Source organism: Streptomyces sp. NPDC127177 (assembly GCF_042672475.1).
GTDB lineage: Bacteria > Actinomycetota > Actinomycetes > Streptomycetales > Streptomycetaceae > Streptomyces.
The window spans coordinates 56,450-114,120 of record NZ_JBHXUW010000018.1 but is presented as its reverse complement, the minus strand read 5'-3'; the positions used below and the strand labels follow the sequence as shown (position 1 = coordinate 114,120).

Sequence of the window (57,671 nt, the reverse complement as noted above, 5' to 3'; positions counted from 1 at the left end):
GGGGACGCGCCCGAGAGCGGACCCGACGGCGAGCGGCTGACGATGGACCTGGGGATCACCACCGCCCCGTCCCCGTACGTCGAGGGCCCGGTCCCGCCACCCGCCGAACCGTTCCGGTTCCGCGCCTCGGTCGCCCGGCCGGGCGACACTCTGCTGCTGTGCAGCAGCGGTCTGGCCGATCCGCTGCGCGGCGAGCCCGCGCTGGCCGACGAACTCGCCGAACGCTGGGCACCGGGCCCCGCGCCGGGCCTCGCGGCGTTCCTCGCCGACACCCAGCTCAGGGTGAAGGGGTACGCCGACGACCGGACGGCGGTCGGCGTCTGGGAGGCGTAACCGCGCGGGCCGTGGGTTGATGGACTCCGGAGAACCCGTCCGGCCGAGGTTTCGCGCCCCGGGGTCCGGACAGCCGAACGTGCACGGAGCACAGGCAGAGGGAGTAGGCACCCATGGCCAAGCAGAACGTGTCGGAGCAGTTCGTCGACATCCTCGCCCGGGCGGGCGTCAAACGTCTCTACGGGGTCGTCGGCGACAGCCTCAACCCGGTCGTCGACGCCATCAGGCGTCACTCGGACATGGACTGGATCCAGGTCAGACACGAGGAGACGGCCGCGTTCGCCGCCGGGGCCGAGGCACAGATCACCGGCACGCTCGCGGCCTGCGCCGGATCGTGCGGTCCGGGCAACCTGCACCTCATCAACGGGCTCTACGACGCCCACCGCTCCATGGCCCCCGTGCTCGCGCTCGCCTCGCACATCCCGTCGAGCGAGATCGGCCTCGGCTACTTCCAGGAGACCCATCCGGAGCTGCTCTTCCAGGAGTGCAGCCACTACAACGAGATGATCTCCAACCCGCAGCAGATGCCGCGGCTGCTCCAGACGGCCATCCAGCACGCGATCGGCCGGGGCGGCGTCAGCGTCGTCTCGATGCCGGGCGACATCGCCTCCCAGGCCGCGCCGGAGAAGACCATCGAGCATGCCCTGGTCACCTCCCGGCCCACCGTGCGGCCGGGTGACGACGAGATCGAGAAGCTCTGCCGGATGGTCGACGAGGCCAAACGGGTGACGCTGTTCTGCGGCAGCGGAACGGCGGGCGCGCACGCCGAGGTCATGGAGTTCGCCGAGCGGGTGAAGTCCCCGGTCGGGCACGCGCTGCGCGGCAAGGAGTGGATCCAGTACGACAACCCGTACGACGTCGGCATGAGCGGTCTGCTCGGTTACGGCGCCGCCTACGAGGCCACCAACGAGTGCGATCTGCTGATCCTGCTCGGCACGGACTTCCCGTACAACGCCTTCCTGCCCACCGATGTGAAGATCGTCCAGGTCGATGTGCGGCCCGAGCACCTGGGACGCCGCTCCAAGCTCGATCTGGCGGTCTGGGGCGATGTCCGGGAGACGCTTCGCTGTCTGACCCCGAGGGTGAAGGCGAAGACCGACCGCAAGTTCCTCGACCGGATGCTGAAGAAGCACGCCGACGCGCTGGAGGGCGTGGTCAAGGCGTACACCCGCAAGGTCGAGAAACACGTCCCGATCCACCCCGAGTACGTGGCCTCGGTGCTGGACGAGATCGCCGACGAGGACGCCGTGTTCACGGTGGACACCGGTATGTGCAACGTCTGGGCGGCCCGCTATCTGACCCCCAACGGCAAACGCCGGGTGATTGGTTCGTTCAGCCACGGGTCGATGGCGAACGCGCTGCCGCAGGCCATCGGGGCGCAGTTCACCGACCGTAACCGGCAGGTCGTCTCGATGTCCGGGGACGGCGGCTTCACCATGCTGATGGGCGACTTCCTCACCCTCGTGCAGTACGACCTGCCGGTGAAGGTGGTGCTGTTCAACAACTCCTCGCTCGGCATGGTCGAACTGGAGATGCTGGTCGGGGGGCTGCCGTCGTTCGGCACGACCAACAAGAACCCGGACTTCGCGGCCGTCGCGCGCGCCTGCGGGGCGTACGGCGTACGGGTCGAGAAGCCCAAGCAGCTCGAGAGCGCCCTCAAGGACGCCTTCAAGCACAAGGGCCCCGCGCTCGTCGATGTCGTCACCGACCCCAACGCGCTGTCCATCCCACCGAAGATCAGCGCGGACATGGTGACGGGATTCGCGCTCTCCGCCAGCAAGGTCGTGCTGGACGGGGGAGTGGGCCGGATGCTCCAGATGGCCCGCTCCAACCTCCGCAACGTGCCCCGGCCCTGAGCCCTTCGGTGCGGACCGGGCCGGGGCGGCCGCTCACGCCGGGGTCAGCCGCACCGTCAGGATCTGGAACGGCCGCAGCGCCACGACGAGACCGTGCTCATCGGTCGTCGCCGTGTGCAGCGGCCGTTCCAGCAGGTCGGTGATCCGGGCCGCGACGACGGGGAAGGAGACCCGGAGCGTCGCATCGGCCCGGCCGCCCGCCGACTCGTAGAGCCGGACGATCACATCGCCGCTGCGGTCCTCGGCGAGCTTCACCGACTCCACGGTCACCGCCGGACTGCCCGTCGACACGAGGGACGGCACCGCCGGGGCGACCGCGGCGCGCAGCGGCAGATTGAGCGCCAGCCCCTCCCGTACCGCATCGGTGATCCCCACGCCCGGCGCCAGCGCGTAACGGAACCGGTGCGTACCGAGGTCGGTCTCCGGGTCGGGGCTGTGCGGGGCGCGCAGCAGCGTCAGCCGGACGGTCGTGCCGAGGCCCCCCGGGTGCGGGGTCCGGGTCACCTCGTGTCCGTACGTCGAGTCGTTGAGCAGGGCGATGCCGTACCCGGGCTCGGCGACCCGCAGCCAGCGATGGGCGCAGATCTCGAAACGGGCCGCGTCCCAGCCGGTGTTGTCGTGCGTCGCCCGGTGGACGTGACCGAACTGGATCTCGGACGTGGACCGTTCGGCATGCACATCGAGCGGGAAAGCCGCCTTGAGGACCTTCTCCGACTCCTGCCAGTCCACCTCGGTCTCGACGTCGACCTGCCGGGCCCCCGCGGCCAGCCGGATCTCCTGCACGATCCGGGACGCGCCGAAGGCCCGCTCCACGCGCACGGCCGCCCGCAGCGGCCCCTCCTCCACCACCTCCACCCGTTCGGCGTCGGTCAGATCGGTGCGCGAGCGGCGGTAGTGGGCGTCGATGTCCCAGGCGTCCCAGTTGTTCGGGTGATCCGGGTGCAGCTGGAGGAGGTTGGCACGTCGGCCGGGGACGAGGACCTCGCGGCCCGCCGCCAGATCGCGGACGGAGGTGATCAGTCCGTCCCGGTCGACGGTCACGCGCAGCAGTCCGTTGTCGAGCACGGTCTCCTCGCCCGGGGAGACGGCCGCCGAGACCGGGTGCTCCGGGACCGCCGCACCGTCCAGCGGCCCCGCCCCGAGCCCCGGCGCCTCGGCGAGAACGGCCGTGCGGCCGTCTCCCAGCGGCTGCACCCGGGCCCCGGACGGCAGCACCGAACTCGCCTCGGCGTCCAGTTCGACGACGTGACCACGTCCGTACGGGGAGGAGTTGAGCGCCACCAGTCCCTCGGCCGTGCCCAGCGCGGCCACCGCGTCCGCCACCAGGTCGGCCAGCTCCTCACGTACCCGCTCATAGATGTCACGGGCCTCGCGGTGCACCCAGGCGATCGACGAGCCGGGCAGGATGTCGTGGAACTGGTGCAGCAGGACCGTCTTCCAGATCCGGTCCAGCGCCTCGTACGGGTAGCGGTACGACGGCGACCGAAGGGCTGCCGCCGTCGCCCACAACTCGGCCTCCCGCAGGAGGTGTTCGCTGCGGCGGTTGCCCTGTTTCGTCTTGGCCTGAGTGGTGTACGTCGCCCGGTGCAGCTCCAGGTACAGCTCACCGGACCAGACCGGTGCCTGCGCCCCGTACTCCTCCTCGGCCGCGGCGAAGAACGCCGACGGCTTCTCGATCTCGACCCTCGGGGAGCCCTCCAGATCGGAGAGGCGGCGGGCCTTCTCCATCATCTCCCGGGTCGGACCGCCGCCGCCGTCGCCCCAGCCGAACGGCAGCAGGGAGCGGGTGGCCCGCCCCTTGTCCCTGAAGTTCTTCTCGGCATGGGCGAGTTCGAGTCCGTGGAAGTGGCCGTTGTAGGTGTCGGCGGGCGGGAAGTGGGTGAAGATCCTGGTGCCGTCGATGCCCTCCCACCAGAAGGTGTGGTGCGGCATGGGGTTGGTCTGGTTCCACGACAGCTTCTGTGTCAGGAACCACCGGATGCCTGCGAGCGCGGCGAGCTGCGGGAACGCCGCGGTGCAGCCGAAGGAGTCCGGCAGCCAGATCTCCTCGGTCTCCACGCCCAGCTCCTGCTCGAAGAACCGCTTCCCGTGCACGATCTGCCGGGCCAGCGCCTCACCGCCCGGCATGTTGGCGTCGGACTCCACCCACATCGAACCGACCGGTTCCCACTGCCCGTCCGCCACCGCCCGCACGATCCGTTCCCAGATGTGCGGCTGGTGTTCCTTGACCCAGGCGTACTGCTGGGCCTGTGAGCAGGCGAACACCAGCTCCGGGTAGTCCTGGGCGAGCGCGGTGACGTTGGCGAAGGTGCGGGAGGCCTTGCGTACGGTCTCGCGCAGCGGCCACAGCCACGCCGAGTCGATGTGCGCGTGTCCGGTGGCCGAGATCCGGTGCGCGCTCGCCGAAGCCGGCCTGGAGAGGACATCCACCAGCTCGGCCCGTCCGGCCGCCGCGGTGCCGGACACATCGTGCAGGTCGAGGGCGTCGAGCATCCGCTCCAGCGCCCGCAGGATCTCGTGCCGCCGCGACCGTTCGCCGGACAGCTCCCGCATCAGTTCGGACAGCACCTCGATGTCCAGGACGAGATGCCAGACCTCCTCGTCCAGCACGGCGAGGTCGGCGGAGGCGAACCGGTAGAGCGGATCGTCCCCAGCCGTGAGGACGTCCCCGAGCGGCGTCGGCTCGAAGCCGTGCTCCAGCACCGCCGGGTTGGCCGCCGCCTCCAGGAGCAGCGAGACCTGCTCACCACCGGTGGCGGGCGCGCCGACGGTCAGATGCCGGTTGCGGGGATGGACGCCCTTGAGCGGGACGCCCCCGGCGTCGTACAGCATCCCCTCGGCCTGGAAGCCGGGAGCCTGACCGGAGAACCCCGGATCCACCACCACCTCGACCCTGAGCCCGGCCCATTCCTGCGGTACCGCACCATCGAGCCGGAACCAGCTGGTGGTCCATGGGCTGCCCCAGGCGGTACCGGCCGTGAACGGTTCGTACCGCGCGCCGAGCGCCTCCGCCACCGGAACCGGCTCACCCGGCGCATGCCACACCGCCAGCGTGAGCGGGGTCCGCGCCGCGTACTCGGCGGGGCGGATGAACTGGCGCAGGGCGCGCTCCAGGCGGCCCTCCACCAGCGAGCTGTCGTCGTGCATGCTGCTCCTCTTCATCGACGCCTGCGCACGGTCGAGGGCTTGCATTCCCCGGTGGTGGGCATCCACCCGTCGCCGTCCGACGACGTCGCACTGCCGGCCCGCGACGACTCGCGCGCCCGAGGCTGACGTTACGTCAGGTCAGCGTGTGCGACGACCTCTTGGCACCCCTAAAGCAATGTGACATATTACTGACGTGTTCACGAGACAGCCTTTGGATGTTGTCGTTGTCGGGGCCGGAGTGGTCGGCGCCGCCTGTGCCTACTACGCGGCCCGGTCGGGACTCTCGGTCGCGGTGGTGGACCGCGGACCGGTCGCCGGTGGCACCACCGGGGCGGGGGAGGGGAATCTCCTGGTCTCCGACAAGCCGCCGGGACCGGAGCTTGCCCTCGCGCTCCTCTCGGTCTCCCTCTGGCGCGAACTTGCTCAAGTGCTGCCCGAGGAGATCGAGTTCGAGGAGAAGGGCGGTCTGGTGGTTGCCGCTGACGAGTCGTCCCTGGCCACTCTGACCGCCACCGCTGCCGGGCAGTCCGAAGCGGGGGTGCGGACCACCTCGATAGCCCCGCACGAGCTGTCCGGGGTCGAACCGCACCTCGCGCCCGGCCTCGCGGGCGGAGTCCTCTATCCGCAGGACTCACAGGTACAACCCGCCCTGTCGGCCGCCCATTTGATCCGGGCCGCGCGCGAGGCCGGTGCGCGGGTCCAGTTGGGGGAGGCGGTCACCGAGGTGCTGACCGGACCGACGGGCGCGGTGCGCGGTGTGCGGACCGGTGGCGGTGATCTGCTCGCTCCCGCGGTGGTCAACGCCACGGGCGTCCGGGGCGGCGAGCTCGCCGCACTCGCGGGTGTGGAACTGCCCGTGCTGCCCAGGCGCGGGTTCGTCCTGGTGACCGAGCCACTGCCTCCGCTGGTCAGGCACAAGGTGTACGCGGCGGAGTATGTGGCCGACGTGTCCAGCGGTTCGGCCGCTCTGCAGACCTCGCCCGTCGTGGAAGGCACCCGGGCCGGACCCGTACTGATCGGTGCCAGTCGTGAACGGGTCGGCTTCGACCGGACGTTGTCCGTGCCGGTGATCAGCAGGCTGGCCGCGGCGGCTGCCGCCCTCTTCCCCGTCCTGGCCGAATCCCGCGTGATACGGGCCTACCACGGCTTCCGCCCCTATCTGCCGGACCACCTGCCGGCCATCGGACCCGACCGGCGGGTACCCGGCCTCTTCCACGCCTGCGGCCACGAGGGCGCGGGTGTCGGGCTTGCGCCCGCTACGGCGGTACTGGTCCTCGCGGCGATCCGCGGGGAGGGATGCGCCGTGGACCCCGACCCGTTCCGCCCCGACCGGTTCGACGCGGCGCCCGGATCCGGGGAGTGAACCGTGGGCCGGTGGTGGCCCCGCCCCGTCGGCCGCCGGCGAGTCCGCCCGCCTGAACCGCCGCCTGCCTGAACCGCAGCCTGCCTGAACCGCAGCCTGCCTGTCCGTCCCGCTGCCTGTTCGCCCGCCTGTCCGCCCTGCTGTCCGTTCGCCCGCCTGCCCGTCCGTCCGCCGAGTCAGGAGCCCTGGTGAAACCCATCCGCAGACGCACCACCGGTCGCACACCGGCCCGCCCGGCCGGAGCCGATCCCGGCCCGGGGTTCGAGATCACCTTCGACGGACGGCCGGTCCCCGTCCTGCCCGGCCAGAGCATCGCCGCGGCCCTCTGGGCGGCCTCCATCCTCAGCTGGCGCACCACGAGGGTGAACGGACGGCCGCGGGGTGCCTTCTGCGGCATCGGTTCCTGCTTCGACTGCCTGGCCACCGTGAACGGACAACCCGGCCGGCGGGCCTGCCTGCTGCCCGCCCACCCCGGCGACGCGGTCACCACCCAGGAGGGAGACGGGCATGCCGAGCTCCTCCGCTGAGCCCCCCTTCGCCGAACTCGCCGTGGTGGGCGCGGGACCGGCCGGACTGGCGGCGGCGGTCACCGCTGCCGACGGCGGACTCGATGTGGCCCTGCTCGACGCCTCGCTCGCACCGGGCGGCCAGTACTACCGAGCCCCGGCCCCCGGCCTCGGCGCCACCGGACCCGCCCGACTGCACCACGGCTGGGCGCACTTCACCGCGCTCACCGCCCGCCTCGACCGGCACCGCGAAACGGGGCGGGTCCGCCACCTCGCCGAACACCAGGTGTGGGCCGTGGAACGGACCGGAACGGACTGGACCCTGCACGCCGTCACCGGCCCCGACGGCAGGCGCCCGGCCACCCTCCGCGCCCGCCGCCTGCTGATCGCCACCGGTTCCCACGAACGCCAGCTCCCCTTCCCCGGCTGGACCCTGCCGGGTGTCGTGGGTGCGGCGGGTGCGCAGGCCATGCTCAAGTCGGGGCTCGTACTGCCCGGACGGCGCATCGTCGTCGCGGGCAGCGGTCCGCTGCTGCAGGCCGTCGCGGTGTCCCTGGCACGAGCGGGTGCACGGGTGCCCGCGCTGGTGGAGGCCGCCGGATACGCGGCGTACGGACGAGCGCCCCTGGCGCCGGCCGCCGACCCCGGCCGGCTCCGCGAAGGGCTACGGCTCGGCGCGGCACTGGCGCGCCACCGGGTACGGATGCTGACCCACCGCGCGGTCACCGCGGTGCACGGCACCGACCGGGTGGAGGGTGTCACCGTCAGCCGTCTGGACCGCGCATGGCGTCCACTGCCCGGGACCGGACGCCGTATCGACTGCGACACCCTGGCCGTCGGCCACGGCCTGGTACCCCAGCTGGATCTCGCCGTCGGCCTCGGCTGCGCGACCCGGTGGGGCACGGACGGGTCGGCCGCCCTGGTGCTCGACGAAGAGCTGCGCACCACCGTGCCCGGCGTCTGGGCCGCGGGCGAGACCGGGGGCATCGGCGGTGTGCACCTCGCGCTCACGGAGGGGGAGCTGGCCGGGCTCTCGGTGACCGGCGAGGCGCGGGGCGGGAGACGGGAACGGGACGCGCGCCGGGCGACCGCGTTGCGCCGGGCCCGCCGCCGGATGCGTGCGTTCGCCGACCTGATGGGCACCGTGCACCGGCCCGGGCCCGGCTGGACCGAGTGGCTCGCCGCGGACACGGAGGTCTGCCGTTGCGAGGAGGTCACCACCGGAGCGATCCGGACAGCCGTCGATGAGCTGGGCGCCGGGGACAGCCGAACGGTCAAACTCCTCACCCGGGCCGGAATGGGCTGGTGCCAGGGCCGGACATGCGGATTCGCGGTACGGGGGCTGGCCGGCTGCGCCGCCGGGGCCGGATCCCCCGACCGCCGTCCGCTCGCCTGCCCGGTCCCGCTGGCCGCGCTCGCCCGCGCCGCCCGTCCCGAGGACGGGTGAGGTCCCGCAACGCCCGCGCGCCCCGGCCCAGTTCCGTCCTTCTACGCCCCTGCAACGCCCTCTCACATCCATCAAGGAGAGCAGATGCCGATGAACACCCCCGTACGGAACCGCCCCTGGCGGGGCGTCATGGTCGCCACCCCGCTCACCCTGCGCGAGGACCTGTCCATCGACTACGACGCGTACGCCGCCCATGTCCGCGACCTCGTCGGAGCCGGCTGCGACGGGGTGGTGCCCAACGGCTCGCTGGGGGAGTACCAGACCCTCACGGACCAGGAGCGCGAGCGGGTGGTGCGCGTCGCCGTCGAGGCCGCCGGGGACGGGGCCGGGGTCATGCCCGGGGTCTCCGCCTACGACAGCGTCCGGTCCAGGCGCCGTGCCGACCTGGCCGCCGAAGCGGGGGCCGGTTCCGTCCTGCTGCTGCCGCCCAACGGCTACTCGTGCGAGGACGACGCGGTCCGGGCGCACTACGCCGAAGTCGCCAAGGCGGGCCTGCCGGTCGTCGCGTACAACAATCCCTACGACACCAAGGTCGATCTCACCCCTCGGCTGCTCGCCCAGCTCCACGCGGACGGATCCATCGTGGCCGTGAAGGAGTTCAGCGGCGATGTCCGCAGGGCCTACGAGATCGCGGAGGAGGCGCCCGGGCTCGATCTGCTGGTCGGCGCCGACGACGTCCTGCTGGAACTCGCCCTGGCCGGTGCCGTCGGCTGGATCGCGGGCTGTCCCAACATGCTGCCCGCCGGCTGCGTCGACCTGTACCGTGCCGCCGTCTCCGGAGACCTGGAGACCGCCCTGCCGCTCTACCGGAAGCTGCACCCGCTCCTGCGATGGGACTCCAAGCCGGAGTTCGTCCAGGCGATCAAGGCGTCGATGGACATCGTCGGGCGGCACGGCGGCCCCACCCGGCCGCCCCGGCTGCCGCTGGGCGCCGAGGCCGTGGCTGCCGTGCGCGCCGCCACCGAGAAGGCGCTCGCGGAGGGACTGGACCGAACCGGCCGCGGCATCCGCACAGCGCCCCGCGGTTCCGCAGCCGGCACCGCGGCCCCGTAGAGCCGCAGACCCGTAGACCCGTAGACCCGAAGAAAGGGGGAGGCGTGCGCACACGCCACGTATTCCACGCCGTCGACTCGCACACCGAGGGCATGCCCACCCGTGTCATCACGGGCGGGGTCGGTACCCTGCCCGGCGCCACCATGGCCGAACGGCGCACTCACTTCATGGCGCACCGCGACGCGGTGCGCACGCTGCTCATGTACGAGCCGCGCGGCCACGCAGCCATGAGCGGCGCCGTCCTCCAGCCGCCGACCCGCCCCGACGCCGACTTCGGGGTCCTGTTCATGGAGGTCTCGGGCTGTCTGCCGATGTGCGGACACGGCACCATCGGCGTGGCCACCGTGCTGGTGGAGACCGGGATGGTCGAGGTCACCGAACCGGTCACCACCGTCCGGCTGGACACCCCGGCCGGACTCGTCACCGTGGACGTCCGGGTCAAGGACGGAGCCGCCACCTCCGTCACCCTCACCAACGTCCCCGCCTTCAGCGCCGGACTCGGGCTCACCGCGGAGGTGCCCGGCCTCGGCACGGTCCCCTACGACCTCGCCTACGGCGGCAACTTCTACGCCATGGTGCGGCTGGCCGACCTCGGCCTCCCCTTCGACCGGTCACGCGGGAACGAACTCCTGGCGGCGGGGCTGGCCCTGATGGACGCGGTCAACGCACGCGACCGTCCGGTCCACCCGCTCGACCCCGGCATCCACGGCCTCAAACACGTCCAGCTGATCGCACCCGGATCCGACGCCGTCCGCTCCCGGCACGCCATGGCCATCCACCCCGGGTGGTTCGACCGGTCGCCGTGCGGCACCGGCACCTCCGCACGCATGGCCCAACTGCACGCGCGGGGCGAACTCCCCCTGGAAGCCGACTTCGTGAACGAGTCGTTCATCGGTACGTCCTTCACGGGCCGGCTCGTCGCCGAGACCACCGTGGGGACGCTGCCCGCCGTCGTCCCCACCGTCACGGGACGCGCCTGGATCACCGGAACCGCCCAGTACTTCCTCGACCCCGCCGACCCGTTCCCCGAAGGGTTCCTGCTCTGAACACCTGACCGGACGAACGGTCTCCGGACCGGCCCGGCCCCGGACCTCTCCACCGGCCCGGCCCGGACTTCTGCCACCGCGGGGCCGGGCTGTAAGGCAACGTGACATTGTATTCTGGTCCTCCGCACGGTGCTGGAGGAACAGACATGGCCCGCCTGACGTCGCTCAACGTGATCTCGGCGCAGGAGCATCTGCGCGACCAGGTGGCGCACGCGCTTCGGGCGGCGTTGATCTCCGGCGAGTTGAGGCCGGGCACCGTCTACTCCGCGCCCGCGCTCGCCTCGGAGTTCGGTGTCTCCGCGACGCCCGTCCGCGAGGCGATGCTCGATCTGGCCCGGGAAGGACTCGTCGAGGCCGTCCGCAACAAGGGCTTCCGGATCACCGAGCTGACCGACCAGGACCTCGACGACTTCACCGAACTCCGCGCCATGATCGAGGTTCCCACCGTCGGCCGGATCGCACGGATGGGCCTGACGACCGAGCTGGAGGCGCTGCGGCCCGTCGCGCTGGAGATCGTCGCGGCCGCACGCAGGCACGACATCCTGGGCTACCTGGAGGCGGACCGCCGCTTCCACCTCGCCCTGCTCGGGCTCGCCGGGAACCGTCGACTGGTCGAGGAGGTCGGCGAACTGCGCAAGCGTTCCCGGCTGTTCGGGCTGAACAGGCTGGCCGAGTCCGGACAGCTGACGGTCTCGGCCGAGGAGCACGTGGAACTGCTGGATCTGGTGGTGGCCGGTGACGCGCCGGGAGCCGAGGCCTGCATGCTCGCCCATATGTCCCACGTCCGGTCCCTGTGGGCCGGCGGCAGGCGGGCCGACGCCGAGCCCGAAGGCGTACCGGCCGCCAAGGCCTGAGAGTCGGCGGTCCGGGACGGCGGCCTCCTCAGCTCTCCACCGGCTCCGCCCACCCCTGGCCTCCATGTCGTCGGGCTGGAGGCACGGACCGGCTCCACGGTGAGCCCCTGTCCCGGCTCCGGTACGCCGTCCGCGTAGGCCCCGGCACGTGCCTGCGTGCAGTCGTGCCGATCCATCTCCGGCATGGGGCCGCTGCCGCAGAGGCGCCGGCGGCGGTGGAACCCGTTGCCGGGGACGATCGCCTCCTCGGGCGGCATCGGCAGCACACCCCAGTCGTGCGGGCCCTCGGCGATGACCCGCGTGGCGGCCCGGTGGAAGTCACCTGAGCCGCACGCCCGGACGCAGCGCCTCGATGCCTCCGGTGCGGCGGGCACTCCTCGGGATGTCCCGGAATCGGCCGCAAGCAGGCTGCTGCGAGCGCGAGTTGGCGCGTAGATGAATCTGCGCGCAGCACCTTCCGAAGAACATGTGACATGTGCCATTGTACAGACGGTTCGCGATCGAAGTCGTGTCCATGCCAGGCGTCTCGAGTGGTACATCCCCGGCCCCCGGCATCACCCGCGACCATCCCCCACGGCCGCGCACCGTCGCGCGGCCACCATTCCGCTGGGAGGCGGCACGTGAAGAACCGAACGGTTCGTCAGAGATTCACCGGCCTGTCCACCGTGGTGCTGGCAGCCTGTCTGGGTGTCGGCATGCTCGCCGCACCGAGCCGGGCCGCCGGCGCCCACCCCGCCGCAACGGCCGCCGTCAGCACAACGGCCGCCCTATCCAGGGGTGTTCACCCGAAGGCCCCGAACGCGGGTGTCCCGAGCTCGAGCACCCCCGATCCGGGCGGCCCCGCCGCGCAGGCACTCACCGCCCCCGTCCAGGACGCCGCCCACCTGGCCGGCACGGCACTGAAGCCCGCCGACCGGGCTCCGCAGACCGCCTCCAAGGACGCGCTACGGCGCGACTACGACGACCCGGGTACATCGGCGCCGAGCCACCCGGCCCCCTCGATGAGGGCGAAGGCCCGCTCCGCGGCGAAGTCGGCCGGAACGGGCGCGGCCGCCGCGTGTTCCGTCGCCGACTTCACCAGCCGCACCGGAAGCGCCCTGGTGCAGCAGGTCAAGTCGTCGACGACCGACTGCGTCAACACCCTGTTCGGCGTGAAGGGCGATGACGGATACCTCGCCTTCCGCGAGGCCCAGATGGTCAGCATCGCCAACGCCCTGCGCGACGGATCGGCCGCCTACCCGGGTGACAGCAGCACCGGCATGCCGCAGCTGGTGCTCTTCCTCCGGGCCGGCTACTACGTGCAGTACTACGACCCCGGCACGGTCGGCGGCTACGGTGCCGCGCTCCGGACCGCCATCCAGGGCGGGCTCGACGCCTTCTTCGCCTCCGCGCACTCCCGCGATGTCACGGACGCCAACGGCGAGACCCTGGCCGAGGCCGTCACCCTCATCGACAGTGCCGAACAGAACGCCCGCTACCTGTACGTCGTCAAGCGGCTGCTCACCGGCTACGACTCCTCGTACGACAGCTCCTGGTACATGCTCAACGCCGTCAACAACGTGTACACCGTGACCTTTCGCGGTCACCAGGTGCCCGAGTTCGTCAGTGCGGTCCAGGCCGACCCCGGCCTGCTCGACTCGCTCGCCGGCTTCGCCCGTGACCACCTGGACCTGCTGGGCACCGACCGGTCCTACCTGACCTCCAACGCGGGACGTGAGCTGGCGCGCTTCCTCCAGGAGGAGCCGCTGCGGCCCAAGGCGCGCCCGCTCGTCACCGATCTGCTCGGCCGGAGCTCGTTGACCGGACCCACCGCGCCACTCTGGGTCGGGCTCGCGGAAATGACCGACTACTACGACCGGGGCAACTGCTCCGCCTACGGCACCTGCGATCTGGCGGCACGCCTCAAGAGCGCCGTGCTCCCGGTCAACCACACGTGCAGCGACAGCATCCGCATCCTGGCCCAGCAGATGTCCTCGTCCGACCTCGAGGCGGCCTGCACCAGTCTGCGCAACCAGGACGCCTACTTCCACGACGTCGTCCGGGACGACGGACCCGTCGCCGACGACCACAACAGCACCATCGAAGTGGTGGTCTTCGATTCGAGCACCGACTACCAGACGTACGCCGGGGCCATCTACGGGATCGACACCGACAACGGCGGCATGTACCTGGAGGGCGACCCGGCCGCGGCGGGCAACCAGCCGCGTTTCATCGCCTACGAGGCCGAGTGGGTCAGGCCCGAGTTCCAGATCTGGAACCTCAACCACGAGTACACGCACTACCTCGACGGCAGGTTCGACATGGCGGGCGACTTCGACGCCGGCATCACGACGCCGACCATCTGGTGGGTCGAGGGCTTCGCGGAGTACGTCTCCTACAGCTACCGCGGCGTCAACTACGACGACGCCGTCACCCAGGCCGCCGCGCACACCTACACCCTGCGCACCCTGTTCGACACCACCTACGAGAACGCGGACCAGACCCGCATCTACAACTGGGGCTACCTGGCCGTCCGTTACATGCTCCAGTCGCACCGGGCCGATGTGGACAAGCTGCTGGGCCTGTACCGCGGCGGCGACTGGAACGGCGCCCGCACCCTGCTCACCTCCACCATCGGCAGCCGCTACGACGCCGACTGGAACTCCTGGCTGACCTCCTGCGCGGCAGGCAGTTGCGGCACCACCACCAACCCGCCCACCGAGCCGAGCGCCGAGTGCACCACCGCCGACAGCCGTGAACTGGGCCAGGACTGCGCCCGGAGCGGGCAGCGGGCCACCGAGGGCGACTACTCCTACCTCTACGTCCACGTGCCCGCCGGCACCGCCCGGCTGAAGATCACCACGAGTGGCGGCACGGGTGATGCCGACCTCTACTACAACGCCGGCAGCTGGGCCACCACGGGCGCCTACACCTCCCGGGCGACCGGCAGTGGAAACGCCCACACGCTGACCGTCGACCACCCGGCCGAAGGCACCCACTACATCAGCCTCCACGCCGTGCGGGACTTCGGCGGTGTGAAGGTCTCCGTGCAGTACTGACCCGGCCCGGGGCCTCGGGGCCGGCCGGCCCCGAGGCCCTCAGAGCAGCCGCAGGGTGCCGGGGCCCGTCTCCTCCCGGATGATCCCGACGAGCCGGTCGAAGAGCGTCGGCCCCAGGCCGGCCTCCGCCTGCGCCAGCTCCTGGCGCAGGCGCGGCAGGTTGTCCGGATGGGCGCGGCCGAACAGGCCGCGGATGTGGCGGGCGGTCTCCTCGTGGCCCAGGGCGACAGCCGAGCGGCCGTGGTCCCGCCACTCGATGACGAAGTCGTTGTCGTCCGGCGTGCCCATCCCGCCTCGCAGGCAGTCCGCGAAGGCGTCGAGACCGCTGCCGAAATAGCCGCCGGGCCCGTTCACCGCCTCGCCGACCACGTTCCAGAATCGCTCCAGGCCGGTGACCTCGGAGCCGTTGATCACATAGGTCACGGTCATGGGGGGAGCGTACAAGCCCGTCTCTTCGGTGGTCCGCGCCGCAGGTGGGGGACTGCGGCGCGGACCCGTCCGGGGAAGGTTCAGCAGGTGTGGTCGACGAGGTCGAACGTCACGTAGTGGTCGGCGGTGTAGTAGTCCTCCTGGTTCTCCTCGCCGGTGACGATGCGGCGTGCGCCGCGGGTGGAGGAGCCGGGGGTGATCACGGTGTACTCGTGGTAGTAGCCGGTGCTCTGGTCGGGCAGGACGCCTTCGCGGTTCTGGAAGACGACACCGTCCTGGTCGTACGGGAAGGGGCCGCCCTCGTCGATGAGGTCCAGCGTGTCGTGCGCCTGGGAGGGGAGGGCGGAGTAGCAGATGCTGCCGACCGAGGTGGTGGTGGCGGCTGTCGCGGACGTCGCGACGGGGCCGCCGACGAAGAGGACGGACAGGAGGGCGGCTGCGCCGCCGAGCGTGGTGATCCGTGGGGGGATTCGCATACCCACCATGATGACGCGCGTAGATGTGCTCCCGTCAACGCCAACTCAGGTGAATTTTTCTGAAGTTAACCTGAACGGCCGTAACTCCCCGTCCGTGCGCCCGGGTCGTCCGGCTCGCCCGATCCGTACCGGATGGAGTGGTTCCGCACGCGATGACACCTCGGAAAGCGTGACGGCCCGTGAGCGGGGCATGCATTGCGTGAAGCACGTTCGATGAGAAGGGGGCGATTCACTGTGCGGGCGGGGGAGACGATGGAACGTCAGGAACTGGGCCGGCTGCATCGCAGACTGGGCCGCGCCGATCTGGCGGCGATCTCGGAAGTGCGCGGAGCGGTACGCGAGTTACTGCGCTACCGGTGGGAGGACGAACCGGCTCAGGTGGCCGAGTTACTGCTCAGCGAGCTGGTGACCAACGCGCTGGTCCACACGGACGACGGCGCGGTCGTCGCCGTCAGCGTGGCCCCGCGGAAACTGCGGGTGGAGGTGAGGGACTTCGTGCCGGGGATGCCCGCGTCGCACGTACCGGACGCCGACGACGGTACGCACGGCAGGGGGCTGGTCCTGGTGCAGAGCCTCGCGGACTCCTGGGGGGTCAGCCCGCAGGCGCTCGGCAAGGTGGTCTGGTTCGAGCTGGACGGCGAACGGCCCTGACCACCCGGAGGTTCGTCAGGGCCGTTCGGTGCCTTCCGTGTCGGGCCGCGCGCCAACCCGTGGGGGTCAGCCGAACTGCTGCTCCAAGTCCTTCAGCTTCTGCTCCAGCGAGTCGAGCCGGGGCAGGGCCTGGGTGTCGTCCTCCTCGGCAGTGAGGTCGACCGCTCTCGGATCAGCCGTGTTCGGGTCCGGGGCGTTCGTGGAGCTCGGGCCGGCGGCTTGCAGGGATGGCCGGGGTCGCAGGGGCAGCTGACCCGGCTCGGATATGGCGGGCTCCGCGACGGACTGCGCGGAGCCCGTCGCGGGGGTGAGTGCCTGGACATCCATCCGGTCGCCCCGGCCGACCCGGCCCCAGGCCCTGTTCTGCCGGTTCAGGGCCTTGATCTGCGCTCGGTCCAGTTTCTCCTGGTCCTTCCTGCGGAGACGGTTCTGTTCCTTCTCCCTGCGGTCCTCGCGCACCTCGTCGACGGCCTCGTCGAGCGTGCGCACGCCCTCGAGCAGCATCAACGACCAGGCACCGAAGGTCTCCCGGGGCGCACGCAGCCACCGCACGATCCGGATCTGCGGCAACGGGCGGGGCACGAGGCCCTGCTCCCGCAGCGCGGCCACCCGGGTCTGCTTCAGCGCCCGGTCGAAGAGCACGGCCGCCGAGAGTGACATCCCCGCGAAGAAGTGCGGGGCGCCCGCGTGGTCCAGGCCGCGCGGCGCGTGCACCCAGTTGAACCAGGCCGCGGCACCCGCGAAGGTCCACACCAGCAGCCGGGAGCCGAGCGCCGCGTCGCCGTGGCTGGCCTCGCGAACGGCGAGCACGGAGCAGAACATCGCCGCCCCGTCCAGGCCGAACGGCACCAGGTACTCCCAGCCCCCGGCGAGACCGAGGTTCTGCCGGCCGAAGCCGACGAGCCCGTGGAAGGAGAGCGCGGCGGCGACCGCCGCGCAGCAGAACAGCAGAACGTACGAAGCGGTGGCGTAGAGCGCTTCCTTGCGCCTGCGCCGTTCCTCGCTGCGTTCCCAGGAGTCCTCGGCCGCGGCTGCGTCAGAGGCGCGCTTGCCGCGCGCGACCACCGCCACCGCGACCGCCGTCAGGATCCCCGCGAGCAGCACGGCGCCCGGAAGCAGCCAGTCAAGCGATATGTCGGTCAGTCTCATGCGCGGTCCCTTGCGTCGCGTAGGGCGTGTTCGGGCGCCATCGTGGCGGAGATTCCCTCACGTCCTGGCGTTTTCGGGGCAAGTGAACGCCAATGGGGTGGCCGAGCCGGTGAATTGCCGTGATCTGGTCGAACGCCCAGCAGGGTCAAGGCAGTTGTGTTCGAATCACGCAACCCTTGCGGGCGGTGTGGACCGAGCGGCCACGGATCAGGTGGTGGGCGTGAGTTTCCGGAGCCGGTCGGCGTCACAGGTGCGCGGGCAGGTGACGCAGGTGTCCTCGGGCCGCAGCGTGTAGAACAGGCAGCAGCTCGCCCGGTCGCGGGTGGGCAGCGATTCGCCGTTCGGTCCGGTCAGTTCACGGAAGCCCGCCGTGCCGACGTACGGCTTCGTGGTGCCCGGCAGGAGCGCCTCCAGCTCGGCCATCGCGCGCCGTTCCTCGCCCAGGAGGTGGGCGATGTACCAGAGGCCCTCGACGATCTCGTCCGTCGCCATGCCCCACAGGGCGCGCTTGCCGCGCCGCATCCGCGGTCCGAAGCCGTCTAGCACCGGGCCGAGGTGTTCTGCCACGGAGTCGAGGACCTCGGCGCGCAGCGCGGCCTCGTCGGCCACCACCCGGGCGCCCGGCAGAGCCGCCGCCGGGTCGTCGGGCAGGCAGGCGAACTCCCTTACGCGGACGGTCAGATGGCCCAGTGCCCGCTGGAAGGAGACGTCCTCGACCGGAATCCGCGGCACCCGTCGGTGCAGGAACCACGGCACCGTCACCAGCAGACAGGCCGGCCAGGCGTACCGGTGCAGGCCGAAGCTGGCGACCACGTCGGGCCTGGCCTGCACGCCGTAATCCCGCAGCACCTGCGCGTTGTCCCAGGCGAGGAAGACGTCCAGGGCCCCGCCGCCGGCCGCGAGCTCGTGCGCGCCCACCCAGCCGACTCCTCCGGGCGCGGACTCGCCGTCCGCCAGCACCTCGGCGCGCAGCCCGGGAAAGACCTCGGCCAGACGCGCGTAAGCGTCGGCCACGGCCGACGTCGTCGCTGCGGGAAGCAGAGCGGGGAGGGTCATGCGGGGACCACCGAATCGCGATCGTTAGAGGTAAGCCTTACCTTACCCGACCTGATCGATGTTTGAACTGCGGCCACCTCCGCCTATCGTGCACACGGGGAACGGTGCGCGCGAGCCGTGACCCGCCGGTCGAGGAGGTACCCGTGGAGCAGGGCAGAGCGCGTGAGCAGGTCCGGCCGCCGTACCGGGCCGTGACCGCCCACCCGGCCGTCCGGGTCCCCGAACAGGCCCGCGGCGAACACACCCACAGCGAGCCGCCCGCGCCCCGCGCCGCGGTCCGGCGGCACTCCGTGCGCGGCCAGATCCTGGACGCCCTGCGCGCCGCCCTCGTCGACGGCGAGCTGGTCCCCGGGCAGGTCTACTCCGCCCCGGCCCTCGGCACCCGCTTCGGGGTCTCCGCCACCCCCGTGCGCGAGGCCATGCAGCAGCTGGCCGTCGAGGGTGCCGTCGAGGTCGTCCCGAACCGCGGCTTCCGGGTCGCCGAACGGGGCCCCGGCGAGCTGGCCGAGCTGGCCGAGGTGCGGGCCCTGATCGAGGTCCCCGTCATGCTGCGACTCGCCCGCACCGTCCCCCCGGCCGGCTGGTGCGCCCTGCGCCCGCTGGCCGACGCCACCGTGGCCGCGGCTGCCGTCGGCGACCGGGCGAGCTATGCGGAGGCCGACCGGGCCTTCCACGGAGCGGTGCTCGCCCTCTCCGGCAACGCCCAGCTGGTGGCCGTGGCCGACGATCTGCACCGCCGCTCCCAGTGGCCCCTGGTGAGCAACCCCGTCACCCGCCGCGCCGACCTGCTGGCGGACGCCGCCGAGCACACCGCCCTCCTGGACGCGCTGATCGCCCAGGACGTGGTGGTCGTGCAGTCACTCGTACGGGAACACTTCGCGGGCGCCGGCGGCTGACTCCGGCCCGCGCCGCCCGCCCCGGGTGACGCGGACCTTCGCCCAGGACTCAGTTCGCCTCGGCCGTCTCCGGCCCCGGCGGGTCGATGTGCGGGGCCAGCCAGGTCGGCACGCCGCCGAGCAGCCGGAAGAGCCGGCCCGCCTCGGCGCGCAGCCGGGTCGCCGCCTCGGGCTCCGGCTCGGTGTCCGCCATGGCGATGAGCGCCGGGGCGGTGCCGACCAGATAGCCCAGCTCCTCCCTTATCCGCAGGGACTCCGCGAATCCGTGCCTGGCCTCCGCCAGCTCCCCCTCGCGCAGGGCGATCAGCGCGAGGTGGCGCCAGGTGGAGGAGAGGAGCAGCGAGTCGCCCTGGGCGGTGGCACCGGCATGGGCCCTGCGGTACGCGGCGCGTGCGGCCTGCGGCGAATCCGCGATGTTCTGGGCGATCAGGCCCCGCCGGAAGTCGAGCAGCGGACGGCCCGCGGCGGCGGGAGCGAGAAGGGCAGCGGCCCGGCTCAGGGCCACCCGGGCCTCGTCGGCCCGGTCCCGCACGTTCAGCAGTGTCGAGGCGTAGGCGAGGTACCCGCGTTCACAGGCGGCGGCCCCGCGCTCGGCGTCGTCGTGGGCCAGCGCCTCGGCGGTGCGCAGCGCGTCCTCGGCGTCGGTCCAGCCCTGTCCGGTGTACAGACACCGTTCGGTCAGCAGCGCGGTCCGCTGGAGCGCGGCGGCCGGATCGGTGGCGGCGTCGTGTTCCAGCAGTGCCGCGGCGTCCGTCCAACAGGCGCGTGACCGCAACCGCCATACCGCGGTCTGGAGCGGCGGATCGTCATCTGTTGTCGTTCCGGAACCAGACATGGCGGGATACGCCACATTGCCCTCCCCGAGCGCGCCATTGAGCTGGTGAGAGCATCCGGCAGTCGGGGGCGGCGTCACGGGGCCGGACGCGCGCATCCGCGGCGTTGTCGTCGGTCACCGTGGCTCCGCCACGGCTCGATCCTCCGCCCTGCAGCTGCGCGCACCCGGCCCCGCTCCTTCACCCACCCCCCGATTGCCGGACACTCCGAGTCTGGCCGCATCACAGCACGGAATGGCACGCCGGGCCAAGAGGTCGACGCAATGTCAGGTGAAAGTTTTCACAATCGGCTCAAGCGCCCGGAGGCCGCCGCGGGCCCCGGGAATCAGCTCATACGCAGGGCGAGGAAGAAGTCGAGCTTGTCCTCCAGCCGCGAAAGATCACGGCCCGTCAACTGCTCGATCCGCCCGACGCGGTAGCGCAGCGTGTTGACGTGCAGGTGCAGCCTGGCCGCACAGCGGGTCCACGAACCGTCGCAGTCCAGGAACGATTCCAGGGTCGGGATCAGCTCCGCGCGGTGTCGCCGGTCGTAGTCCCGCAGCGGGTCGAGCAACCGTGCGGTGAACGCGCGACGCACGTCGTCCGGGACGAACGGCAGCAGCAGTACGTGCGAGGCCAGCTCGTGGTGGCCGGCCGCGCAGACCCGCCCCGGGCGTGCCGCCGCCACCCGGCGGGCGTGCCGGGCCTCCTCCAGGGCGCCGCGCAGCCCCTCGGGCGAATGCACCGAGGCGCTGACCCCCAGTGTCAGCCGGCCGTCGTCGGCCAGTCCCGCGGAGAGCGGGGCCCGCACGGCGGCCAGCAGAGCGTCGGCGTGCAGCGCGGGGCCCTCCTGGGAGGGCTCCTGGTCCTCCGGGTCCTGGGCGTCCTCCGCGTCCGCCGCCGGAGCCGCCACGGCGGGCAGCGGCACCAGTGCCACGGCCTCGTCACCAGCGTGCGCGACCGCGATCCGGTCCGCGGAGTCGGGGCCGGTCACCGCCGGGTCGACCAGGATCTCCTCCAGCAGCGCCTGGGCGACCGGGCCGCCCGCGATACCGGATCCGGTGGAGCCGGGCGCGCCGTCCTCGGCCCAGTCGACCCGGGCCACCACCACCTGCCAGTGCGGCGCGGTCCCGAGGCCGGGCAGCAGGACGGGAGCGGCCACCCGCAGCCTGGCGGCGATCTCGGCGGGCGGGGCGCCCGCCTGGACCAGCTCCAGGACCTCCTGGGCGAGCCTGCGGCGTACCGTACGGGCCGCGTCGCGCCGGTCCCGTTCGACCGCGATCAGCTGGGTGACGCCCTGGAGCAGGTCGAGCCGGGCGGCCGGCCAGTCGCCCGCGTCGGCCTCGACGGCGAGCAGCCAGTCGGACAGCACCGATTCACGCACGTCGCGCGAGGCAGGCACGGCACCCCGGCCGTTGTTCCGGATCGGGAAGAGCGAATACGTCACCCCGGCGACCGCGACCCGGTGCGGGGCGCGGCGGCCGGAGCGGACCGCGGCCAGATGGGAACCGGCCAGTTCCGCTCCGACCGGTCCGGGCAGCGGCTCGCCGGCGCCCGCGATCTGCCGGCCGGTCGGCGAGAGGACCCACGCCTGCAGGTCCAGGTCGGAGCCGAGCAGATCGAGGACCACGTCCGGTCCGCCGCCCGCCGGACCCGAGGTCATCAGCCGGCGGTGCCGGTCGACCACCGCCGCCAGGTCACCGGCCCGCTCGCCGGACACCTGCCGGACCACATGTTCGGTGATCATTGCGAACGCGACGGTCTCGTGGACCGCGAAGAGCGGCAGCCGGTGCCGGAGGCACGCCTCCACCAGATCGGGCGGGATGTCGCCGAGCCCCGCCTCGCCCGCCGCGAGCCCGGCGACACCGGCCCCCGCGAGGATCCGGACGAACGGCTCCGAGTCGTTCTCGTCCCGGCGCCAGGCAAGCCCGGTCAGGACCAGTTCGCCGCCCGTGAGGTAGCGGCTGGGGTCCCGCAGGTCGGTGGTCATCACGCCGCGGACCGAACGGTCCAGCTCGTCGTCGCCGCCGAGCAGCCGCAGGCCCAGCGCGTCGGTCTCCAGCAGTGCGCGCAGCCGCATCTCGTCGCCGCCGATCTCTTTCGTTGGTGCGGGTGAAAACTGGGTGTTGCGGTGAGGTCACAGAGACCCGTCATTCGTTCGAATCTACAAGACGAGGGCGAAGACCAGCCAACTCCTTCATGGTTTCGGTGACTGCACCAGGTGGAGCAGGGCTTGTGTACTGGGCCACACACCGCGTTAACAACACATGAACGACCAGTCGAGGGCCGGCCGTCCCCAGCCCCCAGCGAACGACCGATTGAGAAGAAGAGAGCCACTCATGGACTTCCTTCGCCCCGCCAGCTGGGAGGAGGCGCTCGCCGCCAAGGCCGAGCACCCCACGGCTGTTCCCATCGCGGGCGGCACCGATGTGATGGTCGAGATCAACTTCGACCACCGGCGGCCCGAGTACCTCCTGGACCTGAACCGCATCGGTGAGCTGTCCGAGTGGGAGGTGGGCCAGGAGAGCGTACGGCTCGGGGCCTCCGTTCCGTACAGCGCCATCATGGAGCACCTGCGGACCGAGCTGCCCGGTCTGGCGCTCGCCTCGCACACCGTCGCCTCGCCGCAGATCCGCAACCGCGGCGGCGTCGGCGGCAACCTCGGCACCGCGTCGCCCGCCGGCGACGCGCACCCGGCGCTGCTCGCCGCGGGCGCCGAGGTGGAGGCCGAGTCCGTACGCGGAACCCGGCTGATCCCCATCGACGCCTTCTACACCGGCGTCAAGCGCAACGCCCTGGAGCCGGACGAGCTGATCCGGGCCGTGCACATCAAGAAGGCCGACGGGCCGCAGCAGTACTCCAAGGTCGGCACCCGCAACGCGATGGTCATCGCCGTCTGCGCCTTCGGCCTGGCCCTGCACCCCGAGACCCGCACGGTCCGCACCGGCATCGGATCCGCCGCCCCGACACCCGTACGGGCCAAGGAGGCCGAGGACTTCCTGAACGCCGCACTCGAGGAGGGCGGGTTCTGGGAGAGCCGCACGATCATCACACCGTCCGTCGCCAAGCAGTTCGCCACGCTCGCCGCGGCCGCCTGCAACCCGATCGACGACGTGCGCGGCACCGCGAGCTACCGCAGGCACGCGGTCGGGATCATGGCCCGCCGGACCCTCGGCTGGACCTGGGAGTCGTACCGCGGCAACGGCCGCAGCACCGAAGGAGCTGCCTGATCATGCGCGTCAATTTCACGGTCAACGGCCGCAGGCACGAGGCCGACGACGTCTGGGAGGGCGAGTCCCTCCTCTACGTCCTGCGTGAGCGGATGGGCCTGCCCGGCTCGAAGAACGCCTGCGAGCAGGGCGAGTGCGGTTCCTGCACGGTCCGCCTCGACGGGGTCCCGGTCTGTTCCTGCCTGGTCGCCGCCGGCCAGGTCGAGGGCCGCGACGTCGTCACCGTCGAAGGGCTCGCCGACTTCGCCGCCCACCGCTCCGAGGCCCACCCGGGCACCGGCTGCGCCTCGGGCGCCTGCGGCACCGGCGTCGACACGGCCCGCCAGTGGGTGGCGAAGCCGACCGGCGACGACGGCCGGGACACCGGTGAACTCTCCCCGATCCAGCAGGCGTTCATCGACGCCGGAGCCGTCCAGTGCGGCTTCTGCACCCCCGGCCTGCTGGTCGCGGCCGACGAGCTCCTGGAGCGCACCCCGGAACCGTCCGACGCGGACATCCGCGAGGCGCTCTCCGGCAACCTCTGCCGCTGCACCGGCTACGAGAAGATCCTCGACGCGGTCCGCCTGGCGGCCGCCCGCGCGGAAGAGACGGTCTAGACGATGGGCGTTACCGGTTCCCCCACCAACATCAACCAGGGCACCCGGACCAAGGGCGGCATCGGCGAGTCCACGCTGCGCCCCGACGGGATCCTGAAGGTCACCGGCGAGTTCGCGTACTCCTCCGACATGTGGCACGAGGACATGCTCTGGGGCCACACCCTGCGCTCCACCGTGGCACACGCCGAGATCGTCTCGATCGACACCTCCGAGGCACTCGCCACCTCCGGCGTCTACGCCGTGCTGACCTACGACGACCTGCCGACCGCGGTGAAGAACTACGGCCTGGAGATCCAGGACACCCCCGTCCTCGCGCACGGCAAGGTCCGCCACCACGGCGAACCGGTGGCCATCGTCGCCGCCGACCACCCCGAGACGGCCCGCCGCGCCGCCGCCAAGATCAGGATCGACTACCGCGAGCTCCCCGTCATCACCGACGAGGCCTCCGCGACCGCCCCGGACGCGGCCCCCGTCCACGAGGGGCGCGACGACCACCACATCGGGCACGTCCCGCACCCCAACATCGTCCACCGCCAGCCCATCGTCCGCGGTGACGCGGAGGCGGCGAAGGCCCGCGCCGACGTGGTGGTCAGCGGCGAGTACGTCTTCGGCATGCAGGACCAGGCCTTCCTCGGCCCCGAGTCCGGCCTGGCCGTACCCGCCGAGGACGGCGGTGTCGACCTGTACGTCGCCACCCAGTGGCTGCACTCCGACCTCCGTCAGATCGCCCCCGTACTCGGCCTGCCCGAGGACAAGGTCCGCATGACGCTCTCCGGCGTCGGCGGCGCCTTCGGCGGACGCGAGGACCTGTCCATGCAGATCCACGCCTGCTTGCTGGCGCTGCGCACCGGCAAGCCGGTGAAGATCGTCTACAACCGCTTCGAGTCCTTCTTCGGACACGTCCACCGCCACCCCGCCAAGCTCTGGTACGAGCACGGCGCGACCCGTGACGGCAAGCTCACCCACATGAAGTGCCGCATCGTGCTGGACGGCGGCGCCTACGCCTCCGCCTCCCCGGCCGTCGTCGGCAACGCCTCCTCGCTGGCCGTCGGCCCGTACGTCATCGAGGACGTCGACATCGAGGCGCTGGCCCTCTACACCAACAACCCGCCGTGCGGCGCGATGCGCGGCTTCGGCGCGGTCCAGGCCTGCTTTGCCTACGAGGCGCAGATGGACAAGGTCGCCGCCGAACTCGGCATGGACCCCGTCGAGTTCAGGCAGCTCAACGCCATGGAACAGGGCACCCTGCTGCCGACCGGGCAGCCCGTCGACTCGCCCGCCCCGGTGGCCGAACTGCTGCGCCGCGTCAAGGCCCGGCCGCTGCCGCCCGAGCGCCAGTGGGAGAGCGCGGGCGAGCAGGCGGACGTACGGGCGCTGCCCGGCGGACTGTCCAACACCACCCACGGCGAAGGCGTCGTCCGCGGTGTCGGCTACGCGGTCGGCCTGAAGAACGTGGGCTTCTCCGAGGGCTTCGACGACTACTCCACGGCCCGGGTGCGCATGGAGGTCATCGGCGGCGAGCCCGTCGCGACCGTGCACACCGCCATGGCGGAGGTCGGGCAGGGCGGCGTCACGGTGCACGCCCAGATCGCCCGTACCGAACTCGGCGTCGCCCAGGTCACCATCCACCCGGCCGACACCCGCGTCGGTTCGGCCGGCTCCACCTCGGCCTCCCGGCAGACGTACGTCACCGGCGGCGCGGTGAAGAACTCCTGCGAGGCGGTCCGCGAACAGGTCCTGGAAATGGGCCGCCGCAAGTTCGGCACGTACCACCCCGCCTGGGCCACCGCCGAACTCCTGCTGGAGGGCGGCAAGGTCGTCACCGACGGCGGCGAGGTGCTGGCCGATCTGGCCGACGTGCTGGAGGAGGAGGCCGTCGATATCGAGCTGGAGTGGCGACACCGCCCCACCGAGGCCTTCGACCTCCGTACCGGACAGGGCAACGGCCACGTCCAGTACTCCTTCGCCGCGCACCGCGCGGTCGTCGAGGTCGACACCGAACTCGGCCTGGTCAAGGTCATCGAACTGGCCTGCGCCCAGGACGTCGGGAAGGCGCTCAACCCGCTGTCCGTCGTCGGCCAGATCCAGGGCGGCACCCTCCAGGGTATGGGCATCGCCGTCATGGAGGAGATCGTCGTCGACCCGAAGACCGCGAAGGTGCGCAACCCGTCCTTCACGGACTACCTGCTCCCCACCATCCTCGACACGCCGACCATCCCGGTCGACGTGCTCGAACTCGCCGACGACCACGCCCCGTACGGGCTCCGTGGCATCGGTGAGGCCCCCACCCTGTCGTCCACCCCGGCCGTCCTCGCGGCGATCCGGAACGCGACGGGTCTGGAGCTCAACAGGACGCCGGTACGACCCGAGCACCTCACCGGCATCTGAACCGAACTCCTCCACAGCTCTCCGGGCGGTACGTGCCTCCAGGGAACGTCACACTTCCTCCGCCCGCACCGCCCGGAGAACCGGGGCTCCGCACCGCTCGCGGCCCTCGACCGGATCAGAAAGCCGGCGACGCAGCACCCGTACATCCACCCTGCATGAACAGTTCGTCTCGGGCCGTCCCCCGGGTCGTGCCGCCCGCGCAGTCATCCCAAATCCCGCATCTCGATTCTCCATCGCGGGTGCCCCTGTGAACCTTGGGAGTCAGGCATCATGACCCAGCAGTCAGTGGAGCCCAGGACCACCGCCGAGGAGGCGGGCCCCGGCTCGCGCGTCCCCGCCGGCAGATCGTGGCTCGACCGGTACTTTCACATATCCGAGCGCGGATCGACCGTCGCACGCGAAGTGCGCGGCGGTGTCACGACCTTCATGGCCATGGCATACATCCTGCTGCTCAACCCGCTCATCCTCGGTGGCAAGGATGTGGACGGCAACCTCCTCAGCCAGCCGGGCCTGATCACGGCCACCGCGCTCGCGGCGGCCGCGACCACCCTGCTGATGGGCTTCGTCGGCAAGGTCCCCCTCGCGCTCGCCGCGGGACTCAGCGTGTCGGGCGTCCTGTCCTCCCAGGTCGCCCCCCACATGACCTGGCCGCAGGCCATGGGCATGTGCGTGATGTACGGGCTGGTGATCTGCCTCCTGGTGGTCACCGGCCTGCGCGAGATGATCATGAACGCGATCCCGCTCGCGCTGAAGCACGGCATCACGATGGGCATCGGCCTGTTCATCGCCCTCATCGGCCTCTACAAGGCCGGCTTCGTGGGCAAGGGCACCGGCACCCCGGTGACTCTCGGCCCGACCGGCGAACTCGCCGGCTGGCCCGTCCTGATCTTCGCGGTGACGCTGCTGCTGATCTTCATGCTGCAGGCCCGCAACGTCCCCGGTGCGATCCTGATCGGCATCGTCGTCGGCACCGTGGTCGCCATCGTGATCAACAAGGTCGCCGACGTCGACCCCAAGATCTGGAGCAGCGGACCGCCCGAGCTCAAGGGATCCGCGGTCTCATCGCCCGACTTCTCGCTCTTCGGGGACGTCCAGTTCGGCGGCTGGGGCGATGTCGGCGCGATGACCGTCGGCTTCATCGTCTTCACCCTCGTGCTGGCCGGCTTCTTCGACGCGATGGCCACCATCATCGGTGTCGGCACCGAGGCGAAGCTGGCCGACGACAAGGGCCGGATGCCGGGCCTGTCCAAGGCGCTGTTCATCGACGGCGCCGGCGGTGCGATCGGTGGAGTCGCCGGCGGCTCCGGGCAGACGGTCTTCGTCGAATCGGCGACCGGGGTCGGGGAGGGGGCCCGGACCGGGCTCGCCTCCGTCGTCACCGGCCTGTTCTTCGCGGCCTGTCTCTTCTTCACCCCGCTCACGGCGATCGTGCCGGCCGAGGTGGCCTCCGCCGCCCTGGTCGTCATCGGCGCCATGATGATGCAGAACGCCCGCCACGTGGACTGGAGCGACCGTGCCGTCGCCATCCCGGTCTTCCTGACCGTGGTCCTGATGCCGTTCACCTACACCATCACCACGGGTGTGGCGGCAGGTGTCATCTCCTGGGTCGCGATCAAGGCCGCCCAGGGCCGGGCCCGTGAGGTCGGGGCCTTCATGTGGGGACTGACGGTGATCTTCGTCGTCTACTTCGCACTCCACCCGATCGAGAGCTGGCTGGGCGTCAGCTGACGCACGCCCCACCTCACACATCCGTCAAGGAGACCAAGATGCTGGACATCGCCGGGGAACTCGACCGATGGGCCGGGCAGGGACGCGAATTCGCCGTGGCCACGGTCGTGGCCGTCGGCGGCAGCGCGCCCAGGCAGCCGGGCGCCGCACTGGCCGTCGACCGCGACGGCACGGCGATCGGCTCGGTCTCCGGCGGGTGTGTGGAGGGTGCGGTGTACGAACTGTGCCAACAGGCCCTCGACGACGGAATCACCGTACGGGAGCGGTTCGGCTACAGCGACGAGGACGCCTTCGCGGTCGGTCTGACCTGCGGCGGAATCATCGACATCCTGGTGACACCGGTCCGGGCGGACGACCCCGCCCGCCCGGTGTACGCCGCCGCGTTCGCCGCCGCCGCACGGGGGGAGGCGGCGGCGGTCGCCCGCATCACCGAGGGGCCCGCCGAACTCCTCGGCCGGCCCCTGCTGGTCCGCTCCGACGGCCGGCACGAGGGCGGCCTCGGGGGACACCCCGAACTCGACCGCACCGCGGCGGCCGAGACCCGCGCGATGCTGGACGCGGGCCGCACCGGCCCCGTCACCATCGGCGCCGACGGCTCGCGCTGCGGGCAGCCCCTGACCCTGCTCGTCGAGTCCAGCGTCCCGCCGCCCCGGATGATCGTGTTCGGGGCCATCGACTTCGCCGCCGCACTGGTGCGGGCCGGGAAGTTCCTCGGGTACCACGTCACGGTGTGCGACGCCCGGCCGGTCTTCGCCACCGAGGCCCGATTCCCGGACGCCGACGAACTGGTCGTCGACTGGCCGCACCGCTACCTCGCCCGGACCGGCACCGACGCCCGTACCGTCCTGTGCGTGCTCACCCATGACGCCAAGTTCGACGTCCCGCTGCTGGAGGCGGCGTTGAAGCTGCCCGTCGCGTACGTCGGCGCCATGGGATCGCGCCGCACCCACCTGGAACGCAACGACCGGCTGCGCGAGGCGGGAGTCACCGAACTCGAGCTGGCCCGGCTGCACTCGCCGATCGGCCTCGACCTCGGCGCCCGTACGCCCGAGGAGACCGCCCTGTCGATCGCCGCCGAGATCGTCGCCGACCGGCGCGGCGGCAGTGGCGTACCCCTGACCGGCGCGCACACCCCGATCCACCACAGCGGAGCCCTGGCGCCCGCCGGGCGCATCGCCTCCGTGGCCTGAACACGCCCGGCGCCTGAACCGGCCCGGCGCCCGCGCCCGACCGGCGGGCTGCCGCCACGGCGCATCCACGCCGGGGGCGAACCGCTCCGCAGCCGCCGAATTGCCGGTGGATCAGCTGCATGGCCGCATGGCCGCACGACGTTCACCCCCTCCACCGCCTCCCACCCGGGCGGGACCCGCTCGGGCAGGACGCAGGGCCCTCCTCATGGCGTCACAGCGGCCTCGGCCGCCTTCCTGGACCGCCGCCCGCGGAGCGCTCAGACGCCGCCGGCCCGGCCACCCGCGGCCACTTCAGCGGGCCGGGAGCGGCGGGCCCCGGTGCGCACCACCATCACCCCGCACACCAGGGCGGGCGCCGCCGCCAGCGCGAAGCACAGGCCGAGCGGCAGCCGGTCCACGAGCAGCCCCACCGCCGCGGTGCCGGCCGACGCACCGGCGTTGAAAGCGGTGTTGACCCAGGCTCCCGCCTGGGTGCGCCGGGAGGCGTCCACGGACTCGTCCGCGATCAGATACGCGGTGGTGAGCGCCGGCGCGACGAACAGCCCGGCGACCGCGACGACCGGGATCAGCACGTACAGCCCCGGCGAGACCCCGGCCACCATCAGCGTGGCGCCGAGCCCGGCCGCCGCCACCGGCAGCCGCACCCGGCTCGCCGACCCCCACCGGACCGCGCCGTAGAGCAGTCCGCCGACGGCGCTTCCGGCCGACAGGGCGGCCAGCACCCAGGAGACGTCCGCCGCTCGGCCGTTCTGCTCGGTGAACGCCACCAGCAGCAGATCGAGCGCACCGAGGCCGAGCCCCACGGAGGCCGTCACCAGGACCGTGTGCCGCAGCGCGGCGATGCCGCGCAGTCGCAGCCGGGGCGTGGCCGGTGCCCCGGCCCCGGGCGGTTCGGGACTCGCGGGCGCGCGGGACACCGCCGGCGACGACACCAGCGCCACCGCCCCCACGAACACCAGCACGGCGCCGGCCAGCACCCCTGCCGCGGGCCGGCCGGCCCGCACGATCACTCCCACCAGCAACGGGCCGGTGACGTACAGCAGTTCCTCGGCGACACCGTCCAGGCTGTAGGCGCGCTGCAACAGCTCCCGGTCCGGTACGAGGTCGCTCCACAGCGTCCGCATGACCGGACCCAGCGGCGGGGTGCAGGCGCCCGCCGCCACGGTGAGCACACCCAGGAGGAGCGCCGGGGCGCCGGGGTTCCAGGTGGCCAGGGCGAGCGCGGTGAGCAGTGCCGCGTACAGCCCCGCCATCGGCGACAGGACCCTGCGCGGCCCGTGCCGGTCGATCAGCGCGGCGCGGGCGGGGGAGAGGGAGACGCTCGCGGCCCCGTACAGGGCCATGAGACCTCCGGCGACGGAGTACGAGCCGGTGGTGTCCTTGACGGCGAGCAGGAGCGCGAGAGGGACCACCCCGTACGAGAGCCGCCCCAGCAGCGCGGCACCGAAGGTGCGCAGGGCGTGGGGGGTCCGCAGGACGGTGGCGTACGAAGGCGCGCGCGAGGGCGCGGAAGAAGGCGTGAGCACGATGACGATTCCTCGTGAGGGCGGCGCGGGAAAACGGCGCCGCGGGCGTGCGGGGACACCTGAGTGCCGCACTCGCGCAGGCGGGTGCGGTCAGTGCGGGGTCCTACGCACGAGGAAGAGACATGGGGGCAAATTAGCAGAGCGGGCGGCGGCCCGGCAGTGGGCCCGAGGACTGTCCGCAGACGCCCGCGCCGGCCGCCAGGATCTCCTCGGCGGCCGCCCGGAGCCGGGGCAGGAACCGGGTGACCTCGTCGCGGCGCGCCAGGATGTCCGCGGTACCGGTGATCCCGGTGAGTTCGGCGACGGCCGCCTCGAACGCGGGCAGCCGCGCGGCGTGCAGCGCCGGGGCGTCCACGGCCAGCACGGTGTGGCAGCGGGCGAGTGTCGCGACGATCCAGAAGACCGCCTCGCGGTGGTCGCCCCGGTCGAGGAGTTCCAGGCTGCCGTCGACGGCGATCGGACGCGCCTGCGCGGTGAGGTCGCTACTGAAGAAGAACGGCGTACGGGCCACCGGCACCGTCGCGTCGAACGTCCTTGTCAGCTCGGCCACATGGTGCCGCACCCGCTGCCCGGAGACACCGGCGCAGCCGAGGAGTTCCAGCAGTTCCGGATAGAGCTCCGGCCGTCCGTAGGCGGTCAGTACCTCCCGGGCGGCCGCATAGCGCAGCCGGACGGTGGGATTGCGCAGCGCGGCGACCAGCAGGACGTGGGTGGTGACCCCGGTGGGGAACATCCAGGCGGTCACCTGCTCGTGAAAGGGCAGGGAGGTGTCGAACGCGGCGAGCCTGCCCTCGACGCGATGCAGGGCGTCCAGGCACCGGCGGTGGACCCAGCCCGGCTCGGCGAAGCGGGGCGAAACCGCCGCGTGCAGGGCGCGCAGCCGGCCGGTGGGATCGTCGATGACCGTGTCGCGGCGGAAACTGCCCGCGAGATGGTACGAGGAGAGCACCTCGGCCGGGTCGTCGAGCTCGGCCCACGGCACATAGGAGATCTCCAACAGGACTCCCTCGTAACGGAGTTTGCCGGGCTTGGCGGGTGGCTCGTCCTGCTCCGTGACGACCATGACATCGACGTCCGACGAGGGCGCCAGCTCGGCGTCGTCCGGCCGCCCGACGGTCGACCCGCTGAAGTACGCCCCCCGGTAACCCGGGGCGGTACGGGCGTGCGCGGACACCCAGCGGACCGCGGCGGCGCGTGCCGCTCCGACTCTCATCACGGAACTCCCCGGAATCGGTGCCGACGGAGGCGGGGACGGCCAACCCGGGCCGTCATGCCCCTCGGGTGAAGATCTACGGGGCGTACCGACCGGACGTCAAGCGGCCGCCCCCGCTTCCCGCGCCCCGGGCCCGCTGCCGGGTAACGTCGGATTCGTTCCGCCGCCCGTGCCCGACGCCCCGGTGAGGTTCGCGATGCGAAAGATCATCTACTCCATGTCGATGTCGCTCGACGGCTATGTCGAGGGACCGGACCGGGAGATCGACTGGCACATGGTCGACGACGAACTGCACAGGTACTTCAACGAACGGATCGCCGCGATGGGGGCGATCCTGAGCGGGCGCGTCACCCACGAGCTGATGGCGGGCTTCTGGCCCACCGCCGACCAGGACCCGGCCAACGCCGGTCCGATGGCCGAATTCGCCGCCATCTGGCGGGACATGCCGAAGTACGTCTACTCCAGGACATGGGAGCGGGCGGACTGGAACACCACCGTCGTCCACGATGTCGTCGCCGACGAGGTCATGGCGCTCAAGGAGCAGCCAGGCGGGGACCTGGGACTCGGCGGTGCCGGCCTGGCCGAGTCCTTCATGGCTCTCGACCTGGTCGACGAGTACCGCGTCTATGTGCACCCGGTCCTCATCGGCCGGGGCAAGCCGCTCTTCCCTTCGGCCGACACCAGGACCTCACTGGCGCTCGCGGGGACGCGGACCTTCGGCAACGGAGTGGTGGAACTGCGGTACGAGCGCGCCGAAAAGCCCTCGGCGCGCTGACCGTCCGGTGGGTACGGTCGTCACCGCCACCGCCACCGCACCGGCGAGAGGAATCACATGGCACTGGGTATCGAGGACCGCCTCGCGGTCATGGAACTGGTCGCCCTGCACGGGCATCTGGTCGACGACGGTGAACTCCACCGGCTGGACGAGCTGTTCACCGCCGACGTCGTGTACGACGTCACGGACCAGGGCCACGGCTCGCTGGTCGGTGTGGACGCCTTCCGGGAGGCGGCGCTGGCGATGGGCGCGCTCAACCCGGTCGGCCACCACGTCACCAACATCGTGCTCACCGACCTCGGGGAGGGCCGGGTGGGGTCCCGCTCCAAGGGCATCGGTGTCAACGCCGACGGTACGTGCGGCAGCGTGACGTACCAGGACACGATCGTGCGCGGCGAGCACGGCTGGCGTATCGCCTACCGAAAGGTCATCGCCCGGCGCACGCCGCTCAGCCCCTCCTGACCTCCCCTTTCCGGCGTCGGGCCGGGTGCCTGGGCCGCACCGGGCGGCTTGCCGCCCGGACCGGACACGACGTCGGCGGTTTCCGGTGGCTGTGCCGCCCGCCGTCGCGGGGAGGCGCGTCGCGCGCACCTCCCCGCGACGGGTCCGTCAGCGGCCGGCCTGCAGCGCCGCCCAGGTGTCCGGCCCCACGACGCCGTCGGCCGTGAGGCCCCGGCTCGTCTGGTAGCCGCGGACCGCCGTCGTCGTCGCCGGGCCGAAGCTCCCGTCGGTGCCGACGGCCGAACCGAGCGTCGCGGTCAGAGCGCGCTGGAGGCGCTTCACGCCGTCGCCCGACGCGCCCTCCCGGAGCGTCTGTGTGGAGCCCGCCGAGAGCAGCGCGGTCCAGGTCCTGGGCCCCACGACGCCGTCCGGGTCCAGCCCGTGCGCCGCCTGATAGGCCGTCACCGCGCTCCGGGTGGCGGGGCCGAAGGTGCCGTCGGCCGTCCCAGCCGGCTGGCCCTGCTCGTTCAGCAGCTGCTGGACCGCCTTGACCTGTGCCCCCGTCGAACCGCTCTGCTGGGGGGCGTACGTGGTGAAGCTCAGCCCGTCACCGTTGCTGCCGTCCCCGGTGTTCCCGCCCACGAGCTGCATGTAGCGCGTCCAGTCCCAGTTCGGTCCGGGGTCGGTGTGGTCGTTGCCCGGTGCCTCGCTGTGGCCGATGATGTGCGCCCGGTCCTTCGGGATGCCGTACCGCTCGCACAGATAGGCGGTCAGGGCCGCCGACGACCGGTACATCGGGTCCGTGAACCAGGACGGGTCGTCGATGAACCCCTCGTGCTCGATGCCGAGCGCCGAGGCGTTGGCGCTGCGGGCGTGGTACGCGGTGTCGCTGTCGCGCACCATCTGGGTGATCTGGCCGTCGGACGAACGCACCACGTAGTGCGAGCTCACCTCGGACGCCGGGTTCTGGAACCAGCTGATCGAGCCCGCGTACGAGCCCTGAGTGACATGGATGACCACCTTGTCGATCGCCGCCGAGCGGCCCTTGGCGAAGTTGTTCGGGTCGGCCGGGACCCAGAGCGCGGCCGGGTAGTCGGCGCTGCGGGTGCCGGGCTCGGAGTCGGCGACCGGGCCCTTCAGCGGCGAGACCGGACGGCCCGTCACCGAGACCCGCTCGCCGTCCGGGGCGACGGCGTCGAGCCCGTCCGCCAGGAAGGTGTAGACCGTGTCGGCGTAGAGGGCGGCGGCCGGCCCCTGGGTGGCGCTGTACCGGGCCACGGCCGGGTACCAGGCGTCGATGTCCTGGCGGTCCCGGGCGTCGAGACCGAGCTTGTCCGCGTACCCGCGCAGCACCGCGGCGCCGCCCAGGATGTTGGCCCCGGTGTCGGTGCGCAGGCTCGCCAGGGGTTCGCCGGTGAGGGCGGCGGCCCGCTCCAGGGAGCGGTTCGCGGGGTTGCTGGCGAGGTGCATCACGCCGTAGCCGTTCGCCTGGCTGGGGTGCCCGGAGTGGCCGTCGAGGTGGCTCTCGCCGTATCCGACGGCGGCGAGCAGATCGCGCGGTACGTCGAACCGGGCGGCAGCCCGTTCGAAGGCCTGGTTCATCGGGCTGCCGGAGCCGGAGGCGGCGAGGGCCGGGGTGCCCGTGACGGTCAGGACGGTGGCGGTGAGGGCCGCCAGCACGGATGCGCGGGCCTTGGTGTGGGCTGCGGGGCGGCTGGGCATACCTGCTCCTGCTCTGTGGGGGAGGAGAACGGCCCCCGGGCCCGGGTGGGGTGGGCCGAGGGGCCGGCCGGGGTGGGCCGAGGGGCCGAGAAGCCCGGCCAGGCTATCTGTGTGTCAAGGGCATGACAATCATCGTCTGCGTGTCGAACGCCCTTTCACTCCAATGGAGTTGACGAGCTGCCGGAGCCTGAAGCGCTGCGGCGGGTACCGGGGCCCGGCGGCCCGTACCCGGGGCGCGGGCACGGGCCGGACCTCCTACCAGCGGTCGCGGTGGATGACGTCCGCCACCGGGCGGCGCCGCACCGGACCGAAGTTGCCCCGCGGCCATCCGACGGGGACGGCGGCGAAGGTCTGCATGTCGTCGGGGATGCCGAGGGCCTGCTTCCACTCCTGCTCCAGCATCAGGTGCCAGATGGTGACGTTCGCCGCGAGCCCCAGGGCGCGGGCGGCGAGCAGCAGGTTCTGTACCCCGGGATAGACGCAGGAGCCCTCGGCGAGCGCCTGGAAACGCGTCTGCGTGCCCGTCATGTGCTCGACCCCGGCGGGCCCGAGGGCCTGCGCGTACGCGACCAGGCCCTCCTCCTCGATCCGGGGCTCCGGGAACCGGTAGCAGGGCACGATCAGCGCCGGGGTGTCGGCGAAGTGGTCGCGCTGGTACTCGATCGCGGCGACCATCCGCCCGTACGCCGCGTCGTCCATGCCCTTCGGCGCGTACTTCCCGGTCGTCGCCAGATAGGCGTCCACGCAGCGCTTCCACAGCGGGGCCAGACGGGCCATCACCTCGCGGTCGGTCACCACGACGTACTCGTAACACTGCATGTTGCCGCCGCTGGGACCCCAGACGGCGGCCTGTATGAGCTGCTCCAGCGTCTCCTCCGGCAGTGGCTCCGGACGGAGGCGGCGCATGGCGCGCATCGTGGACATGGTGGAGAACAGGGCGCGGGCCTCGGCGGAGACCTCGGCGGCCTGTGTCGATTCGGTGTTCATGATCGCGGAGTTTACGACCTCACGCACGGACGAAGCCGGACCCGGAGCAGGCCTGTTGGCCGGCTTCCGGCGGCGGACGGTGCCCGTCCGCCCGTGCCGATCCGGGCCGGGCCGCGCACCCGCGGATTCGTACACCTGCCCAGCCCCCCACCGCACGGGGGAACGCGGACCGGAGCCGCCCCCCGCAGGGCGTATAAAGGGTCCCTCCGGACCGGCCGGCGTCCCCCGATGGCAGTGACCTCTCACGCGGCAAGGCGTCACCGCGTACGACAGCGGAGGAGTGCCCATGAGCACGGCAGACGAGATCAGCACCTTGCTGGTGGCGAACTTCGGAACCGATCCCGTGGCGATCCGCCCCGAGGTCTCGCTCCGTCAGCTCAGGCTGGATTCCCTGGCCCTGGAGGAACTGCGGCTCCTCATCGAGGACCGGCTGGGCGTCGATCTGGAGGACGTCCAGCTGACCTCGCGCGACACCGTCGGCCGACTGGTCGACGCGGTGCATGCCAAGGCGGCGGCATGACCGCCCGGTACCGCCCCGAGCCGTTCGCCGCCGCCGTCACCGGGATCGGCCTCGTCACCTCGGCCGGGGTCGGCGCCGAGGCCACCTGGCGCGGGGTGACCGAGGCCGCCATCGCGCCCTGTGTGCCGCACCGCCCCGAACTCCACGGCCTGCCCTGCGACTTCATGTACACCGTCACGGGCCTCGACACGAGAGCGGTCCTCGGGGTGGCCACCCAGCGGCTGATGGACCGCTTCTCGCAGCTCGCCGTCGTCGCCGCCCGCGAGGCCGTCGCGGACGCGGGGCTCGACACCTCGGTCTGGGACAGCGCCCGCGTCGCCGTCGTCATCGGCTCCGCCCACGGCGGACTGCCCTTCTACGACGAACAGCACACCGCTCTCACCGAGCGCGGCGCCCGCCGGGTCTCGCCCAAACTCGCCCCGCTCACCGTCGTCAACGGTGCCGCCAGCAGCGTCGCCACGGACCTCGGCGCGCACGGACCCAGCCAGGCCGTCTCCACCGCCTGCTCGTCCGGCACCGTCGCCATCGGCACGGCCCACCAGATGCTGCGCACCGGCGCCTGCGACATCGTCGTCGCGGGCGGCGCCGAATCGGTCTGCTCCCGGCTGCTGATCGCCAGCGCCTGCCAGCTGAAGGCCGTATCCACCCGCCGGGACGACCCCGAGGCGGCCTGCCGCCCGTTCGACACCCACCGCGACGGTTTCGTCGTCGGTGAGGGCGCCGGACTGCTCGTGATGGAACGCCCCGAGCACGCCCGCGCCCGCGGCGCCACCGTCCGCGCGCACGTCGCCGGATACGGCGCCTCCAGTGACGCCTACTCCGCCGTCGCCCCCGACCCCGAGGGCCTCGGCATCGAACGGGCCCTGCGCGCCGCCCTCGCGGACGCCGGGGCCGTCGCCGCGGACATCGGCCATGTCAACGCCCACGGCACCTCGACCGTGGCCAACGACCTGATCGAGGCGACCATGCTGCGCCGGGTGCTGGGCGAGCACCCCCTGGTCACCTCGACGAAGGCCATGACCGGCCACACCCTCGGCGCCGCGGGCGGTATCGAGACCGCGCTGACCGTACTGGCCCTCCAGCACGGGCTCGTGCCGCCGACCGTCAACCTGGACGCCCCCGACCCGGAGATCCCGGTCGACGTGGTGAGCAAGGAAGCCAGGCCCGCGGCGCTCGACGCGGCCGTCAAGACCTCGCTCGGCTTCGGCGGGCACAACGCCGCCCTCGTCCTCACCAGGGCCTGAGCGCCCGCACAGCGCACACAAGGACGGGACGGTCACCATGCCCGACGAGATCATCCGGAACCTGTCGGTGCACGGGCTGCGCTACAGCTACCGGACGCTGACGCAGCCCTCACCCCGCACCGAGCCCGTCATCGTCCTGGGCGGCGCGCTCCAGGGGATGTACGGCTGGCCGCAGATGGACGAGCACCTCGGAGCGCGGGCCCACGTCGTCACCGCCGATCTGCCCGGCATGGGCAGCGCCGACCCGCTGCCGCCAGGCACCGGTGACGACATCCTGTACGCGGCCGTCACCGCCATCATCGACGACCTGGGCGCACCCCGGGTCAACCTCTTCGGCTTCTCCTACGGCACGTCGATCGCGTTCGGCTGCGCCCGGCGGAACCCCGGCCGGATCGCGCGGCTGGTCCTCGGCGGCGTACCGGCGCACATCAGCGAAGCCCAGCGGAACCAGTGGGGGAGGGCTGTGGACCGGCTGGCGACCGGTGACATGGAGGGGCTCGCCACCCTGACCGCCGAGGCCCTGATGTGTCTGGACCCGGACCGCACCGTGCACCGCAGGGAACTCGCCATGCGCTACGTCCGGAGGTCGTTCCTGCACGCGCTCACGGACTCCCCGCACGCCGCGCAGTCGCTGCGCCGGGCGCTGGGCCACCGGCCGGACTTCTCCGGCGGGCTGAGCGGTGTGCCCGCGCTCGTCTTCGCGGGCGAGCACGACACGGTGACCTCGCCCGAACGGCAGCGTGCCTTCGCGGCGACGATCGAGGGCAGCCGCTTCCTGACCATCGGGGAGTCCGACCACTGGGTCGTACTGGAGCGCCCCGACGACGTGGCGGACCTGGCCGCCCGCTTCTTCAGCGACCTCCCGCTGGAGCCCGCGCCCGCACTGTGGCCGCTGTCCGCGGCGCTACCGCGTCCGCGCCGGGGCGCGACGGGACCGGCCGTGCCGCGGGCGGGCGGCTGAGCCGCCCGCCCGCGCGGGATCAGCGGTGGCCGTGGCCGTGTCCGTGTCCGTTGACGTCCACCCGCACGATCTGCGGGTCATGGTCGCTCGCCTGGTCCGCGAACTCCGCGTTGATGTGCACCACGTCGTAGTCGAAGCGCCGGACACCGGGGCTCGTCAGGATGTGGTCCAGGGTCTGCGAGTTGCCCTCGTACACGTAGCTGTACTGCTCGTTCGCCGGGAGCGTGGTGATCAGCGGCTTGAGCGCCTTCCCGGCCGTCAGTGCCGACATCGTCGGCGAGAACGCGAAGTCGTTCAGGTCGCCGAGCGTGATGACGCGCGCCGACTTGTCCGCCGCGAGCAGCGACTTGACGAAGGTGTTGACCTCCGCGGCCTGCCGCACCCGCTTCGTCTCCGAACTGCGCGTCGGCTCCTGGTAGCGGCCGTGCAGTGGCTGGTCGCCGCCCTTGGAGGTGAAGTGGTTGCCGATGACGAAGACCGGCTCGCCGCGGAAGCGGAACTCGCCGACCAGGGGCTTGCGACTGTCGGCCCAGGAGTCGTCGAGCGGGCTGATCCGGGCGGGCGAGGCCGACAGGGTGACGCCCTTCCTCGTCCGTACGGCCTGCACCGCGGTGGTCGCGTCGCCGCCCGCGCGGTCCACGAAGGAGACCCGCGCGGGGTTGAAGAGGAAGACGTTACGGATGTTGCCGCCGGGCTCGCCGCCGTCCTTGCCGTCCTGCGGGGCGACATAACGCCAGGAGTACCGAGGCCCGCCCGCCGCGACGATCGCGTCGGTGAACCGCTCGAGGGTCGCATCGGAGCCGACCGTGCCGTCGTTGACGGCTCCGTTGTCGTCCTGGATCTCCTCCAGCGACACGATGTCGGGGGAGGCCAGGTTGACCGCGACACCCTTGGCGAGGGTGTCGAACTTGCCCTGGTCGTCCAGTGCGTCGAGGTTCTCCACGTTGTACGTGGAGACGGCCAGCTCGTCGCGCTTCTGCTTCCTGGTGACCTCACGCTTCAGGTGCCGGTCGGTGAGCGTGCCGAGCCGGGTGGCCTGGAGGCTGTAGCCGCCGAAGGAGTCGTAGTCCAGCACCCCGGTGGTGGTGCCGGACAGCACGTCGCCCACGTTCGCCACCGGAACGGGCCGGTCGGCGTCGAGCGACATGACCTTGATCCGGCCGGTGTTCTGGTCCTTGTACGAGGAGTACAGGGTGCCGCCCCGCCGGGTCGGGTTCTGCCTCGGTTCGACGGTCACCCAGACCTCGCCGTAGGACGTCGTGGCGCCGGTGACCCGGGTGCCGGACGTCTCGACGCGGGTGCCCTCAAGGGATTCGTAGAGGTCGAGTGCGTACTTCGCGGGTTCCAGGGGCAGCGCGTCGATCGAACCGCCGCCCGCCGACGGGAGGTAACCGCCGGGCACCGAGGCCGCGTTGATCGCCACCGGCGCCGGCAGCGCGTTGCCCGAGGAGAGGACCGTGGTCCTGGGGGAGGTGATCTCGGTGATGGACTGCGTGGTGGTCGACGGGTAGTACTCGTCCACCGTGCCGCTGACCAGGACCGAGTCGCCCACCGCGACCGTCGGGGCGGCGGAGCCGGTGTAGACGAGGACGCCCTCGGAGGTACGGGGGTCCGCGTCCGGCGACGGGTCCTGGATCCAGAAGCCGCGCGAGCCCGTGGTGCGTACCGCGGTGACGATGCCGGGGACCCCGGTCACCGCCTGTCCGTCCAGCGGGGAGACCCGGGTGGTGCCCTGGATGTCGTGCACGCGCACGGTGCCGGGCTCCGTCGGATTGCCCGGGTCGCCCGGGTCCTCGCCGCCGCCGGACGTCTCACCGGCCGCGTTCACCGGTGTGGGGGCGCCCGCGGACAGGTCGGCTGCGTTGTCGTCGGTGTCCGCGAGCGAGGCCGCGCGGGCCACGGAGGCGGTGGCGGAGGCGCCGGCCGCCGGTCCGCTGCCCTCCCGGACGACCGCGGATCCGTAGCCCACCAGGTCGACGATGCGGGTGTCGGCCGCGCAGTCGGCCACCGTCCTGCAGGTCAGTGCCGTGGTACCGGAGACCAGGGCGACCGTGCCGCTCGCGGCGGACATCGCGACGGTGCCGGTGGCGTCCGGCGCGGGCAGGGCGACGGTACCGCCGGTGCCCGCGGCCTGGGCCAGCAGATAGCGGCCGCCGGGCGCGACGGCACCGGTCAGCGCGGACACCTGCCACTGCGAACCGGCGGACGGCGCCCCGGGCAGGTACTGGAAGCTGAACCCGGACAGGTCGTACGCGGCGGAGCCGGCGTTGGCCAGCTCGACGAAGTCACGGGTGAGCGTGGCCCCCGAGTTCCCGCCGCCCCCGTACACCTCGGAGATCACGGCGGACGCGGACGGGGCCGCGAAGGCGGCGGGCAGCGCGGTCGCCGAGAGGGTCACGGCGACCGCGCCGGCCAGCAGAACGGAACGAGGTCTGGATATGCGCACGGAGACTGCCCCTCAGTGTGTGATGAGGGAGCACAAGCTATGCGCGTAGAACCGGCGATGACAAGGCAGCAGAGGTTAATAACAGAAATCGGCCCGCCGTACGCCCGCCATACCGCCGCAACGCGCGGGCAACACCCGTCCGACGCCCGGGTGTCCATGATGCGGCAATGGTTTGACCGGCTTGCGCGGGTCCGGTTACGTTGCGCGGCATGCAGCGATCCGCACACCTGACGACGCGAGGTCATATCGACCTGAAGCGTGTGTGCTCCGCAGTGTGTCAGCCGGTCTGAGAGCGCCACGCCCGCGCGACCCGGCAGCAGGGGCCACCTACCGTCCCCGTACCACCGCACCGGCCCCCGCAGGGTGACTCTCCACCGCAGAAGCAGCGCCACCCGGGCCCCCGTGCTGCGGCGGCCTGCCCGAGCTCCGTACCGGAGCACGCACCGCGTCACCCGCTGCCATCGAGGACCTGGAAGACACTGTGAAGAGTCTGTCTGCGCCCGGCCGTCGCACCGATCCGCTGCGCCGCTCCGACATAACCGCGACCGCGCCCGCCCGCCGCGCGGCGGGCACCGGTTCCGTCTTCGGGGCGATCCTCGACCACGGGCCGGTCGCCCGGTCCACCGTGGCCCGGCTCACCGGCCTCTCGCCCGCCTCGGTCACCGGCCACGTGGGTCAACTGCTGGCCCGCGGGCTGGTCCGGGAGAGTGCGGAGACCTCCGGCCCCCGGGGCCTCGGCCGGCCGCACATCCCGGTCGAGATCGACACCGGCAGCTACCTGGTGGCCGGGGCGCACATCGCGGTGGCGCACTCCACCGTGTCCCTGATGGATCTGCGCGGCCGGATCGTGGCCGAGGACAGACAGCCCCACCGCACCAGGGACCCGCACCGGATGCTCGCCCAACTAGCCGCCCGGCTGCCCCGGTTGACCGCCGCGCACGCGGGCGGCCGCACGGTGCTCGCGCTGGGTCTCGCCACCGGCCACCGGGTCGACCCGGTGGCCGGCGTGATCGTGGAACACCCGCAGCTCGGCTGGCGCGACGTCCCGGCGCGCGACATCCTCGGTGCCGCGACCGGGCTGCCGGTCCATGTGGACAGCCACTCCCGGGCGCTGGCGCGGGCGGAGCAGCTGTTCGGTGAGGAGTCGACCCGGACCAGCACGGTCCTGCTCTTCGTCGGCGCGGTCGTGGACGCGGCCTTCGCCACCGACGGCGCCATGCACCGGGGCCCGCGCTCGGGGGCGGGCAGCGTGGCCCATCTGCCGCTCGGCACGGGGGGCACGGGCTCCGGGGGCGCGGTCTCCTCCGGCGGTGAGGGCGACGTCGGGGCCACGGACGGCCCGGACGGGGCGGGCGGTGCCGAGCCCTGCTCCTGCGGGCGGACCGGCTGTCTGCAGTCGGAGGTGTCCGAGCGTGCCATGGTGCGGCGCGCGGCCGCCCAGGGGCTGGTCGTCGGATCGTTCCGGGAACTGCTGGACCGGGCGCTGGCCGCCGATCCGCGGGCCGTGGCGCTGTTCCGCCGCCGGGCGCGGCTGGTGGGCAGGGCCGCGGCCCTGTTGCTGGACATGTTCGATCCCGAGGTGCTCGTCGTCGTCGAGCCGGGGACAGGGCGGATCCCGGCGTGTCTGGCCGATCTGCGGGCGGAGGTGGCGGAGCGGTCCTGGGTCTGCGAGGACCCGGAGCGGGCCGTGGTGCCGAGCAGCTTCACCGGGTCCGTGCTGGCCACGGCCGGGGGAGCGGTGGCGCTCGGTGCGCTGTACACGGATCCGCTCGGCCCGTGGCCCGCGCTGCCCGCCGTCTCCTGACGTCACATCATATTCGGCGGCCCGTCCCGTACCCGACTTAATTCAGGAAGTTGCATTGTTGACCGGGTGCGAATCCGGACGGGATGATGGATTCATGACCAGTCGGCAGCGGAATTCAGGGAGTGCGTCCTCCGTGACGTGCGCCTTCCGCCGGTCCGTGACGGCTCTCGTTTCCGTCCGGCTCCTGTGTCGTCGCCCCTGTCCGGGCCTCCGTTAACACCTGCCGCATTCGGCCGGCACCAGTTGCATTCGGCGAAAGATCCGCGCCGCCGCGCGCCTCGCCCTGTCCGGCATGCCCTTTTCGTGGACTCACCGCAATTCCCTGCCCCTTTCCGACTTCCCATCACGGGAGAGACGTTGACCGTCACTGTGTCCTCATACCCCGCGACGGCCGAGGCCGCCGCACCCGGAATCGACCCGGGCCGTTTCAAGCAGGCGTTCCGCCGCTACCCCGCCGGGGTCGTCGTCGTCACCGCCGACGCGGGCCAGGGCCCCATAGGCTTCACCGCGACCTCGCTCAGCTCGCTCTCGCTGGACCCGCCGCTGGTGTCGTTCGGCATCGGCACCACGACCTCGTCCTGGCCGCACATCGAGCGGGCCCGCACGGCCGTCGTGAACTTCCTCGGCGCCGAACAGCGCGATCTGGCCACCACCTTCGCCACCAGCGGCATCGACCGGTTCGCCGCCCCCACCCGCTGGCACCGCCTGCCGGAGGGGGAGCCGGCGCTCGACGGGGTGGCCGGCCGGCTCCGGCTGGAGATCGAACAGCTCGTCCCGGCCGGTGACCACCGCATCGTCATCGCCCGAGTGGTGGACGTGCGGCTCGACGAGCGACGCAGCCCGCTGCTCTTCCACGACGGCGCCTACCACTCCCTCTGAGCGCCCGCTCCCGCCGACCACAGATCAGGAATTCACCATGCCACGCCACGACGCCTACCGGACCGTCGGCCGCAGGTCGTTTCTCGCACTCACCGGTGCGACGGTCATCGGTACACTCGCCGCCTGCTCGCCCCAGGCGAAGACGGCGGCGAGCGCCGAGCCCGCCGGAAGACTTCCCTCGGGAGCCCCGCCGCCCGGTACGAAACTCTCCATAGCCGTCCGCTCGACCAAACTCCAGCTTGGTCCCGCAGGATTGCAGAAGGATCTCCCCTTCACCGTTTCCCAGTGGCCCAATCTGAGCGCGGGCCCCGATATCATCCAGGGATTCCGGGCGCATTCCATCGATCTCGCGGTCAACGCCGGAATTCCGCCGATCCAGGCCGAGGCGATCGGCGTCGGCGCGAAGATCGTCGCGGTTCAGGTGCGCAACAACCCCAGTTACGTCTTCGCGACCGCGCCCGGGTCTGACATCAGGTCCGCGGCCGATTTCCTCGGCAAGAAGATCGGCTTCTCGCAGGGACAGGCGCAGGGGGTCGTCGTACTGCGCGCGCTGAAGAAGGCGGGCATCGCCAACAAGGACGTCGAACTGGTCGCGCTGCCCAGTACCCAGTTCCTCACCGCCCTGCAGTCCAAGCAGGTCGACGTGGCCCCGCTGGGCGAGCCGACGCTCACCAAGTACCTGACCCAGTACGGGAAGGACGGAGTACGCGGCGTGAAGACCGACGTCGTGGACCTGCTCTCGGTCCTGTGGGCGCCCAACGAGGTGCTGAACGACAGGGCCAAGGCCGCCGCCGTCCGCTCCTTCGTCCCGGTGTGGGCCCGCGGCCTCGCCTGGGCCTGGGAGAACAGCGACGAGTGGATCGACACCTACTACGTCAAGGACCAGGGCGTGTCCAGGCAGGACGGCAAGCGCATCGTCGCCTCCCTCCACAAACCGCAGTTCCCGGTGAGCTGGGACAAGGCCATCGCCTGGGAGCAGGAGACCGCCGACCTGATGGCCGACGGCGGCTTCGTGCCGGAGCAGGACGTCGCCGCGCTGTTCGACCGCCGCTTCGAGGGGCTGGCGGCCAAGGCCGTACCGGCCCGCTACCGGGAGACGTCATGACCGAACTGCTGACGAACGCCCGCACGGCAGGCCGGGTGAACACGGCCGCCGCGCCCGGGGAGACCGGGAAGCCGCCGGCTGCCACCGCGTCCGCACCCGGGCCCGCGACCCCCCGCGCCACCCGCAGGAGGCTGGGGCCCGGCCGCGCCATCCCCTTCGGGCGGCTGATCGGACCGGTGCTGGTCATCGCCCTCTGGTGGTTCGCCTCCGCCATCGGCTATCTCGACCCCCGCATCCTGTCCGGTCCCGGCACGGTGCTCTCCACCGCGTCCGACCTCATCTCCAGCGGCCGGCTCCAGGACAACGTCCTCATCTCCCTGCAACGCGCGGGGCTCGGGCTGTTCTTCGGAGTGACAGCGGGCGTCGTGCTCGCCGTCGCGGCCGGACTCAGCCGCACCGGTGAATACCTCCTGGACGGCCCGCTCCAGATCAAGCGCGCCATCCCCTCCCTGGCCATGCTCCCGCTACTGATCCTCTGGCTCGGCATCGGCGAGCAGATGAAGGTCACCGTGATCGCGCTCGGCGTCGCGGTGAACATGTACATCAACACGTACGCCTCGCTGACCGGCATCGACAGCCGCTACGTCGAACTCGCCGAGGGACTCGACCTGAGCCGCGCGCAGTTCGTCCGCAAGGTCGTCGTCCCCGGCTCGCTGCCCGGCTTCTTCGTCGGCCTGCGCCTCGGCGTCACCGCGTCCTGGCTCGGGCTGATCGTCGTCGAGCAGATCAACGCCACCAGCGGCATCGGCTACATGATGTTCCAGGCCCAGCAGTACGCCCAGAGCGACGTGATCATCGTGGGCCTGGTGGCCTACGGGATCTTCGGCTTCGCGTCCGACGCGGCAGTACGCGCCGTCGAGAGGAAGGTCCTGTCATGGCGACGCACGCTGGCGGGCTGACCGGCACCCGCACCGGGGCCGGCACGGCCGTGGAGGTTCCCGCGGTACGCACCCGGTCGCTGGTCCGCCGGTTCGGCGACCGGGACGTCCTCAAGGAGCTCGATCTCACCATCGCACGGGGGGAGTTCACCGCGCTGCTAGGCCGCAGCGGTTCGGGCAAGTCCACCCTGCTGCGGGCCGTCGCGCGACTCGACCACACCGTCGAGGGATCCGGTGAACTCACCGTCCCCGACCGGGTGTCGCTCTCCTTCCAGGACTCCCGGCTGCTGCCCTGGCTCCGGGTGATCGACAACGTCGTCCTCGGGCTGCGTGGCCCCGGGGCCCGCGAACGCGGCCTCACCGCCCTGGCCGAGGTCGGGCTGGAGGGCCGAGACCGCTCCTGGCCGCACGAGCTGTCCGGCGGCGAGCAGCAGCGCGCCGCGCTGGCCCGCGCCCTGGTCCGTGAACCCGAACTCCTCCTGGCCGACGAACCGTTCGGCGCGCTGGACGCGCTGACCCGGATCAAGATGCACGGTCTGCTGCGCGAACTGTACGAGCGCCACCGCCCGGCCGTGCTGCTGGTCACCCATGACGTGGACGAGGCCGTGGAACTGGCGGACCGGGTGCTCGTCCTGGAGGAGGGCCGGATCTCCGTGGACCTCACCGTCGACCTGCCCACCCCGCGCTCCCGCCGCGACGCCCGGTTCCAGGAGTACCGCGACACCCTGCTCACCGCTCTCGGTGTCGCCCAGCCCCAGACCCGTACCGATGTGAAGGAACCCCATGTCCCGCACGCCTGAACGCAAGCAGCTGCACCTCAACGCCTTCCTCATGTCCACCGGCCACCACGAGGCCTCCTGGCGGCTGCCGGAGAGCCCCGCCGAGGCCAACTCCGACATCGAGCACTACAAGAACCTCGCCCGGATCGCCGAACGCGGCCGGCTGGACTCGCTCTTCCTCGCCGACAGCCCCGTCCTGATGGGCGACCCCGGCCGGCGGCCCGCCGCCAAGCTGGAGCCCACCGTCCTGCTGACCGCGCTCGCCGGGGCCACCCGGCACATCGGGCTCATCGCCACCGCGTCGACCAGCTACAACGAGCCCTACAACCTGGCCCGCCGGTTCGCCTCGCTGGACCACGTCTCGGGCGGCCGGGCCGGCTGGAACATCGTCACCACCGCGGGCGCCGACGCGGCCCGCAACTTCGGCCTCGACGACACCCCGCTGCACCACGACCGGTACCGGCGCGCCGGTGAGTTCGTCGAGGTGTCCACCAAGCTCTGGGACAGCTGGGCTGACGACGCCGTGATCGGAGACAAGGAGCGCGGCGTCCACGCACGGGCGGAGCGGGTGCGGAAGGTCGGGCACAGCGGCGAGTTCTTCCGCGTCGACGGGCCGCTGAACGTACAACGTCCGCCGCAGGGGTATCCCTTGCTCGTACAGGCCGGGTCGAGCGAGGACGGCAAGGACTTCGCGGCCCGGTACGCGGAGGCGGTGTTCACCGCCCAGCAGACCCTGGAGGAAGGCATCGCCTTCTACAAGGACGTGAAGCGGCGCGCCGAGGCCATCGGCCGCAACCCGGACGGCATCAAGATCCTTCCCGGCATCGTGCCCGTCATCGGCGACACCGAGGCCGAGGCACTGGCGCTCGACGCCGAGCTGGAGAGCCTCATCGTCCCCGAGTACGCCAAGCGGCAGCTCGCCCAGCGACTCAAGATCGCCCCGGACGACCTGGACCTGGACGCCGAACTCCCCGAGGACATCCCCACCGAGGACGAGATCGAGGGCGCCAAGAGCCGCTACACACTCATCGTGGAGCTGGCCAGACGCGAGAAGCTGACCGTGCGCCGGCTCATCGCCCGGCTCGGCGGCGGACGCGGCCACCGCACCTTCGCCGGTACGGCCGAGCAGGTCGCCGACACCATCGAGCACTGGTACGACAGCGGGGCCGCCGACGGCTTCAACATCATGCCCGCCGTCCTGCCCTCCGGACTGGGGGTCTTCGTCGACCGGGTGGTGCCGATCCTCCAGGAACGCGGCCTGTTCCGGACCGAGTACACCGCCCGCACCCTGCGCGGACACTACGGACTGCCGCGGCCCGCCAACCGGCTCTTCGAGGAAGTCGACCGCAGCGAGGGCCACTTCGGCATCGGTCTGGCGGAGGCCCGGTGACGGACTGTCCGAACCCGGAAACCGGTACGCACCGGCAGCCGCCGCCCGGCTGGGCACGGCGGCTGCTGGGCTACTGCCTGCGGCACCGCACCGACCTGCTCCTCGCCTTCGGCGCCGCCGTGCTCGCCGCCGTCGCCACCGCCACGCTGCCCCTCGTGCTCCGGCACGTGGTGGACGGGGTGGCCGCCGGCACCACCGCCTCGCTCGCCCCCTGGACGGTGCTCCTCGCCGCACTCGGCGCCGTCCGCTTCGGCGCGAGCTTCACCCGCCGCTACCGCTCGGGCCGGCTCTCCCTCGGGGTCCAGTACGACCTGCGCAACGACGCGTTCGCCGCCCTGCTCAGGCTCGGCGGCGCCCAGCAGGACGATCTGCGCACCGGACAGGTGGTGAGCCGGTCCATCTCCGACATCACCCTCATCCAGACACTGCTGCAGTTCCTGCCCAACCTCACCGGCAACGCGCTGATGTTCCTCTTCTCGCTGGTCTTCATGGCGGTCCTGTCACCGCTGCTGACCGTCGTGGCACTGGTCGTCGGCCCGCTGCTGTGGCTGATCGCGCTTCGCAGCCGCCGCGACCTCTTCCCCGCCAACTGGCACGCCCAGCAGGAGGCCGCCGAGGTGGCCTCCACCGTCGAGGCGACCGTCACCGGCGTCCGGGTGGTGAAGGGCTTCGGCCAGGAGCAGCGAGAACTCGCCGGACTCGAGGCGCGCGCCCGCCACCTGTTCGCCTCCCGGCTGCGGGTCGTCCGCTTCACCAGCCGCTACAACCCCGCTCTCCAGGCCGTCCCCGCCCTCGGCCAGGTCGCCGTGCTCGCCCTCGGCGGCTGGATGGCCCTGAACGGCCGGATCACACTGGGCACCTTCCTCGCCTTCACCACCTACCTCGGCTCCTTCGTCACCCCGGTCCGTCAGGTGGCGACCCTCCTCACGGTCTGGCAGCAGGCACGGGCCGGCGCCGAACGGGTCCTGGAGGTCGTGGACGAGACCCCGGTGATCACCGACTCACCCGGTGCCCGCGAACTCCCCGACGAGCCGCCCGCCGTCGCCTGGCAGGACGTCACCTTCGGCTACGGGGACGCCGAACCGCTCCTGGACGGCTTCACCCTCGACATCCGGCCCGGTGAGACCCTCGCCCTGATCGGACCGGCGGGCTCCGGCAAGTCCACCGCCGCCGCCCTGCTGCCCCGGTTCTACGACGTGCCGTCCGGAGCGGTACGGGTGGGCGGCGTCGACGTCCGCGACCTCACCCTGGACTCCCTGCGCTCCAGGATCGGTTACGTCTTCGAGGAGAGCCTGCTGCTCTCCGACACCGTGCGCGCCAACATCGCCTACGGAGTGCCGGACGCCACCGACGAACGGATCCGCGCGGCGGCCCGGATCGCCCGCGCCGACGAGTTCATCGAACGGCTCCCCCAGGGATACGACACCGTGGTCGGTGACCAGGGCCTCACCCTCTCCGGCGGCCAGCGCCAGCGCATGGCCCTGGCCCGTGCCCTGATCGGCGACCCGGCCGTGCTCGTCCTGGACGACGCGACCTCGGCCATCGACGCCCGGGTGGAGGCGGAGATCCACCACCGGCTGCGCCAGGACGACCGCCGCCGCACCACCTTGATCGTCGCCCACCGGGGATCGACGCTTGAACTCGCCGACCGCGTCGCGGTCCTGGACGGCGGACGGATCACGGACACCGGGACACCGGACGAACTGCGAGCCAGATCGGCCCTGTTCCGGGAACTCCTCTCGACGGACGAAGACCCCGGCGCGCCCACCGTCCCCGCCGCACCGGCCGGCTGCCCCACCCCGCACCTGTGGCTCCGCGCCGAGGGCGAGGGCCACGAGGAGGGGGAGGGGAGCGCCGTCCGCGCGGCCCGGGCGCTGGCCGAGGCGGCCGCCACCTCCGGACCCGGACGTGCGGGCCCCGGCGGCGGGGTGCTCGGCTCCGCTCCGCCGAGCCCCGAACTCATCGCCGCACTGGCCAGGATCCCGCTGCCCGCCGCCGACCCCGAGGTGCCCACCGGCCAGGCCGTCGCCGCCGAGGCCGACTTCGGCCTCACCGCCCTGCTGCGGCCCTTCCGGCTGCCGCTGCTGCTGGGTCTGCTGCTGGTGGCGCTCGACGCCGGGGCACAGATCACCGTGCCGGTCCTCGTCCGGCACGGCGTCGACCAGGGGGTGGCCCACCACGCCGGTCACGTACTGCTCGCCGCCGCGACGGCCGCCGCCCTCGTGGTGGCCGCGAACTGGCTGATCGGCGTGGCCCAGGTCCGCACCACCGGCCGCACCGGCGAACGCCTCCTCTACACCCTGCGCGTGAAGACCTTCGCCCAGCTCCAGCGGCTCGGTCTCGACTACTACGAACGCGAACTCGGCGGCCGGATCATGACCCGGATGACCACCGACGTCGACGCCCTGTCGAACTTCCTGCAGACCGGCCTGATCACCGCCGTGGTGTCCCTGCTGACGGTCATCGGAGTCCTGGTCAGTCTCCTGGTGATAGACGCCGAACTGGCTCTGGTGCTGCTCGCCGCGCTGCCGCTGCTGATCGTGGCCACCGCCGTGTTCCGCCACTACTCGGTGCCCGCCTACCGCGAGGCACGGGAACGCATCAGCGCCGTGAACGCCTGCCTCCAGGAGAACGTCACGGCGATCCGGGTCACCCAGGCCTTCCGCCGCGAACGCCGCAACGCCACCGACTTCGCGGTGCTGGCCTGGTCCTTCCGGGACTCCAGGCTGCGGGCCCAGCGCTACATGGGCACCTTCTTCCCGTTCGTCGAGTTCCTCGGCACGCTCTCGTCCGCCGCCGTGCTCACCGTCGGTGCGGGACAGGTCCGATCGGGCGAGCTGAGCGCCGGGACGCTCATCGCGTTCCTCCTCTACGTCGAGTTGTTCTTCTCGCCGATCCAGCAGCTCTCCCAGGTCTTCGACGGCTACCAGCAGGCGGTCGTGGGCCTCGGCCGGCTCCGCGGCCTGATGCGCACCCCCACCGGCACCCCGCCGGCCGAGGACGCCCGGCCGGTCCCCGCACTGCGCGGCGAGGTCGAATTCGACTCGGTCTCCTTCGGATACGCGGGCGGCGGCGGCCAGAAGGTCCTGCACGGAGTCTCCCTGCGGATCGCGCCGGGCGAGACCGTGGCCCTGGTCGGTGCCACGGGAGCCGGCAAATCGACCGTGGTGAAGCTCCTCGCCCGGTTCTACGATCCCTCCTCCGGGGCCGTCCGGGTGGACGGGCACGATCTGCGCGAGCTCGACCTGCCCGGATTCCGCCGCAGACTCGGCGTGGTCCCGCAGGAGGCCCACCTGTTCAGCGGCACGGTCCGCGACGCCATCGCCTACGGACGCCCGGACGCCACCGACGCCGAGGTGGAGGCCGCGGCCCGCGCGGTCGGCGCGCACGACATGGTGGCCGGGCTCCGGCACGGCTACCTCCAGCAGGTGGGGGAGCGGGGACGCAACCTCTCCGCCGGGCAACGCCAGCTCCTGGCCCTGGCCCGCGCCGAACTCGTCGACCCCGACGTCCTGCTGCTCGACGAGGCCACCGCCTCCCTGGACCTGGCCACCGAACGCCGGGTGGCCGCGGCGACCGAGGTGCTGTCCCGCCGCCGTACGACCGTCGTCGTCGCTCACCGGCTGACCACGGCGGTCCGGGCCGACCGGGTGGTGGTGCTCGACGCGGGAGCCGTCGTCGAGACCGGCACCCACACCGAACTGCTCGCGGCCCACGGCCCGTACCGGCGGCTGTGGGACGCCTTCCGGGAGACCGGCCACGCAGCGCCGGTCGACCACCTACAAGTCAGTGAACTCGTCAAGGAGAACGCAGGATGACGCAGTACCGCGATTTCGGCCGCACGGGCGTCAAGGTCAGCCCGCTGTGCCTGGGCACCATGATGTTCGGTGCCCGGGGCAACACGGACCACGCCGACAGCATCCGGATCATCCACCACGCCCTGGACTCCGGCATCAACTTCGTCGACACCGCCGACGTCTACTCCGCCGGTGAGTCCGAGACCATCGTCGGCAAGGCGCTGGCCGGTGGCCGCCGGGACGACGTCGTGCTCGCCACCAAATTCCACGGCAGCCTCGGCAGCGACCCCAACGAGCAGGGCAACTCACGCCGCTGGATCATCCGGGAGGTGGAGAACAGCCTGCGACGGCTCGGCACCGACTGGATCGACCTCTACCAGGTGCACCGCCCGGAGCCCGGCACCGACTTCGACGAGACCCTCGGCGCCCTCTCCGACCTGGTCCACCAGGGCAAGATCCGCTACATCGGCACGTCCACCTTCGAACCGTCCGCCATCGTCGAGGGCCAGTGGACCGCGGAGCGGCGCGGCCGGGAACGCGTCGTCGCCGAGCAGCCGCCGTACTCGCTGCTCGCCCGCGGTATCGAGCGCGAGGTGCTGCCGACCGCCCAGCGGTACGGACTGGCCGTCCTGTCCTGGAGCCCGCTGGCCGGCGGCTGGCTCTCCGGGCGCTACCGCAAGGGAGCGGACCAGCCGGTCTCCAGCCGCGCCGACCGGCAGGCCGAGCGGTTCGACATCGCGTCGGCCGAGAACACCGCCAAGCTCGACGCGGCCGAGGCGCTCGCCCAACTGGCCGACGAGGCCGGTCTCACCCTCGTCCAGCTCGCCCTGGCCTTCGTGCTGGAGCACCCCGCGGTCACCTCCGCGATCATCGGACCGCGGACCTTCGAGCAGCTGACGAGCCAGCTCGGCGCGGACCGGGTGCGGCTGAGCCAGGACGTCCTGGACCGGATCGACAAGATCGTCCCGCCGGGCGCCAACCTCTCGAGCCGGGACGCCGGTTACCACCCGCCGCAGCTCACCGACCCGGCCCTGCGCCGCCGTTCGCACCCGACGGCGTGATCAGGCGGAGGGCACCCGGTCCAGGAAGCCGCTCACCGAGCTGATCCGTCCGTCGTCGGCAAGGGTGATCACGTCCGAACCGGCGACGGGCGCCGAGCCGTCGGCCGCCACCAGGTCCCAGCCGAAGCGCACCAGTGCGTGGTGCCCGTCCACCGCCCCGGCGGGCCGGAACACGAACCCGGGGAACTGGGCCTGCGCGCCGCTGATCGCGGCCGCCAGCTCCTCGTGGCCCCGGACGTCGGCCAGCGGGTCGGTGTAGGTGGCGTCCTCGGTGAACGCCGCGGCGACGGCCTTCTCCAGCTCCTCGGGTGTGGCGGCGTTCCAGGCGGCGAAGTAGCGCTGGACGGCGTCGTCGTAAGCGGTCATCGTGCGTTCCTCTCATAGGGCTCCCGGCCCGGGTGGGCCGGGAGCGCTGTGCTCATGAGGAACACGATGTCCGACGCGCCGGAAGGCGTCGATTACCTCCCGGGTAAGGGCCGGCGCGGGAGCGGGCAGGTCAGCGCCGGTGCTCGTCCAGGAATCCGAGGAGCACCGTGTTCAGCTCCTCGGCGTGCGTCCAGCCGATGTTGTGCGGGCCGCCCGCGATCTCCACGAGGCGGCTGTCGCGGATGAGGTCGGGCAGCCTGCGGCCGGTGGAGTCGATGGGCAGGATGCGGTCCTCGTCGCCCTGCACGATCAGCGTCGGGACGTCGTTCTTCGGCAGATCGTCGCGGAAGTCCGTCAGCCACGTCGGTACGCACGCGAGCGTGGCATGGGCCGCCGCGCCCGCCGCGACCGTCCACTGGGCGCGCAGCGCCTGTTCGCTGATCCTGGTGGAACCCAGCACATCGGTGTTGTTGAACGCGTCGAGGAATTCGGTCAGATAGGCGGGCCGGTCCGCCACGATGGCACTCATGATCCCGTCGAAGACACCCTGGTCGACGCCTTCGGGGTTGTCGTCCGTCTTCAGCAGGAACGGTGGCACGGGCGCCACCAGCGCCGCCAGGGAGACGCGCCGCGAGCCGTGGTTGCCGAGGTACCGGGTGACCTCACCGGTCCCCATGGAGAATCCGACCAGTACCGCGTCCTGGAGGTCGAGCGTCTCGACGACGGTGTTCAGGTCCGCGGCGAAGGTGTCGTAGTCGTAACCGCTGATGGGCCGGTCGGACCGGCCGAAGCCGCGCCGGTCGTACGTGATGACGCGGTACCCGGCCCCGAGGAGGACGGGCAGCTGCTTCTCCCACGAGGCGCCGTTCAGCGGGAATCCGTGGATGAGGACGACGGGCCTGCCCTCGCCGTGGTCCTCGTAGTACAGCTCGATGTCGGCGGAGTTCTCCCGGCCGACGGTGATGTACGGCATGTGGTTCTCCCGTGTTCCTGTGGCGCCGCGACCGACGGCCGCGGCGGTGACGCTCCGGTACGGGCGACGGCCGAGGGCTGTCCCGTAGTCCCTGGCGTCGTGCGCCCGCCAGGGACTACGGGACGGCCCTCAGGGCCGGCCGTCCGCGATCACGTGCATGGCCGCTTCCTCGGCGGACGCCGCCGCCCCGTCGACCCCGACGTCCTCGCCGGCCATGGTGTCCGGCTCGTCGAGGTCCAGCTCCCGGGTGAGCCGCCCGGCGCGCGCGGTCCCGACCTCCGTGTCCCACGGCTCGCCGTCCCCGTCCGCCACGTCGCCCACGTCGTCGCCGGGCGGATCGGTGGGCTCGGGCAGCTCCCGGGCCAGCCGGCCGTCCAGCGTCTCCCCGCTGACCTGCTCGGACGCTGTGGTGCCCCGGTCCTCCACGGCCCATGGCCGCTCGGGCGGCGAGTACCCCTCGTCCAGGACGTCGGTGAGGTCCCTGTCCCGGGCTTCGAGCGTGTCCTGCGTGTCCAGCTGCTCGACGGGGTCGGAGGCCTCCGGCTGCTGGGGCTGATAGACGTCGTCGCCCCGGTCGGCATCTTCCATGACGCTTTCCCTTCACACTGTCGGGGATCCCGGCCATGCCTGCCGTACGACGCGGGGACAAGGGGGCATACCGGCCCGAATGCCTTGGGACATCCCGTACCACCCCTTAAGGATAGGCAGCCGTGGCCCGCCCCCGCAGCGTGCGCCGGGTGCGGGGGCGGGGACGGCCGGTGTGCGCGACCATGGAGGGCGAAGGCCGGACCGCACGGCCCCCGCCGGGGAGCCCGTCGTGGCGGTCGGCCAGGAGAGGCCGTCTGGAGAACTCGTCATGGATTACCCCGAGCGCTATCAGCTGGTGTTTCAGACGTCCGCCGTGGAGGACGACGCGGTGATCGTCCGGCGGACGGCACAGTCCGGGGCGGGGGGATATCCGGTCTACGAGGACGAGACCGGGATCGTCCGCGCCGAGATCAGTGAACGCCAAGAGGTGCGCATGCTCGCCAGCGGCGGGCACCAGCACCTCGGGAGCCCGATGGTGGTGCGCGAACCGGCCGCCTGAGGCGTGCCGCGGCACGCCCTGCCTCCCGGGAGGTACGCCCCGGGAGGATATGCGCATGACCGAACCGCTTCCGCTCGCCGGTATCACCGTCGTCAGCCTGGAACAGGCCGTCGCGGCCCCCTTCGCCACCCGTCAGCTGGCCGACCTCGGCGCCCGCGTCATCAAGGTCGAGCGCCCGGGCGGCGGTGACTTCGCCCGCCGCTACGACACCACCGTGCACGGCCAGGCCAGCTATTTCGTCTGGCTCAACCGCTCCAAGGAGTCCCTCACGCTGGACCTCAAGGCCCCGGAGGGCCGCGAGATCCTCGACGAACTCATCGCCGGGGCCGATGTGTTCGTGCAGAACCTCGCCCCGGGCGCGGCGGACCGGATGGGCCTGGGCGCCGCCGCCCTCCAGGCCCGTCACCCCTCCCTCATCACCTGCACGGTCAGCGGCTACGGCACGAGCGGCTCGTGGTCCTCGCGCAAGGCGTACGACCTGCTGATCCAGTGCCAGACCGGGCTGCTCTCCATCACCGGCTCGCCCGACGAGCCCGCGCGCTCGGGCATCTCCGTCGCCGACATCGCCGGCGGGATGTACGCCTACAGCGGCATCCTGTCCGCCCTGTTCGCCCGGGCCACCACCGGCCGTGCCCGGACCGTCGAGGTCTCCCTCTTCGACGCGCTCGCCGAGTGGATGAGCCAGCCCGCGTACTACACGCGCTACGGCGGCACACAGCCGCCGCGGATCGGCGCACAGCACGCCACGATCGCCCCGTACGGCCCGTTCACGGCCGCCGACGGCAAGGACGTGATGCTGTCCATCCAGAACGAACGCGAGTGGGCGGCGCTGTGCGCCACCGTGCTCGGGCGGCCCGGACTCGTCGACGACCCCCGGTTCGCCACCGGCCCGGACCGGGTCGGCCACCGCGAGGAGCTCAACGCGATCGTCGCCGCACGGTTCGCGGGGCTCACCGCCGCGGACGCCATGGACCTCCTGGACCGGGCGGGCATCGCCAACGCCGGGGTGAACTCGGTCGAGGAGTTCATCGGCCATCCGGCACTCAGCGAGCGCGACCGCTGGCGCGAGATCTCCGTACCCGGCACCCACGTTCCCGTACAGGCGCTCCTGCCGCCGGTGGACCTCGGCGGGGTCGGCCCGCGCATGGGCCCGGTCCCGGCGGCGGGCATGCACACCGCGCAGATCCTCGCCGGCCTCGGCCGCAGCCGCTCGGACATCGAGCGCCTCCGCACCCTGGGCGTCGTGGACACCGCGGACCCGTATCACGTGCCCATGTCCGCTGACATCGTGCCGACGCAGGACAATCCGGCCTGAGGCGTCAAACACTTGGTCGAAATTTTGCCCCTGGTGGGCTGGATGCGGGAGACACCAGGCACACTCAAGCTGTAGGAATCTCGCCACGAAGAGGATCACGCATGATCACGTTGAACAAGGAAGACGGCCCGGCGGATCTGGACGGGGTGACCCACCTGTCCATCGGGGTGTCCTGGGACCCCACTGTCGGCAGCAGTGGCGGGCTGATGGGGAAGCTGCGTCAGAAGAAGGGCACCGACCTCGACCTGATCGCCATCGCGATGCAGGGCGGGGACCCGGTCCGGCTGGCCGGCCTCGACTCCCTGGACCCGCTGGGCAACGGCTCGCTGGTGCACAGCGGTGACAACCAGACCGGTAAGGGCGACGGTGACGACGAGACGGTGACCGTCGACTTCGCCCGGGTGCCGCAGAACATCACGTCCATCGTCTTCATCGCCGCCGCGTACAAGAAGGGCAGCTCCTTCCAGAACGCGCGCAACATCAGCTTCAAGGTGTACGACGCGACGGGCGGCAGCAGCCAGCAGGTCGCCGACATCTGGCCGAGCCTGCTCAGCAACGACAACGGCTGCGCCGTGGCCAAGGCGATGCGGGTCGGCGGGAGCTGGAAGCTTCAGGTGATCAACGAGACGGGGAAGATCAAGCAGGGCACCGAGCAGGCCCTGATGCGGTTCGCCGTGAGCAAGTAACCGGCGGACGGCCGCCAGGGGGAGTGTTCCCGCAACGACCGGCCCCGGCCCGCACACGCGGTGGTTCAGTCCACGCGGCGTGTGCGGGCCGGGGCCGTCGCGTTCCCGGATGCCAGCGGTGACCGCGCCAGTTCGACACAGCCCGCGGTGATCAGGCCCAGGGCCAGCAGTTCGGGGAGCAGCCACCAGCCGGTGCGCAGGTGCTCGCCGAACAGCGTCACCCCGTACAGGACGCTGATCAGGGCGTCACCCAGGGTCAGACATGGCTGGACCGCGACCAGGGTCCCGGCCTGGAGGGCGTTCTGGAGGAGGAACAGCGCGCCGACGCCCGCCGCCGCCGTGGCGTAGAGCTGCCAGGACTCGAGGAGCACCACCACCCCGTCGCCGTCGCTCAGCCGTGCCATGGCGTCCTTCATCAGGGCGGCGGTGAGCGCGTATCCGCAAGCCGCGGCCAGACCGAGCAGCGCGGCCC

48 protein-coding genes (2 of these 48 running past the window's edge) are annotated in these 57,671 nt (G+C 72.0%); 32 read left to right on the top strand and 16 right to left on the bottom strand.

The features are described 5' to 3' along the window. Positions 1–333, top strand: the 3' end of a protein-coding gene (locus tag ACFVJX_RS14095) for a protein phosphatase 2C domain-containing protein (protein ID WP_385744678.1). 1,362 nt of this gene lie to the left of the window's left edge; 333 of the gene's 1,695 nt are visible here — the last part of the coding sequence; the start codon falls outside the window, past its left edge; its stop codon occupies positions 331–333. A 113-nt stretch (positions 334–446) separates the two neighbouring features. Beyond that, the gene (locus ACFVJX_RS14090) at positions 447–2,189 is read left to right on the top strand and encodes a pyruvate dehydrogenase (RefSeq protein ID WP_384130341.1); all 1,743 of its coding nucleotides are present in this window, start codon (positions 447–449) and stop codon (positions 2,187–2,189) included. 33 nt (positions 2,190–2,222) lie between these two features. Here ACFVJX_RS14090 and ACFVJX_RS14085 read toward each other — a convergent pair whose 3' ends face one another. Next, positions 2,223–5,336 carry an alpha-mannosidase gene (locus tag ACFVJX_RS14085; protein WP_384130339.1) on the bottom strand — a complete coding sequence of 1,038 codons (3,114 nt, stop codon included), beginning with the start codon at positions 5,334–5,336 and terminating at the stop codon, positions 2,223–2,225. Positions 5,337–5,529: 193 nt separating this feature from the next. Here ACFVJX_RS14085 and ACFVJX_RS14080 point away from each other — a divergent pair, with 193 nt between their 5' ends. The 7 genes from ACFVJX_RS14080 (at position 5,530) to ACFVJX_RS14050 (ending at position 14,643) form a co-directional block, all read left to right on the top strand. Further along, positions 5,530–6,699 carry an NAD(P)/FAD-dependent oxidoreductase gene (locus tag ACFVJX_RS14080; protein ID WP_384130336.1) on the top strand — a complete coding sequence of 390 codons (1,170 nt, stop codon included), beginning with the start codon at positions 5,530–5,532 and terminating at the stop codon, positions 6,697–6,699. Between the two features lie 188 nt (positions 6,700–6,887). Further along, a complete protein-coding gene (locus tag ACFVJX_RS14075; protein ID WP_384130333.1) occupies positions 6,888–7,226 on the top strand; it encodes a (2Fe-2S)-binding protein in 339 nt (112 codons plus the stop codon). Continuing rightward, the gene (locus tag ACFVJX_RS14070; RefSeq protein WP_384130330.1) at positions 7,207–8,652 is read left to right on the top strand and encodes an FAD-dependent oxidoreductase; all 1,446 of its coding nucleotides are present in this window, start codon (positions 7,207–7,209) and stop codon (positions 8,650–8,652) included. The genes ACFVJX_RS14075 and ACFVJX_RS14070 overlap by 20 nt, the downstream gene beginning before the upstream one ends. Before the next feature lie 84 nt (positions 8,653–8,736). After that, on the top strand, positions 8,737–9,705 hold the full coding sequence (locus tag ACFVJX_RS14065; protein WP_384130327.1) for a dihydrodipicolinate synthase family protein: 969 nt from the start codon (positions 8,737–8,739) through the stop codon (positions 9,703–9,705). A 44-nt stretch (positions 9,706–9,749) separates the two neighbouring features. Continuing rightward, complete coding sequence (locus ACFVJX_RS14060; protein WP_384130326.1) at positions 9,750–10,751, top strand: proline racemase family protein; 1,002 nt, start codon at positions 9,750–9,752, stop codon at positions 10,749–10,751. A 146-nt stretch (positions 10,752–10,897) separates the two neighbouring features. Beyond that, positions 10,898–11,605: a GntR family transcriptional regulator gene (locus ACFVJX_RS14055; RefSeq protein WP_384130323.1), complete on the top strand. Its 708-nt coding sequence runs from the start codon at positions 10,898–10,900 to the stop codon at positions 11,603–11,605. A gap of 620 nt (positions 11,606–12,225) precedes the next feature. Beyond that, positions 12,226–14,643, top strand: a complete 2,418-nt coding sequence (locus tag ACFVJX_RS14050) for a M9 family metallopeptidase (protein WP_384130320.1) — start codon at positions 12,226–12,228, stop codon at positions 14,641–14,643. A gap of 39 nt (positions 14,644–14,682) precedes the next feature. Here ACFVJX_RS14050 and ACFVJX_RS14045 read toward each other — a convergent pair whose 3' ends face one another. Both ACFVJX_RS14045 and ACFVJX_RS14040 read right to left on the bottom strand, forming a co-directional pair. Then, complete coding sequence (locus ACFVJX_RS14045; RefSeq protein ID WP_384130317.1) at positions 14,683–15,072, bottom strand: barstar family protein; 390 nt, start codon at positions 15,070–15,072, stop codon at positions 14,683–14,685. 80 nt (positions 15,073–15,152) lie between these two features. Then, positions 15,153–15,548 (bottom strand): ribonuclease domain-containing protein, encoded by a 396-nt coding sequence (locus tag ACFVJX_RS14040; protein WP_384130314.1) that lies wholly within the window; start codon positions 15,546–15,548, stop codon positions 15,153–15,155. 252 nt (positions 15,549–15,800) lie between these two features. Here ACFVJX_RS14040 and ACFVJX_RS14035 point away from each other — a divergent pair, with 252 nt between their 5' ends. Continuing rightward, positions 15,801–16,199: an ATP-binding protein gene (locus tag ACFVJX_RS14035; RefSeq protein ID WP_384130311.1), complete on the top strand. Its 399-nt coding sequence runs from the start codon at positions 15,801–15,803 to the stop codon at positions 16,197–16,199. Between the two features lie 66 nt (positions 16,200–16,265). On the opposite strand, the gene ACFVJX_RS14030 is transcribed toward ACFVJX_RS14035, so the two are convergent. Both ACFVJX_RS14030 and ACFVJX_RS14025 read right to left on the bottom strand, forming a co-directional pair. Beyond that, complete coding sequence (locus tag ACFVJX_RS14030) at positions 16,266–17,348, bottom strand: DUF2637 domain-containing protein (RefSeq protein ID WP_384130308.1); 1,083 nt, start codon at positions 17,346–17,348, stop codon at positions 16,266–16,268. 207 nt (positions 17,349–17,555) lie between these two features. Next, the gene (locus ACFVJX_RS14025) at positions 17,556–18,404 is read right to left on the bottom strand and encodes a (2Fe-2S)-binding protein (protein ID WP_384130305.1); all 849 of its coding nucleotides are present in this window, start codon (positions 18,402–18,404) and stop codon (positions 17,556–17,558) included. Between the two features lie 143 nt (positions 18,405–18,547). Between ACFVJX_RS14025 and ACFVJX_RS14020 the strand changes: the two genes are divergently transcribed. After that, positions 18,548–19,300 (top strand): GntR family transcriptional regulator, encoded by a 753-nt coding sequence (locus tag ACFVJX_RS14020; RefSeq protein WP_384130302.1) that lies wholly within the window; start codon positions 18,548–18,550, stop codon positions 19,298–19,300. A 49-nt stretch (positions 19,301–19,349) separates the two neighbouring features. Here the strand turns inward: ACFVJX_RS14020 and ACFVJX_RS14015 are convergent, their stop codons facing one another. Then, the gene (locus ACFVJX_RS14015; RefSeq protein ID WP_384130299.1) at positions 19,350–20,135 is read right to left on the bottom strand and encodes a hypothetical protein; all 786 of its coding nucleotides are present in this window, start codon (positions 20,133–20,135) and stop codon (positions 19,350–19,352) included. A gap of 323 nt (positions 20,136–20,458) precedes the next feature. After that, on the bottom strand, positions 20,459–22,192 hold the full coding sequence (locus tag ACFVJX_RS14010; protein ID WP_384130296.1) for a PucR family transcriptional regulator: 1,734 nt from the start codon (positions 22,190–22,192) through the stop codon (positions 20,459–20,461). 259 nt (positions 22,193–22,451) lie between these two features. On the opposite strand from ACFVJX_RS14010, the gene ACFVJX_RS14005 reads away from it, so the two are divergent. From ACFVJX_RS14005 to ACFVJX_RS13985, 5 genes are all read left to right on the top strand, one after another. Beyond that, a complete protein-coding gene (locus ACFVJX_RS14005) occupies positions 22,452–23,342 on the top strand; it encodes an FAD binding domain-containing protein (protein ID WP_384130293.1) in 891 nt (296 codons plus the stop codon). Positions 23,343–23,344: 2 nt separating this feature from the next. Continuing rightward, positions 23,345–23,938, top strand: coding sequence for a (2Fe-2S)-binding protein (locus ACFVJX_RS14000; RefSeq protein WP_384130291.1), 594 nt, complete (start codon positions 23,345–23,347; stop codon positions 23,936–23,938). A gap of 3 nt (positions 23,939–23,941) precedes the next feature. After that, positions 23,942–26,326 (top strand): xanthine dehydrogenase subunit D, encoded by a 2,385-nt coding sequence (pucD, locus tag ACFVJX_RS13995; protein WP_384130288.1) that lies wholly within the window; start codon positions 23,942–23,944, stop codon positions 26,324–26,326. A 270-nt stretch (positions 26,327–26,596) separates the two neighbouring features. After that, positions 26,597–28,054: an NCS2 family permease gene (locus ACFVJX_RS13990; RefSeq protein ID WP_384130285.1), complete on the top strand. Its 1,458-nt coding sequence runs from the start codon at positions 26,597–26,599 to the stop codon at positions 28,052–28,054. Positions 28,055–28,092: 38 nt separating this feature from the next. Then, positions 28,093–29,244 (top strand): XdhC family protein, encoded by a 1,152-nt coding sequence (locus ACFVJX_RS13985; protein ID WP_384130283.1) that lies wholly within the window; start codon positions 28,093–28,095, stop codon positions 29,242–29,244. Between the two features lie 257 nt (positions 29,245–29,501). Here ACFVJX_RS13985 and ACFVJX_RS13980 read toward each other — a convergent pair whose 3' ends face one another. Next, complete coding sequence (locus ACFVJX_RS13980) at positions 29,502–30,770, bottom strand: MFS transporter (RefSeq protein WP_384130280.1); 1,269 nt, start codon at positions 30,768–30,770, stop codon at positions 29,502–29,504. A 133-nt stretch (positions 30,771–30,903) separates the two neighbouring features. Then, positions 30,904–31,983, bottom strand: coding sequence for a hypothetical protein (locus ACFVJX_RS13975; RefSeq protein ID WP_384130278.1), 1,080 nt, complete (start codon positions 31,981–31,983; stop codon positions 30,904–30,906). A gap of 196 nt (positions 31,984–32,179) precedes the next feature. Here ACFVJX_RS13975 and ACFVJX_RS13970 point away from each other — a divergent pair, with 196 nt between their 5' ends. Continuing rightward, positions 32,180–32,758: a dihydrofolate reductase family protein gene (locus ACFVJX_RS13970; protein ID WP_384130275.1), complete on the top strand. Its 579-nt coding sequence runs from the start codon at positions 32,180–32,182 to the stop codon at positions 32,756–32,758. A 57-nt stretch (positions 32,759–32,815) separates the two neighbouring features. Beyond that, positions 32,816–33,220 carry a nuclear transport factor 2 family protein gene (locus tag ACFVJX_RS13965; RefSeq protein WP_384130272.1) on the top strand — a complete coding sequence of 135 codons (405 nt, stop codon included), beginning with the start codon at positions 32,816–32,818 and terminating at the stop codon, positions 33,218–33,220. Between the two features lie 147 nt (positions 33,221–33,367). Here ACFVJX_RS13965 and ACFVJX_RS13960 read toward each other — a convergent pair whose 3' ends face one another. After that, positions 33,368–34,921 (bottom strand): peptidoglycan-binding protein, encoded by a 1,554-nt coding sequence (locus tag ACFVJX_RS13960; protein WP_384130271.1) that lies wholly within the window; start codon positions 34,919–34,921, stop codon positions 33,368–33,370. A gap of 255 nt (positions 34,922–35,176) precedes the next feature. Beyond that, a complete protein-coding gene (locus tag ACFVJX_RS13955; protein WP_384130268.1) occupies positions 35,177–35,908 on the bottom strand; it encodes a nitroreductase family protein in 732 nt (243 codons plus the stop codon). Between the two features lie 286 nt (positions 35,909–36,194). On the opposite strand from ACFVJX_RS13955, the gene ACFVJX_RS13950 reads away from it, so the two are divergent. From ACFVJX_RS13950 to ACFVJX_RS13940, 3 genes are read left to right on the top strand one after another with little or no spacing between them, the layout of a single operon-like run. Further along, positions 36,195–36,428, top strand: coding sequence for an acyl carrier protein (locus ACFVJX_RS13950; RefSeq protein ID WP_384130265.1), 234 nt, complete (start codon positions 36,195–36,197; stop codon positions 36,426–36,428). After that, a complete protein-coding gene (locus ACFVJX_RS13945; RefSeq protein ID WP_384130262.1) occupies positions 36,425–37,672 on the top strand; it encodes a beta-ketoacyl-[acyl-carrier-protein] synthase family protein in 1,248 nt (415 codons plus the stop codon). The genes ACFVJX_RS13950 and ACFVJX_RS13945 overlap by 4 nt, the downstream gene beginning before the upstream one ends. A gap of 37 nt (positions 37,673–37,709) precedes the next feature. Then, positions 37,710–38,633, top strand: coding sequence for an alpha/beta fold hydrolase (locus ACFVJX_RS13940; RefSeq protein ID WP_384130259.1), 924 nt, complete (start codon positions 37,710–37,712; stop codon positions 38,631–38,633). A gap of 19 nt (positions 38,634–38,652) precedes the next feature. Here ACFVJX_RS13940 and ACFVJX_RS13935 read toward each other — a convergent pair whose 3' ends face one another. Next, on the bottom strand, positions 38,653–41,079 hold the full coding sequence (locus ACFVJX_RS13935; protein ID WP_384130256.1) for an endonuclease/exonuclease/phosphatase family protein: 2,427 nt from the start codon (positions 41,077–41,079) through the stop codon (positions 38,653–38,655). Between the two features lie 481 nt (positions 41,080–41,560). Here ACFVJX_RS13935 and ACFVJX_RS13930 point away from each other — a divergent pair, with 481 nt between their 5' ends. The 8 genes from ACFVJX_RS13930 (at position 41,561) to ACFVJX_RS13895 (ending at position 52,772) form a co-directional block, all read left to right on the top strand. Beyond that, positions 41,561–42,883: an ROK family protein gene (locus ACFVJX_RS13930; RefSeq protein WP_384130253.1), complete on the top strand. Its 1,323-nt coding sequence runs from the start codon at positions 41,561–41,563 to the stop codon at positions 42,881–42,883. Positions 42,884–43,240: 357 nt separating this feature from the next. Next, complete coding sequence (locus ACFVJX_RS13925) at positions 43,241–43,762, top strand: flavin reductase family protein (protein ID WP_384130250.1); 522 nt, start codon at positions 43,241–43,243, stop codon at positions 43,760–43,762. A 37-nt stretch (positions 43,763–43,799) separates the two neighbouring features. After that, positions 43,800–44,867, top strand: coding sequence for an ABC transporter substrate-binding protein (locus tag ACFVJX_RS13920; protein ID WP_384130246.1), 1,068 nt, complete (start codon positions 43,800–43,802; stop codon positions 44,865–44,867). Further along, a complete protein-coding gene (locus ACFVJX_RS13915; protein WP_384130243.1) occupies positions 44,864–45,766 on the top strand; it encodes an ABC transporter permease in 903 nt (300 codons plus the stop codon). The genes ACFVJX_RS13920 and ACFVJX_RS13915 overlap by 4 nt, the downstream gene beginning before the upstream one ends. Continuing rightward, on the top strand, positions 45,742–46,545 hold the full coding sequence (locus tag ACFVJX_RS13910) for an ABC transporter ATP-binding protein (protein WP_384130239.1): 804 nt from the start codon (positions 45,742–45,744) through the stop codon (positions 46,543–46,545). Before ACFVJX_RS13915 ends, ACFVJX_RS13910 begins: the two co-directional genes overlap by 25 nt. Further along, the gene (locus tag ACFVJX_RS13905; RefSeq protein WP_384130236.1) at positions 46,529–47,914 is read left to right on the top strand and encodes an LLM class flavin-dependent oxidoreductase; all 1,386 of its coding nucleotides are present in this window, start codon (positions 46,529–46,531) and stop codon (positions 47,912–47,914) included. Before ACFVJX_RS13910 ends, ACFVJX_RS13905 begins: the two co-directional genes overlap by 17 nt. After that, entirely contained in the window at positions 47,911–51,732 is a 3,822-nt protein-coding gene (locus tag ACFVJX_RS13900; RefSeq protein WP_384130233.1) for an ABC transporter ATP-binding protein, read from the top strand. Before ACFVJX_RS13905 ends, ACFVJX_RS13900 begins: the two co-directional genes overlap by 4 nt. Next, a complete protein-coding gene (locus ACFVJX_RS13895) occupies positions 51,729–52,772 on the top strand; it encodes an aldo/keto reductase (protein WP_384130231.1) in 1,044 nt (347 codons plus the stop codon). Before ACFVJX_RS13900 ends, ACFVJX_RS13895 begins: the two co-directional genes overlap by 4 nt. Here ACFVJX_RS13895 and ACFVJX_RS13890 read toward each other — a convergent pair whose 3' ends face one another. The 3 genes from ACFVJX_RS13890 to ACFVJX_RS13880 all read right to left on the bottom strand — a co-directional run bounded on the left by ACFVJX_RS13890 (position 52,773) and on the right by ACFVJX_RS13880 (position 54,699). After that, positions 52,773–53,138, bottom strand: a complete 366-nt coding sequence (locus ACFVJX_RS13890) for a nuclear transport factor 2 family protein (RefSeq protein ID WP_384130228.1) — start codon at positions 53,136–53,138, stop codon at positions 52,773–52,775. 130 nt (positions 53,139–53,268) lie between these two features. Then, positions 53,269–54,111 carry an alpha/beta fold hydrolase gene (locus ACFVJX_RS13885; protein WP_384130225.1) on the bottom strand — a complete coding sequence of 281 codons (843 nt, stop codon included), beginning with the start codon at positions 54,109–54,111 and terminating at the stop codon, positions 53,269–53,271. Positions 54,112–54,240: 129 nt separating this feature from the next. Beyond that, the gene (locus ACFVJX_RS13880) at positions 54,241–54,699 is read right to left on the bottom strand and encodes a DUF5709 domain-containing protein (RefSeq protein WP_384130223.1); all 459 of its coding nucleotides are present in this window, start codon (positions 54,697–54,699) and stop codon (positions 54,241–54,243) included. Positions 54,700–54,967: 268 nt separating this feature from the next. Here ACFVJX_RS13880 and ACFVJX_RS13875 point away from each other — a divergent pair, with 268 nt between their 5' ends. From ACFVJX_RS13875 to ACFVJX_RS13865, 3 genes are all read left to right on the top strand, one after another. After that, the gene (locus tag ACFVJX_RS13875) at positions 54,968–55,198 is read left to right on the top strand and encodes a DUF6296 family protein (protein WP_384130220.1); all 231 of its coding nucleotides are present in this window, start codon (positions 54,968–54,970) and stop codon (positions 55,196–55,198) included. A gap of 55 nt (positions 55,199–55,253) precedes the next feature. Continuing rightward, a complete protein-coding gene (locus tag ACFVJX_RS13870) occupies positions 55,254–56,513 on the top strand; it encodes a CaiB/BaiF CoA transferase family protein (protein WP_384130217.1) in 1,260 nt (419 codons plus the stop codon). A 101-nt stretch (positions 56,514–56,614) separates the two neighbouring features. Continuing rightward, a complete protein-coding gene (locus tag ACFVJX_RS13865) occupies positions 56,615–57,199 on the top strand; it encodes a TerD family protein (protein WP_384130214.1) in 585 nt (194 codons plus the stop codon). Between the two features lie 65 nt (positions 57,200–57,264). On the opposite strand, the gene ACFVJX_RS13860 is transcribed toward ACFVJX_RS13865, so the two are convergent. Beyond that, positions 57,265–57,671, bottom strand: partial view of a DMT family transporter gene (locus ACFVJX_RS13860; RefSeq protein WP_384130211.1) — the end only. The gene runs 475 nt beyond the window's last position; only the last 407 of its 882 coding nucleotides appear in the window; the start codon falls outside the window, past its right edge; it ends in the stop codon at positions 57,265–57,267.

Coding starts and splice junctions, on each gene's coding strand:
- ACFVJX_RS13890 (WP_384130228.1), bottom strand. CDS start 53,138: ATGACCGCTTACGACGACGCCGTCCAGCGCTACTTCGCCGCCTGGAAC.
- ACFVJX_RS13875 (WP_384130220.1), top strand. CDS start 54,968: ATGGATTACCCCGAGCGCTATCAGCTGGTGTTTCAGACGTCCGCCGTG.
- ACFVJX_RS13885 (WP_384130225.1), bottom strand. CDS start 54,111: ATGCCGTACATCACCGTCGGCCGGGAGAACTCCGCCGACATCGAGCTG.
- ACFVJX_RS13910 (WP_384130239.1), top strand. CDS start 45,742: ATGGCGACGCACGCTGGCGGGCTGACCGGCACCCGCACCGGGGCCGGC.
- ACFVJX_RS13945 (WP_384130262.1), top strand. CDS start 36,425: ATGACCGCCCGGTACCGCCCCGAGCCGTTCGCCGCCGCCGTCACCGGG.
- ACFVJX_RS13920 (WP_384130246.1), top strand. CDS start 43,800: ATGCCACGCCACGACGCCTACCGGACCGTCGGCCGCAGGTCGTTTCTC.
- ACFVJX_RS14030 (WP_384130308.1), bottom strand. CDS start 17,348: ATGAGACTGACCGACATATCGCTTGACTGGCTGCTTCCGGGCGCCGTG.
- ACFVJX_RS14015 (WP_384130299.1), bottom strand. CDS start 20,135: ATGTCTGGTTCCGGAACGACAACAGATGACGATCCGCCGCTCCAGACC.
- ACFVJX_RS14025 (WP_384130305.1), bottom strand. CDS start 18,404: ATGACCCTCCCCGCTCTGCTTCCCGCAGCGACGACGTCGGCCGTGGCC.
- ACFVJX_RS14055 (WP_384130323.1), top strand. CDS start 10,898: ATGGCCCGCCTGACGTCGCTCAACGTGATCTCGGCGCAGGAGCATCTG.
- ACFVJX_RS14000 (WP_384130291.1), top strand. CDS start 23,345: ATGCGCGTCAATTTCACGGTCAACGGCCGCAGGCACGAGGCCGACGAC.
- ACFVJX_RS13990 (WP_384130285.1), top strand. CDS start 26,597: ATGACCCAGCAGTCAGTGGAGCCCAGGACCACCGCCGAGGAGGCGGGC.
- ACFVJX_RS14010 (WP_384130296.1), bottom strand. CDS start 22,192: ATGCGGCTGCGCGCACTGCTGGAGACCGACGCGCTGGGCCTGCGGCTG.
- ACFVJX_RS14085 (WP_384130339.1), bottom strand. CDS start 5,336: ATGCACGACGACAGCTCGCTGGTGGAGGGCCGCCTGGAGCGCGCCCTG.
- ACFVJX_RS14005 (WP_384130293.1), top strand. CDS start 22,452: ATGGACTTCCTTCGCCCCGCCAGCTGGGAGGAGGCGCTCGCCGCCAAG.
- ACFVJX_RS13965 (WP_384130272.1), top strand. CDS start 32,816: ATGGCACTGGGTATCGAGGACCGCCTCGCGGTCATGGAACTGGTCGCC.
- ACFVJX_RS14040 (WP_384130314.1), bottom strand. CDS start 15,548: ATGCGAATCCCCCCACGGATCACCACGCTCGGCGGCGCAGCCGCCCTC.
- ACFVJX_RS13870 (WP_384130217.1), top strand. CDS start 55,254: ATGACCGAACCGCTTCCGCTCGCCGGTATCACCGTCGTCAGCCTGGAA.
- ACFVJX_RS14065 (WP_384130327.1), top strand. CDS start 8,737: ATGCCGATGAACACCCCCGTACGGAACCGCCCCTGGCGGGGCGTCATG.
- pucD (WP_384130288.1), top strand. CDS start 23,942: ATGGGCGTTACCGGTTCCCCCACCAACATCAACCAGGGCACCCGGACC.
- ACFVJX_RS13895 (WP_384130231.1), top strand. CDS start 51,729: ATGACGCAGTACCGCGATTTCGGCCGCACGGGCGTCAAGGTCAGCCCG.
- ACFVJX_RS13955 (WP_384130268.1), bottom strand. CDS start 35,908: ATGAACACCGAATCGACACAGGCCGCCGAGGTCTCCGCCGAGGCCCGC.
- ACFVJX_RS13865 (WP_384130214.1), top strand. CDS start 56,615: ATGATCACGTTGAACAAGGAAGACGGCCCGGCGGATCTGGACGGGGTG.
- ACFVJX_RS13915 (WP_384130243.1), top strand. CDS start 44,864: ATGACCGAACTGCTGACGAACGCCCGCACGGCAGGCCGGGTGAACACG.
- ACFVJX_RS13950 (WP_384130265.1), top strand. CDS start 36,195: ATGAGCACGGCAGACGAGATCAGCACCTTGCTGGTGGCGAACTTCGGA.
- ACFVJX_RS14090 (WP_384130341.1), top strand. CDS start 447: ATGGCCAAGCAGAACGTGTCGGAGCAGTTCGTCGACATCCTCGCCCGG.
- ACFVJX_RS14045 (WP_384130317.1), bottom strand. CDS start 15,072: ATGACCGTGACCTATGTGATCAACGGCTCCGAGGTCACCGGCCTGGAG.
- ACFVJX_RS13970 (WP_384130275.1), top strand. CDS start 32,180: ATGCGAAAGATCATCTACTCCATGTCGATGTCGCTCGACGGCTATGTC.
- ACFVJX_RS14070 (WP_384130330.1), top strand. CDS start 7,207: ATGCCGAGCTCCTCCGCTGAGCCCCCCTTCGCCGAACTCGCCGTGGTG.
- ACFVJX_RS13975 (WP_384130278.1), bottom strand. CDS start 31,983: ATGAGAGTCGGAGCGGCACGCGCCGCCGCGGTCCGCTGGGTGTCCGCG.
- ACFVJX_RS13940 (WP_384130259.1), top strand. CDS start 37,710: ATGCCCGACGAGATCATCCGGAACCTGTCGGTGCACGGGCTGCGCTAC.
- ACFVJX_RS13880 (WP_384130223.1), bottom strand. CDS start 54,699: ATGGAAGATGCCGACCGGGGCGACGACGTCTATCAGCCCCAGCAGCCG.
- ACFVJX_RS14035 (WP_384130311.1), top strand. CDS start 15,801: ATGGAACGTCAGGAACTGGGCCGGCTGCATCGCAGACTGGGCCGCGCC.
- ACFVJX_RS13905 (WP_384130236.1), top strand. CDS start 46,529: ATGTCCCGCACGCCTGAACGCAAGCAGCTGCACCTCAACGCCTTCCTC.
- ACFVJX_RS13985 (WP_384130283.1), top strand. CDS start 28,093: ATGCTGGACATCGCCGGGGAACTCGACCGATGGGCCGGGCAGGGACGC.
- ACFVJX_RS13960 (WP_384130271.1), bottom strand. CDS start 34,921: ATGCCCAGCCGCCCCGCAGCCCACACCAAGGCCCGCGCATCCGTGCTG.